This is a genomic window from Lactobacillus sp., assembly GCF_051873315.1.
Lineage (GTDB): Bacteria > Bacillota > Bacilli > Lactobacillales > Lactobacillaceae > Lactobacillus.
Genome location: NZ_JBJEES010000161.1, coordinates 1 through 57,346, shown reverse-complemented (window position 1 = coordinate 57,346; position 57,346 = coordinate 1). Strand labels below are relative to the sequence as shown.

Genomic DNA, 57,346 nt, shown 5'->3' with positions numbered 1-57,346 from the left:
ACCTTGATGCAGGCTTTGGGAGAAAGAGTTTATTTCTCTAAAGGGTCGGAAACCAACTTAAAAATTACGACGGTTGACGACTTGATGATTTTTGAAGCCCTGCTTTCCACTAAGAAAGACGAGTGGCTCAAGTAACGAGGTAACGATGAAGTACACTGAACAATATTGGGATGACGTAGACCACGTGCAAAAGGCAGTTCCGAATCTGGAACTGCTTTTTGGTAAGAAATTATTTATTACCGGAGCAACAGGGATGATCTGTTCAGCCCTGGTTGACGTCTTGCTTTGGTTGAACAAAAACAGAGATGCCGGAATTAGTCTGGTCCTGGCCGGCCGCAGCCGTGAACGGATGGCAACCCGTTTTGCCGGGTTTGGAGAAGGAAAAGACTATATCTTTTTCCAGTACGATGCTACCAAAGAAGTAGATCTGAATGTAAAAGTTGACTATATCATCCATGGGGCAAGCAATGCCAATCCTTCTTATTATGTCAGCCAGCCGGTTGAAACGATGCTGGCCAACTTCAGTGGCCTCTATTCTCTGCTAAAGATGGGCAAAGAGTACGGGGCCAAGCGCCTCTTGTACTTGTCTTCCAGTGAAGTTTACGGGAACAAAGACAATAATGATCCTTTCAAAGAAGAAGACTATGGCTTTTTGGACATTTTAAACTCACGTGCTTGCTACCCAAGTGCTAAACGGGCGGCAGAAACTCTGTGCGCCTCCTTTAGCCAAGAGTATGGCTTGGAAACGGTAATCGCCCGCCCCGGTCATATTTACGGACCAACCATTACCAAGTCTGATAGCCGGGCCTCAGCCCAATTTACTCGTAACGCGGTCAATCACGAAGACATCGTCATGAAAAGCGCGGGTCAGCAGCTGCGGTCATACTGCTATACGTTAGACTGCGCGTCAGCGCTTTTGACCATCTTGCTTGATGGCAAGAACGCCAATGCCTACAACATTTCCAACCGGAATTCCGTTGTTACTGTCCGCCAGTTGGCCGAAGCTCTGGCCAAGGCAGCTGGGACTCATGTTGTTTTTGAGAACCCGACAGACGTGGAGAAAAAAGGCTACAACTTGATGACTAATTCTTCTTTAGATGCTGAAAAGCTGGAAGCCCTGGGCTGGCAGGCTAAATTTTCTTTAGAAGAAGGGGCTCAGCGTACAATTGCCGGCCTCAAGGCTTAAGAAGTTGTTTTTACGTAATTTGATATTTTGATATAAAGTGATTGACAGTTTTGCATATGCTTAGATAAAATGATAAAGGGTAACTATTTTGAATATAAATAAATGGCAATTCTCGCGCCAAGACACCAAGGCGATGAAGGGTATCGCAATTTTGCTGATGCTGTTGCACCACAGTATGGCTTTCCCCGACCGGATTCCAAGCAAATATAAATTTGCTTTGCCGGCTGAGGCTTTAAAGCATTTGCAGATGGTCGGCAGTTTCGGCAAAATCTGCGTGTATATCTTTATGTTCTTGGGCGGATTGGGCCTTGCTAAACAGATTGAGGCGCATAAGTTTCATTTGCTGAGGAAAATCTGGAACTTGTACCGGGTTTACTGGCGCGTATTTTTCTTGTTTGTCCCACTGGGCTTCTTGTTTTTCAGCCAGCAGCCGCGGTATTCGCGGGCTTTTATGTGGAATCGCTTTGCTGATTTCTCTTTTGGAAAATTCATTCAGAATTTGACCGGCTACGCTTCGACTTATAACGGTGAATGGTGGTTTGTCCGTGTCTTCGTAGCGGCAATTGTGCTAGGCAGCGTCTACTATTATTTGACAGAAAAGGTCAACAATGTCTATGTGGAAACAGGCCTGGTCTTGCTGCTGTCCGTCTTTACGGTTAGGTTCCTGCCAGCTTTGACCAAGCTGTCACCGTTCAACAGCCTGGATTCCAGCTACCTGTGGACCCAACTCTTTATGCCTAATGCATTTATCTGCACTTACTTGTTTGGGATCGTTTTTGGCAAATATGATGTCTTCAGCAATCTTCGCCGTCTCTTTAGCGGCTATACGACCATTTGGCGGACAGTGATCGGAATTTTGCTGATAGTTTCAGCCTTTTATTTTCAAGAAAAGGTATTCGGCAATGTCAGCGATATGATGCTGATTATCACTCCGGTCTTTATGGCAGGTTGCCTTTTGCTACTGGATCTGGCGAAGTGGCCGCGGAAGATTTTTGAGTATTTCGGCCATTTGAGCACAAATATGTGGCTGACTCACACTTTCTTTTGCTATTACTTCTACCCATTTGTGGTTGCGGTTTTTTGGTCAAGGAATCCTCTAGTAGCTTATCTGACTTTGCTGGCCATAACAGTCTTGGCCAGCCTGCTCTTGGATATGTTTTACTGGAGCCTGGAGAAGCTGGGGAGTAAGTTGCCGGTTTGGCTTAGAATAAGACAAGTAAAATAGCAAGTTTTGCCGTAATGTAAATATTCACTGTTTGTTTAACCGTGTCGTTATAGTTTTTGTCTATTGTTTGCAACAAGGAAATGGAAAAGTGAAAAAAGGTTATAGCTTATTGACTGCTCTTCTGCTTACCGGCAGCTTGACCGCCTTTGCGGCCACCAAAGCTCAAGCGGTGGAAAAGAGCGGTTTTGTTACGGAAAACGGTGTAACAGTCTACTATGATGCTAGTGGAAATTTGGTCCATGGGCAAAAGAAGGTTGATGGCAACTGGTACCTGTTCGATGATGAAACCGGTGCGATGAAGACCGGTTTCCAGACGATTGCTGAGCAAAAGAAGACCGTTTATTATGATGCTAGTGGTCACATGGTTTACGGCAAGAAGAAGATCGACGGTCATTGGTATTGGTTCGCTGACAAGTCTGGCGCGATGAAGACTGGTTTTCAAACCGTTTCTAAGAAGTCTTACAAGACAGCCTACAAGTGGGTCAAGAAGCGCGGCAAGCTGATCAAGACGAAGTACAAGAAAAAGACTACCAAGAAGTATAAGGTTTATTACGCGACGAACGGCCAGTTGCAATACGGTGAACAAAAGGTCAATGGCAAGTGTTACTACTTCAGCAAGAAGAACGCTTGTATGACTACAGGCCTGCAAACCGTTGGCAAATCTAAGAAGTACTACGCTTCAAACGGGCAAAGAAAGACGGGCTACCAAAAGATCAAGGGCAAGGGCTACTACTTTGACAAGAAAACCGGCGCTATGTTCATCAAAAAGTTTGCCTTTGTCGGCGGCAGAGACTACTACGCTTTGTCAAGCGGTGTCCTACACGCCCCAACTTGGCACAGCCAGTTTACGCCAATCTACGCGCCAGAAGGTTGCGCGGTCGCGTCTTCAGCAACTCTCTTGAGCATCAAGAACCGGTCTTTCAACATGAGATACGCCTATAACAATCTGCCGCAATACGGCGGCGTTTACTCAACTGCCAACTTCCACGGTTTGCTGTCAGCATCAAGCTTAACCAACTACATGAAGAAGTTTGACGGCGGTTTTACCAACATTACTGGTAGCAGCATGGCAAAGATCGAGTCTGTCGTAAAGAGCGGGCACCCAGTGATTTATTACGGTTTTTCAAGCTATGAAACTTACTTCCGCAGCAAGCACCACGCTAAGGTTATCGCTGGTTACAAGAACGGCCGCTTCCTAGTTTATGACCCATGCTACTATAGCGCTGGCAGCGGCTCTAGTCACAGAAATGCCTACGACTATGGCGCTATCGCCTGGGTTCCGGTTTCGACTGTTACTAGAGAATCAACTGGCGGTTCAAACAACGGTACGATCATGATGAACTAATCGGCTATATTCAAAAAGAGTACGTGATTTCTCGCGTACTCTTTTTTCAATGCTTTGCTATTGTATTTATTTTGTCTTGAACTTGAATAGGTAGATAAGTAAGGCGAGCCAGCTGATGATGCTGATGACGATACTTAAGTAGAGGACAGGACTAGCCTTGTAACTAACCGCGACAATGTTTTGCCCGCGGTTGATCTGTACAACCACAGTTCCTCGATTTCCGCGGTGGAATGGCCGGCTTTGCTTGTTAACGCTGACAGTGGTGTGCTTGTAGGCAATTACTGGCAAGTCAATATCAGCTGCTTTTTCACTCTTGACTTGGTAAGTAATTTGATTGGCTTTGATTGAAGGACTCAAGGTTAAAGTCTTGCCATTAAGGTAGGCTTGGTGTATCAAGAGGGAATTTTGCTTCTGAACGCTGGTCAGTGAGCTCTTTGGCATGTAGTCAAAGGCTCCGAAAAGAATCTTGTAATTGAACTGGTTGTAATAGTTATAGTCACGCAAGCGATTGAATGGTGCCGGCTGGGTGCTGTTAGCACTGGTTTTCGGCATGTCTTTAACACGCTTCAAGGTATCCCGGTAAACTGAAAGGGAGCTGAGGGAGAAGAGAGCCATGAAGACGGCCAGGCTGCAGCAGAGGGCAAGCTTTTTTCGGTCGGCCACATGTTCTTCAAGTACGTCGTTACTACCCAAGGCAAAAAGGATGGTTAAGAAAAGTGAAGCGTAAGAAAGATAGCGGGCAGTCAGCTGGACCATTTCAAAAGGCGAGCCAGCAGTGAGCTTCCAAGGGAAGTAGCGGGTAGTTAAGAAGCAGGCAAAGAGGCCCAAAGCATAGATGATCCAGTTCCTTCGGCTTTTAATAAAGGCCCAGGCAGTAAAAATTGTTAGCATCAGCATGAAGCTCAGCTTCCAGCCCTTTTGGGCTGAGAAGGAGTTGAGAAGTAGGTAGCGTGGCCCTATGGTATAGTTGATGCCTGGCTTAGCGCTGGAGAGCCCTTGACCGATAAAGTCAGTGAAAAATGGAACGATCACTGGTAAAACCAGAAAGATGCAGACGCTGGCAGCCAAAAACAGGGACTTAAGCCGATCTTCGCTGATGCCGCGGCTTGTAATCAGCTTGATGATGAAGAGGATCACGGCAAATTCCAGACTCAAAAAAACTGAGAGGATGTGGGCATAAGCAATCAGCGCCCCGCCAATGGCCAAGAGGTACCATTTATTCTTATTGCCCCACAGGACTTCATAGATGCCAAGAAAAAGCAGGGGCAGGAAGGTTACAGCCAGGTATTCGCCAAAGACTGCTCCGCCCAAGTAGAGCCGGTAAGGGGCGAAAGTATAGACCAGGGAGAAGATGAAGCTGGCCAGGGACTTTTGGGAATATGTCTTCATGGAGAAGTAACTGATTGCGGCCGTGGCAAAGGTTACCAGGGCATACCAAGCGTAAAAGGCGTTGACCGGAGAGAGAACAAAACGCAGGAAGGCCCATGGATAAAAGAAAATATATGGGTAAAAGAGGAAAGAAGCAGCTCCGGTGTTGTGGAAAGTTCTGGCCGCGATAAAAGTAAAGAAGGAGCCAGATTTGAGATTTAGGTAGATTTCTTCTACCCGCGCGGCGTGGAAGGTCCAGTCTGAGAAGGCAAAGATCGCCTTCGTGCTGGCCAGGTAAAGGGTGGTCAGTAAAGTAACGAAGAGCAAAAGGCCCAGGTAAATCAAATTCAATTTACGCGGGTTGCTCTCGCTGTTAGTGTGGAGATTATTTTTTATATCCAATTTAGAAATACCTTTCTATTCTTTTGATGCTATATCTTTCTATTTTTAACGCGATGGCGGCAAGAGCCGGCCTTGGATCTTGTTTTCCAGCCATTTCAAGAGGAAACTGCCCAGGTAGGAGAGGACGATCATGACCAGGTATTGCCAAAGAATGTACAAGGACATGTGGTGGGCAGTGAGAAAAATCCGCGCCGAAACGTGGCCCAGGTATAGTTCAAGTGACAAGGCTCCGGAAATTTTAACAAAGCCTTGTAGGAAATTGGTGAGGCTGATCAGCTTGCAGAGATAAAGACTAATGATCATCAGTGGAAAGGCCCAAAGACTGTTAGTCAAGCGGATGTAGTAAGGAAGGGGCAGCCAGATGCCAAAGTGGATATTGTACTTGCAGTACATCAATAGTGCTGTCGCGAGCACAAAGAGGATAATCTGCCAGATGGTAAAGCGGTCATTTTTCTTAATTCGGGGCGCGAAGTAGCAGCCCAGAACAAAAATCGGCACTCTGGACAAGGCAATGTCCACGTTGTCAAAGACTACGTGATTCAAGGTGAAAAGCCCCCAGGAAAATAGGGCATAGATGGTTAACACGGCCAAGAGGCGGAGAAATCTTTTTCCCTGGCTCGCGGTATCCAAGAATTTGAACAAGAGGGGAAAAAGCAGGTACATCACGATTATAAAGAAGATGAACCAGTAAGTTGTGTCACCATGATCAATAAAATTGAGGAAAAGCAGGTCTCTGGTAAAGGTTAAAACGCCTGTATGCAAGTGGATAAAGTCCCGCCAGACGAAAAATGGCACTGAAACAAGCAGGTAGGCTGGCAGGATTCTGACCAGCCTTTTCTTGTAGAACTGGCGAATATCGTCATTTTTAGTCAAGGAATAGAAAAGTCCCATTCCTGACAAAAAGAGGAAGAAGTCCACTCCGGTTGATCCGATATAATAGTCCCAGAACTGCTCTGATGCCATGAGCAGGTGGGCGCTGCGAATATGCTCGAAGTAGTGGAAGACCATGATGCCAATGATCGAAAGGCCAAACATATTGCTTCGGTAGTGGCTGAAGTCTCCCCAGCTAATTGTAAATTTGTTCTTTTTCATTAAGCTTTCCTTTAATGCTCCGCCGCATTCTCTTGTGAAAGTATCGCCTGTTGACGAGAGGAAAGTATGATCTTTTGGATGCGGAGGGGTTAGTAATTTTTCCTTTCTTCTGACTGTAAATGTTAAACAATACATATTATACGATTTTTAGCCGTTTATGATAATTCGAATTTAGTAATGATGAATCAAGGAATTGTTGAAGATGAAAAAAGAGTGCCGCGAAAGCACTCTTTTTAGTAATTAGCAAATTGTATTAGCGCCTTAGTTGACGGCCCGCTTGGCCCATGGCCGCTGGAGCAAGAGGATCAAGCCGATCCCGAGCAGGTAGCCGGCGATGTCGAAAGGAAAGTCGGTTGGGTCGAATTCCCGGCCGGGAACCAGCAGCTTGCTGGTCTGGTCAAAGAGAGACCAGGCGGCTGACAGGGCCAGGGCTGACCAGGCATAGCGCTTTTGCCAGCGGCTGAAGAAGTAGCAGGCACTGGCGCCGAGCAGGAAGTACTCAGCCGTGTGGGCCAGCTTCCGCATCATGTGGTAGATCGGATACTCAGCCACCATAGTACCGGTTAAGTGAAAATGGACCTTCTCAAACAAGTTGACAAACTTCAAGGTCAGCTGGGCTGACTGGCCGGAATTCTGGAAAGTCAAGCCGCTGATCAAGAGGATTGACCCCAGACATCCCAAAAAGGCTAAAATCATATTTCTTTTCCGCATTTTCACCCTTCCTCTCTGTTAAACTGCCTACAAGATTAACACGAAAATGCACTAGTTGAAACTTTTAGCCGGAATAATTACCATTTCTTAGCAATTAATCCAAATGAGTTATTCTGAGTCTTTGGATTTGAAGATCCAGAACTTGCTAGCCACGTAGTTGACAATAACGACGACCACGTTGGCCAGGATTTTGATGATCATGCTATTTAAGTGCATTTGTTCAGCGAAGATGAACATGATGGCCATGTCCAAGAGGGCAGTCCCAATTCTGGCCGCGAAGAAGCTGGCGATTTCGCTGGCGTATTCCTTAAAGGTGGAAGCCTGGCTGTGGAAAACCCATTTGCGGTTGGTCAAGTAGGCAAAAACGATCGACAGGAACTGGGCCATGATCGTTGCCGGCATGATATCCCACTTGAAAATGCTGTTGCAAAGCCAGTAGGAGAAGATGTTGACCAGGGTGGTCATGACGCCCCAGAAGACGTAGGGGATGATGTCCTTGTACTTGTCCCATAATTCGTTGAATTTTTCTTTGTCCATGTTTGTTTTTCTTTCTGTTGCTGATAATAACGATTTTTCAAAAATACCGTAGAAAATGATAACACAAATTGTACTGGGATGCAGAGCAAAGAAAAGGCCCGCCAGCCTTGCTGACGGACTTTGAGAGTTAGAGTGAAGAATTACTTCTTCTTGGAAGTCTTCTTAGTGCTCTTCTTGCTCTTCTTGCTTGACTTTTTAGCAGTCTTTTTCTTAGTTGTCTTCTTAGCAGTAGCCTTCTTGGTTGTCTTCTTAGCAGCCTTCTTAGTTGCTTTCTTGGCAGTAGTCTTCTTAGCTACTTTCTTCTTAGCTACTTTCTTCTTGCTAGTTTTCTTAGTTGACTTCTTAGCAGTAGTCTTCGTTGCGGCCTTCTTCTTAGTAGTCTTCTTAGGAGCGGTCTTTTTAACTGAACTTGCCAAAACAACTTTGGTGTACTTGCTGCCATGTGAGTTCAACTTTGCGAAGTTATTTGAAACTGTCGCAAGGTAAACAGGCGCATTCCGGAACCATGCCTTATGCAGACCCAGATCTAATTTGTAGACCGGCCGATTTTGTCCGCTTAAAGTATCTGGAATACCACTGTCTCCGCGGTCAAGAACGTTGATATAGGTATTGTTGCTTGCTGTCAAGGAGTTGACCTGGGCAGGAGTATCAAGTGGTGAGTAGCGGTAGTGAACAGGCGCCATGTGCTTGTAGTAAGTCGGTGTCGTGTTGGTGGCTACTGCAGTGTTTTCAAAAGTAGTACTAGTAACGTTCAGATTCTTGTAGTGTGACTTCTTGCTTACATCATCGATACTGTGGTTACCAACAGATGATCCATAAGGGAAGGTAGCTCGTTTGTCTAAGCCATTGATCATGGCACCACCAGTCAAGCCATTCTTTTCAGGCCCGAAATAGCAGTTTTTGATCGTGACATTTTGAGTACCAGCCCCGTCGTACATATTTTTACCAAAAATAGATTCATTAACGTTTGGGTCACCACCAGCGTCTGCCTTAGTGGCAACGCCAAGCTCAATAGCTTCTGAGTAGACGCCATGAGGATCTTTGTTCTTGGAATAAATAGCATTCCAGCCAGCCTGGTTGAAGCCAGAACCAGCGTAGCCGTAGAAGCGGCAACCATCCCAAGTAATATTGGTGCAGCCCATGACGTCAAAGACATGCCGGTTGTAGTAATGAACTTGGTGGAAGTTCATATTCTTGAAGGTTACGTTCTTGGTGTGGAGCATGGAAACTTGTAGACCGCCATTGTAGTCAGAAGTTACGACACCTTTCGAGTTGACAGATCCTTCAATAGAACCATAAACGTTTAAGTTGGAGATGACTTGACCTTTGTGGTCACCTTCAACCGTCCAGCTGGTTCTGACAGTTTCTGGCCAGTCGGCATTCCAGTCAATCTTTTTCTTGGTGCCGTAACGGCGGTTGATCATCATTTTGGTCCCGTTGAAGTCAATGTTGCCGGTTGATTTGCCGGTGAAGTCAAACTTGACTCCTCGCATCAATTTCAAGTCATCGTCTTTTGGAAACTTAATCGGAGTGGAGTTTTCAAACTTGAATTCAAGCAGGGAGTCTCTGACGAAGATATTCTGACTAAAGAACTTGTCAATATCTGCCTGGCTCTTGATAACGTACCGGCATTCAGCGTCAGTAGGCACGTAAAAAGCCTTGGCTTCGCCATTACCCGGTAGCAAAGCCTTGAATTGGCTTGTCTGGGCAGCGCCGGCTGTTAAAGCCAGAGCTAAAGCCCCAGCAGCCAGCAGTTTCTTCCCGGAGGAGAAGTGCATTCTGTTCATAACTTTTTCCTTTCCATTGAAAAACGTTCAAATTCAATAATATATTAGTTAACAGCATTTACTAAAAATATTATAAAACAATTGAAGACTGAATGGAGAAGAAAAAATATCTTTATTTCAATATGCGGACTATTAAATTTTGTGGTAGCTAATTGATTGTTATAAAATATGTAAAAAGGAATTCGTAAGGGGAAGTGAAAAAGAATGTATCATGAACTGGCTTTGCTGATCCGCTTTGTGGTCATTGCTGCCTGTGTGGTTGCCGGCTATTGGGCCATCCGCACGGGCAACTCATTTTTGCGGTTGGTAGTGACGATTGTCTATGGCTGTGCATTAATTTACTATGTGTTTGCCTCAAGAATGCTGACGGCTGCCGTCTACTACTGGCAGCACCCGGTGAAAATGGCCGCTAGCTCTGAGGTCTTGGAAGACCCGGCCTTTTGGAAGTGGGGGCTGAAAAAAGTTTTTGCCAGCTCAAACTATGGCGGCCGCTATGGCTTTTTGATGAATGTGCTGCTTTTTGTGCCCTTGGGCTATATTATTCCATCCTGGTCCAAGTGGCTGCACAGCATTATGATCACCACTTTTATGGCTTTCTGCCTGTCCTGGTTTATTGAACATTTCCAGCGGTTGACCGGGCTGGGGACGTATGATGTCAATGACATGATCGCCAACACTACCGGTGCCTTCTTAGGAGCCGTATCGATCATGCCAACCTTGTGGATGCGGGACATCCAGGCAAGAAAACTCCGCAAAGCCCGGGAACACGCGGAAGCTGAAGCTAAAGGGGAGGCGGAAGCTGCCCGCCTGGACCGGGTCAGCCGGCAACTGGCCAACCCAACTGAAAAGGTACCGAAGGTTAAGATGAGCCGGAAGGACTACCGGCAAAGACACGGCGACCAAGCCGATTAAGGAGCAAACCATGTTGCTGCGCGCGGTTGAGCTGCATAACTTTCGCGGTTATCGCAATTTTAAGTTGAAATTTGCCCCCTTGACCAGTCTCTTGGGCGAAGGGGAAGTTGGCAAGAAGACCATTCTGCGGGCCTTGGACATCTTTTTCAACGGTCCCTTGGCTAAGCGCCCTTTGAAACTGCAGGACCTTAATGAGAAAGCCCTCAAGGCTGGGGACTGGCAAATTGCGATTACTTGCTACTTTGATGATTTTGCCATCAGAAAGTCCTTTGACCTCAAGCAATATCTTGAAGAAAGTGATAGCTTCGCGGAAGGCGGAGGAGAATTTACGGCTGTCACTGACCAGAACAGGGGACATTACCGGCAGCTTTTAGCCCGCATGCCGATGTATGTCTTTTTTGATGAAGAATCAAAGGCATCCAGTCCTTTGAATTTTGTGGTCCGCAGCGCCATCCGCGACAAGGCGGCCGAAATCAAGGAGATCCAGGACTACTTGGATGAACGTTTGGGCCGCAATCTTTCCCAGCTTTTGGCCAATTACCGGGACTTAGGCGAGCCGGCTCCCCAATTTGTCTTTCAAGATCCAGACTTGGCTGAATTGATCAAGCAGCAGGAAAAAGTTGGGGTAAGCGGGACCGCCAAGGTCAGCCGGATTATACTGTCTTTTCTTTTGGCCCAAAGCGAAAACGCAAATATTGACAACGTGGTCTATGCCTTTGAAGCAAATGATTTGTCAGAAGATGATGAGACCTTGCTCGCTCAAGCTTTGTTGAAGCTGGTTGCCAAGAACAAGCAGGTTATTTTGATCCCGCGCACGCCGCACTTAATGGGTCTTCTGCCTTTGGAAGGGACTAAGATTATTAAGAAGGTTGCCGGCCAGCAGCAGCTTTTAAGTGACAACCAGATTTTGGCGGAAGCGTCAAGCAGCTTGGGCCTGGCGGCAGACCAGCGGGCAGTCAAGTCCCGCTGCGTTCTCTTGGTGGAAGGACAGGAAGACGTTCGTTTCGTGACCAAGATCAACCAGTGGATGTATGAAGCTGGAATGGTAGAGGCGACTTTTGCTGAAAAAGGGCTCTTCATCTTGCCGGTTGGGGGATGCGGAAGTCTATTAGCCTGGCTGAACTTTGACCTTTTTTCTAAGCTAAATGAGCCCTGGTTCATCTTGATTGATTCAGATAAAGGGACGCCAGAAGCCAAGCAGAGCCAGCATCACTTGCACCGGATTAGGGCAAAATACCCGGGGATGCAGGACCATATCCATGCTACTTTTAAGCGGGAGATTGAGAACTATCTGGTTTTTAAAGAAGGCAAGAAGACTCATATCTTTGAGCCCTACGAGGACGTTAAGCAGCACATGTATGACCTGATGCAACAGCGCCATCAGAGCTGGAGCAAGGATAAGACTGCTTCCAAGCTGATGGAGCAGATGGATTTGGCTGATCTGCAGGACTACTATGAAAAAGACGGGCAAAAGCACCGGGAATTGGTGGAATACTTCCTGCAGATTGACCGCTTTATCGATGAAATATAGCATAAAGCAACTATACATAAATCAAGATTAAATTTTACCAATGGACAAAAGGCGATTTGTTCATTGGTTTTGTTTTATTTAGGCAAAATACGCTAGAATAGAAGTGTTGATCTAATAAACAGGAAAAGAAAATGGAGTGAATTTTTTGAAGAAACGGAAAGATAGAAAAAAGTTGTTGCTGGCCTCAGCGATTTTGCTGGCTTTGGGACTGGGGCAAGGACTTGAACCGCTGCAGCCGGTGCAAGCCACGCGGCAAGTTAAGAAGGCGAAAAGGAGCAAGAAGGCCAAGAAAGCAAAAAAGGCAAAGGTCTCTTTGAATAAGAAAAAGCTGAGCTTGCTGCAGGGAAAGACTGCCCGCCTGTATCTGAAGAACAGCAAGAAGAAAACAACTTGGAAAAGTTCCAACAAGAAGGTAGCCACAGCTTCTTCCAAGGGCAGAGTCAAGGCAATTAAGGCAGGGACAGCCAAGATTACCGCGAAAAACGGCAAAAAGCGCTACACCTGTCTGGTTATGGTGACTTCTCCAAAAAGAACACTGACTTTGGCAGCAAATGACGGGTCTGGCCGCCGGCAAGTGTTGACTTTTTCCTTTGGCAAGAAGGTAACCCTGCCTAAGACCAGTTTCGAGAGAAAGGACTATAAGTTCTTAAATTACACCGTTGCCGCAAACGGAGAGGGGAAGAAATACCGGCTGGGCAAGGCCTACACTTTTAAGAAGAATACGACCTTGTACGCCCAGTACCGCAAGCTGGAAAACTACACGATTCAGATCGACGCGGGTCAGGGATTTGGGCAAAATATCACTCTCCATGAGCAGGAAGGCGATAAGGCAACCTTGCCAGAGACAGGCTTCAGTAAGCCCGGCTACGTCCTCGACTCCTTTAACACGCAAGCTGACGGCAGCGGTGAAAAGTATGATCTAGGCGATAGTTACGCTTTAAAAGACGTCACCTTGTACGCCCAATACCGCAAGCTGCCGGTAAGCGCGAATCCAGAAAGGGACCTGGGCCTCTGGGGTGTTGATAGTGCGGGGAATTTTTACCCAAGCAAAAAGGAACTGACGACTGTTGACTATGTTAAGGCGAACCAGAGCAAGTACCTGGCTTTGGACAATTACTTTGACTACCAGATCAAGGCGCTCAAGTACACCGATGATGAAAAGCCGAGTTATGTTGGCGTGCAGGCCAACTGGTCAAAGCAGGGAATTATCCTGGATCCGGGCTACAAGTACTTGATCATGGTGAGAAAGAGCAACCAGGCAGAGATTTCGGAAAGCGAAATTGGGGATATTGCCAAGCTGGTCCGGCTGGAAAATGCTGATGTGAAGACGCAAAGTACTGCTGGCGCGGCTAAAGCGCCGGTCAGGTTTATCGCTCACCGCGGCTACAGCACCAAGTATCCGGAAAATACTACCCTGGCTTTTGAAAAAGCTGGCGAGGAAGCCGGCATCTGGGGGATTGAAACCGATGTGGCCAATACTTCAGATAACAAGCTGGTCATTTTGCACGATAACACTTTGGCGCGGACAACTGATATCAGTCAGAATGATCCAAACTATGGCAAAAAGATCAACGATATACCTTTTGACCAAGTGGAAAACTACAAGATCAAGGGTGTGCTGGATGGAATCGACAAGGACCAGATTTATGATGACCTGCATCTGCCAACTTTGCGCCAGTACTTAGATATCTGCAAGAAGTATGGCAAGGAAGCTTTTTTGGAGCTGAAGAACATCAACAATATGGAGGCCTTGAAAGAGGTAGTTAAGGAAATTAACGAGGCAGGGATGCAGAAGCAGACGACCTTGATTTCCTTTAATATTGGTGAACTGGAAGAAGTCAGAAACGTGATTCCGGGCGGTGAAGAAATTGCCATGATGGGGATTTACAACCGTCACTTGACGGACAATGACTACGTTTTCCTGTCCCACTTAAAGGCTGGTGCTGACCGCAATAAGGATACGACGACGCTGGATGATATTCTCGCGGCCCGCAAGTATGGCGTGGACTATGGGATCTGGACGGTTTACAAGAATGATGATGCCGTTACTGATATGATTAAAAATGGTGCGGACAAGGTTACCTTAAACGACGCGGAATTAGTATCATCGATGAGCGCCGTTGTTGAGAACTAAAAAACAGCTGTCTCATGTAGAAGCGTGAGATAGCTGTTTTTGTTTGGAATTAGGTTTGATTTTTAGATTAACGGGTCTTGACAGTCTTGGCCTTTGTCCAGGCAGAGTAGTAAGTCTTGCCAGAGAGCTTGCGGTAGGAGCGAAGTTGTACATAGTACTTCTTCTTGCTCTTCAAACCGGAAACCTTAAGCTTGGTTGCCTTGGTGCTCTTAGTCTTGGCTTTCTTCATTGAGGAAGCCGTGCTGTAGCGAACCTGGTAGCCGGAAACGGACTTAGCCTTCTTCCAGCTGCCGACAAAGGCCTTCTTGCTGCCTTTTAAGCTGGTGAACTTGCTGCTTGCGACAACAACTTTCTTAGCCTTCTTTACCTTCTTGGTAACCTTCTTCTTGGTGGCCTTTGCTTTCTTTGAGGACTTCTTAATAGTCTTCTTGGTCAACTTCTTAGTGGCCTTCTTTGGAGTTTTCTTAGTAGAAGATTTCTTGCTTTGGGCAAGGGCTAAGACCGCCTTAGCGTGTGCCAGTTGCTTCTTTTCGTAGGCCAGCTTCTTGGTGAGGGATGCAACAGATGCAGTCAGTTTTTCTTGCTTCTGCTTTGCTTCATCGTAGGCATTTTGAGCAGTTTGGAGCTTTTGTTGTGCGTTGTTTGCGTCAGCCTTTACCTTGTCCAAGTTGCTTTGAGCATTTGCCGCTTCTTTCTGAGCGGCTGCTAAAGCAGTCTTGCAGTCATTAAGTTTACTTTGGGTGGCTTTAACCTTCTCATTCGTAGCTTGCAGAGCAGCCTGCTTTGCTGGCAAGGAATCCTTGGTCTCCTTGATTTGAGATTGAATTTTATCCGTGTCAGTAAGCTGTTTCTTCAAGGACGCTACATCGCCTTGACTGTCACTGATCTTCTTTTGCAAATCGCTGATTTGTTGGCTAATCTTTTGATTTTCAGCTTGGGTTTGATCAAAAGTGCTTTGTGCGCTTTCTACATCTTTGTTTGCTTGATCCGAATCAGCTTGAGCTTTTTGAGCAGCAGACGAAAGTTCATCTTGACTCGGCTTGACAACTTCCTTGGTGTTAAAACTACTTGGGACGTTAGTCGGGTTGATCGTCAAAAGGCAGACGTAGAACTTGTCATCTTGGGTAGTTACAGCAACTGAGAAGTAACCATTGTTGTTGATGATATTGTTGTAATCAGTTGGATTAGCCAGCTCTTGTGTTACCAAGTCAAAAGCCGCCTTGGCAATTTCACTCATCTTTGTTGTCCCAAATTCATATGAGTTATATATGTACCCATTGATAATCGAAATGGACCGACCGGTAACTTGTCTGTTGGCGGCAATGTCATATCCAGTAACGGAATACTCATCAAGTCCCATGATGCTTGAAGCGGACTTGATTGCATTGTACTTTCTGAAGACATAGTTGCTGTTTTGGTACTCTTGCGTGTAACGCTTGGCGAATTCAAGTGAACCGTCAGTAATGGTCAGCTTGCTGGTTGATCCAACTTGAGACTTGACGGAATCGATCAAGCTCTTCACGTAGAAGTCCAAACGCTTTTGATCAGTTTCGGATAAGGCAGCAGGATCGTCGTAAACAGTATCGTTTTCATCACCATCAGTAAATGGATAAGTGTGGCTGCTTACTGCATCTTGCAGGTCTTTTTTGGCAGTATCCCAATCAGTTGACTTGCCAGTTACATAGTCAATGTAGCTTTGTGGCAGGGTCAAGCTTTCGTTGGTGCTAGTTGCTGAACCCAAATCCTTTTTGGCTGTTTGCAAGGTTTGTGAGGCGATATCAGCCTTTTGTTTCTTTTCAGTAAGATCGTTTTGCACTGATGAAAGCTTAGCGTCAGATTTACTCTTTTCTTGTTGTAAGCTAGACAAAGTTTTCTGGTTGTCGCTAATCTTTTTGTTCTTGTCAGTAACTTTTTGGTTGATGTTGTTATTGTTCTTTTCGCCATCAGTGAGTTGCTTTTGGAGATCAGTTACTTTATTTTGTGAGTCAGTCAAATCCTTTTGCTTGTTTGTGCTGTCCTTGGTGGCATTTTGGTAGTCGCTATTTGCGGAATCAGTGGCTGACTGAGCTTGCTTGAGAACGGACTGTGCAGCATCGTTGCTCTTATTCGCAGCCGCCACTTTACTATCAGCGGCTTCAGTCGTCTTCTTAGCATCTGCCAATTCAGTCTCTTTTTGAGGCATATCTTTGTTGACAGTATCTAAATCGTTTTGTGCCTGGGTTAATTTACTTTGGGTTTGGTCAACGCTCTTTTGCGCGCTTTTAACCTTGGCTTGGTCACTGGAAACAGTAGTTTTCTTGCTAGTACTGCTTGCCGCAAATACCGGATGGGTATTAGTAACCGCGAATGCAGACCCAGCTAAACCGACTGATGATACAAGCAGAACATTTTTCGAAATTTTCTTCATAATCACACATTCCTTAATTCATTAACACATATTGGACAAGTCGATTTTAGCACTCACTGGAACCGGATACAATACTTGATATAGCGATTAACTTATGATATACCACGCAAAAAAGAGCTGCCCGTTAAGGCAACTCTCTTCATATATTCGCGTTAGTAGTTGGCTACCCGCTTGCGCAGGTCCATCATATCTTCGAACTTGTTGGTAAAAAAGCCGGCCGCACCGTACTCAATGATCTTCTTGGCCCGCAGGGGACTGTCTACCGTCCAGATCCGCTCCGGCGTGTCCGTGTCGAGCAAACGCTTCGGGTGAATCCCCTTAAAGCCATGTTCCTTGACAAAAGCTGCCGGATCCTTAATCCGCTTGTCCGTCAGGAAATTGTAGTTTCCCTCCGGCCGGATCTTCTGCGCGTGGATCAGCGTCTGCAAATTGAAGGAGGAGTAGATGATCTCCTGCTTGAACTTGAACTGGTCCGCCAGGGCAAAAATCTTCTCCGGCAAGCCTGGATAATCGAACTTATTGGTCTTCATCTCCAGATTCAGCTGGCCCGCATAGCCAGATTCTTCAGTCAGCTGGAAGAGGTCCTTCAAACGGGGGATCCGCTCGCCATTGGCCAGGTGGAACTGGTCCAATTCCGCCAAGGTGAAATCCTTGATCAGACCCTTGCCATTGGTGGTCCGCTTGATGTTCTCATCATGCATGATCACCGGCACCCCGTCCTTGGTTAAGTGGACATCGAATTCGATCCCCTCAGCTCCGTGATGCATGCAGTAGTCAAAGCCCTCCAGGGAATTCTCCGGGAACTTGGCTGGATAACCGCGGTGACCAAAAATCTTCGTTCTCATATATTTAATTGCGCTCCATCCTTAAACTGGAATCTTGCTTTTTCTCTTGCCGGCTCATATTATAGTAGCTCTATGCCAACTTGCAAGCCTTTTGCCTGTAAAAATCTGGTAAAAATTACAGCTGCAATTTGTTGTAGCTGGTCATCTTTAAATTGCCAGCATCGTCCATCACTAAAGTTGAAATCGATGAGTTTCTCGGGTGAACAGTCGTGTCGATTCCGTCCACCGCAAATCTCTGGGCCAGGGTCTTGATGGCAAAACCATGGCTGACCAGCAGAATATTTTCCGCCCCGTCCAATTGCTGGATCAAGTCGAAGCCTTTCTGCCAGCGGGCCCAAAATTCCTTGCTGTCTTCAGCATCGTGGTAGGGATCAGCTTCCTTGGTCCAGTCGGCGATCTGGTCGCAAGTCGCGTTTTCAGCTAAATCCGAAGCGTTAGAAAAGCCGTGGGCCGCGCCGACCATCCGCCAGGCCACGTCATTGTCCATCCCCTCAAAGTAGCCGTAAAAGTGCTCTCTGAAGTAAGGGTAGGCCAGGTGCTGGAGCAGGTCCCTGTTGCAGTTCTTCTCCATGATGATCTCGCAGGTCTCGCTGGCCCGCAAAGTGTTGCTGGACAAGGCGATGTCCAGTGGCAGATCCTGCAAGGCTTCAGCAGCCTTTTCAGCGCCTTTACGGCCTTCGTCAGTCAAGGGGGTATCGCACCAACCCTGCATCTTGTTGTACTTGTTGATAAAAGTCTTCCCGTGTCTAACCAGATAAATCCGTTTCATTTTTTCTAACTTGCCTTATGACTTGCTCTTGTAAATCTTCTTAACCAACTTGACGTCCTTTGGCTGGATCGTGTAGATGGACCCGGTCGGGTACATGACGGTAACCCCGGTCCGGTGGTCTAAGCCGATCGCATGGCCTAGTTCGTGCTCAACCGTGTTGACGATTCTGGCTTGCGTGTAGTTGTAATAATCGTTTTCCAGATAGTAAGTGTTCAGAGCCACCTGGGCTGAGTAGAGCCGGTTGGTATGGCTGAGGTACTTGTAAGTGGTTAGGCCCGCTGCCCCGTTACTCTTGGAGTTGGCCACGACCACGATCTGGGCGTTCTTCTTGTTCTTAGTCTGCTTAAAGGTAAAAGCTCCCGTCTGGTTCCAGGCCGCCATGGCATTGACCGTGGCGTTGTAGAGGTCGGCTTGCTTGACCCCAATGTAGACCTTGGCCGTCGCCTTTGGCCAGCGGTAGCCGGTCGTGTTCTTGGTGACCTTCTTATTGCTTTCAGTGACGATGCCACCGCTTAAGTCCAGAGTCTTGCTCTTTAAGCCCTTCTGCTCCAGATAAGTGTTGGCCGCGCCCGCCGCTTCCAGCAGGAAATTCTGTATTTGCTCATGATAGTTGACAATAGCTCCGGCCATGATTGCTAAGATGAGCAGGTTCTTGATGAAATTAAAAAAGCGTCGCATCAATTTTCTCCTTTGCGCTAATTATTATAAGATTTGCCGGCTCTTTTTCCTAGCAAAAAGGCTGCTGAAACTGCTTAAGCTTTTCCTAAGGAGCTCTGACTTTAGTTTTAAGCTGAAAAATGTTAGAATATTAGGCAAGTTTTTGCAAAGAAAAGCTGTTGGAGTTATTTTTTAGAAAAGGTTATAAGGTGTTTATTACATGGCAGAAAACTTAGACCGCAAAGCAGAACAAGCCCACCTGGACCAGGTCCTGCAAAAAATTGATCAAAAAGGGGACCAGCTGCAAAAGGCTATCAGCAAAGACAAGGCTGAAGCCCGCAACATCAGCGCCCACTTCTATGATGATATTCGCCTGGACTTTGACGACTACTCAACCTCAATGGACACGGCCCTGTCGATTCAGCAGCAGCAGCAAATGCTCAAAGAACGCGACAATGCCTGGCAGGTCAACGCCCGCGAACTGGCTACTTTAAAGCGGCTGCATGTCCATCCATACTTTGCCCGGGTCGACTTTGAAGAGGCTGGCGAAGAGCCGGAAAGCATCTACATCGGCCTGGCCTCCTTCATGGACGAGAACAATGAGCTCTTGATCTACGACTGGCGGGCCCCGATCTCCTCAATCTACTACGATGGCAAGATCGGCAAGGTAACCTACTACTCACCGGAGGGCCCGGTTGAAGTCGACATGAGCAAAAAGCGCCAGTTCATGATCGAAGACGGGACCATCATCAATATGTTCGACACTGACGAAACTATCGGCGACCAGATGCTGATGGAAGTTTTGTCAGAAAAGTCCTCCATCCAGATGAAGTCCATCGTCAAGACCATCCAAAAGGAGCAAAACAAGATCATCCGCGACACCACCAGCGACCTCCTCTTTGTCCAAGGGGCAGCGGGGTCGGGTAAGACCAGCGCCATCCTGCAGCGGATCGCTTTCCTTTTGTACCGCTACCGGGGCAACCTCAAGAGCGGGAACGTGATCATGTTCAGTCCCAACCAGCTCTTTAACGACTACATCGAAAACGTCCTGCCGGAAATGGGCGAGCAGAACATGGTCCAGATGACTTACTGGCAGTTTATCGCCCGCCGCTTGCCGAAGATGAAGGTGCAGAACCTCTTTGACCAGTTCGAAGACCGGCAGGCTGACACGGCCATCGGCCGCTTCAAGGACTCGCTGGCCTTCTACAAGCTGGCCACCCGCTATGGCCAGCACCTCAACCAGTCTGGCATGATCTTCCGCAATATTTATTTCCGGACCAAAAAGAAGCCATTTTTCAGCAAGGAAGAAATCAAGGAGCTCTACTACTCCTTCAATGAAAACTACAAGCTGGGCAACCGGATTGACGCTACCCGCGAGGAACTGATCCGCCGCTTGAACAAGCGGGTCGCCAGTGAAGCCCGCAAGGTCTGGGTCAGCCGGGAAATCGAAGGGCTCAGCCACGAGCAGATGTTGGACATGTACGACCGGCCGGACCAGGAATTCCCTTCAGAAAAGGCTGAACGGGCCTTCCTGGGCAAAAAGATCGTCATCCAGCATCTGGCCAAAGTTGCCCGCCGGATCAACCACAACGGCTTCTTGAACCTGCGGGGCCAGTACCTGGCCTTTCTGCGGGCCGTACCGAAGATGACGGACCTGGCCAAGTATGGGATCAGCGAAGAAGAATGGCTGGCCCACGTTGAAGAGGTCAAGGCTAAGTTCAAAGACCAAGAAATTGACCTCCGGGATGCTTCTGCTTACCTCTATCTGTATGACCAGATCATTGCCCGCCAGACCAACCTGGAAATGCGCTACTGCTTCATCGACGAAATCCAGGACTACTCAGCCTTCCAGCTGGCATATCTCCGTTACAACTTCCCCCGGGCCAAGTTCACCATGCTGGGCGACTTGAACCAGGCGATTTTTACTAAAGACGAGTCCAGCAGCCTCTTAAAGCAGATCTCCGGCCTCTTTGACCCGGAAAAGACCAAGGTGGTCCAGTTGACCAAGTCCTACCGGTCAACCAAGCAGCTGACTGACTACACCAAGCAGATCCTCCGCCATGGTGAAAAAATCGAAAGCTTCAACCGGCAAGGACCGCTGCCGCAAGTTTGGGGCAGAAGTGATGAAGCAGAAGCTTTGGCGGCCTTGAAAGAGGCTTTGGCGGAAAACGATGCCCAGAAGCTGACGACCGCCATCATCACTAAGGACCTGGAGGCTGCCAAAAAGCTGGCTGACCAGCTGGATGGGGTTCACCTTATCTCCAGCGCCAACCAGCGCCTGGTGGAAGGCAACCTGGTCTTGCCGTCCTACCTGGCCAAGGGGCTGGAATTTGACGCCGTAATCATGTGGGATGCCTCTAAAGAGACCTACCATGAAGAAGACGAGACCCAGCTGGTCTACACGATCGCTTCCCGGGCCATGTACAAGCTGGACCTGGTCTACGCTGGTGAAAAGAGTCCGCTTTTGCCAAGTGACGAAGCAACTTTTGCAGAAAAATAGAGCAAAAGCTTGACGAATTTTTAATATTAGTTTAATATTACTAAAAACAGACCAAGAGTCGGTTATATTTCACGCGATGAACAGAAGAAGTAGGCCTGCCTGGACAGATAGAGACTTCCCGCCGGTGGAAAGGGGAGCGAGGGCTAGCTGAACACACGTCTGTGAGCAGGAGGGGTGAAGGCTTAGTAGCTCCTCCCGGGTCAGCCCGTTACCGCTGCAGCTTGAAGGCTTCTTCAAGCTGGTGAGGCCGGTTGCCGCGAGGGACCGGTGAACACGAGGTGGAATCACGCTGACGCGTCCTCTTGGCCCTTCGGGGCCGGGAGGACTTTTTTATTTTCTTTTTTCTAGGAAGCGGGTAAAACGAATGAAATACGTTATGGAAATACTTCCCTCCCTTTTCAGCGGGGCGGGGATGACCTTGCAAATCTTTTTTGAAACATTGATCTTCTCCCTGCCTTTGGGGATCCTGGTCTCCTTCGGCTTAAGCAGCCGCTTTGCTCCCTTGAAGTGGCTGCTTAACTTCTACGTTTGGCTGATGCGGGGGACGCCGCTTTTGCTGCAGCTGATCTTCGTCTTCTACGGCCTGCCGATCGTCGGCTTGACCTTCCCGCGGTACGCGGCGGCCTTGTTTGCCTTCGTCTTGAACTACACGGCCTACTTCGCTGAAATCTTCCGGGGCGGCAACCAGGCCATCGACCGGGGGCAGTTTGAAGCAGCCAAGGTCCTGCAATTGACCTACGGGCAGACCCTTAGAAAAATCGTTATTCCCCAGGTAATAAAAATCGTCCTGCCCTCAATCGGCAACGAAGTAATCAACCTGGTCAAGGACTCCTCCCTGGTCTATGTGATCGGTTTGGGCGACCTGCTCAGAGCTGGCAACCTGGCTACGGCCCGTGACGTGACTTTACTTCCGCTGGTGCTGGTGGCCTTGATCTACCTGCTTTTGATTGGCCTGTGCACTTTGCTTTTGCGGCAGCTGGAAAAGCACTACTCATACTACAGATAGGAGGACTGAACGATGCTTGAAGTAAAAAATTTAGCCAAGTCTTTTGGCAACCGGCAGATTTTAAAAAATATGAACTTCAGCCTTAAGGACGGGGAAATCCTCACGGTGGTTGGTCCTTCCGGGGCCGGGAAGACAACGCTTCTCAGAATCGTGGCGGGTCTTGAAACAGCTGACGCGGGCACCATGAGCCTGGACGGGGAAAAGTATGACCTCAGCGGAGAAGAGCGAGGCGCCGTGGGCGTGGTCTTCCAGGACTTCAACCTTTTTCCCAACATGTCAGTTTTGGAAAACATTACTTTGGCTCCCCAGTTGGCTTTAAAAGAAGACAAGGCGACAGCGGAAACTAAGGCCAGGGAGCTTTTGGAGAAGCTGCAGATGGCTGACAAGGGCGGCCTTTACCCTTACCAGCTTTCCGGCGGGCAAAAGCAGCGGGTAGCCATCGCCCGGGCTTTGGCCATGCAGCCGAAGATGCTCTGCTACGATGAACCGACCAGTGCCCTGGACCCGGCCTTGCGTGACCAGGTGGCTGACCTCATCTTGAGCTTGAAGGAATCGGGCTTGACCCAATTGATCATCACCCACGACATGGACTTTGCCAAAAAGGTGGCCGACCAAGTCCTGGAAGTTAAGCCGCTGGAAGGGTAGTGAGGGGCAGATGAAGTGGTTTAAGAAAATCCTGCTGCTGGGCCTGGTCTTGTCTTGCTTTTTGACAAGCGCCTGCAGCAATTTAACTAAAGAAGCCAACCAAAAAGACACCTGGGCCAAGATTAAAAAGCGGGGCAGCCTGGTGATCGGCTTGGACGACACCTTTGTGCCCATGGACTTCCGGCAAAAAGACGGGCAGCTGGTCGGCTACGACGTTGACCTGGCCAAGGCCGTGTGCAAGAAGCTGGGCCTTAAGGCGGACTTTCAGACTATCGACTGGTCCATGAAGGAAACGGAGCTGAGGAACGGGACGATTGATGTCCTCTGGAACGGCTACAGCGTGACCAGCCAGCGGAAGAAAAAAGTCGCCTTCAGCCGCAGCTACCTCAGAAACCGGCAGGTTTTGGTCGTGAAGAAGTCCAGCGGGATCAAGTCTTTTGCCCAGATGAAGGGGCAGGCGATCGGCGCTCAGAGCGGGTCAACCGCCCAGATCTGGCTGGATGGCAGCCAAAAGGTTTTAAAACCAAAGAGCAAGGTCCTCTATGACACCATTCCGTCGGCTTTCCTGGACCTCAACGCCGGCAGAATCAAGGGGATCCTGCTGGATGAAACCTACGCGGAATACTACATTCAGCATGAGGCAGACTCAAAGTCTTACCAGGTAATCTTGAACAAAGAGGTGCCAGAAGATTTGTTTGCTGTAGGGATGCGGAAGGGCGACAAGACCTTGAAGAAGAAGATCAACCAGGCCTTGGCTGACTTACAGGCCGACGGGACTTTGACCAAGATCAACCAAAAGTGGTTTGGCCAAAAGTCGGATTACTTGGGCAAGGTTGAATAGAGCGAAATAGAATAAAGTGCATGCAAAAAGCGCCCGATTACTCGAGCGCTTTTCCTATGCCATCTTGTTAATCTGGTCAGCCAGGACATCGGCCAGCCAGGAGATACCTTTTTCGCTGTAGTGGAGGCCGTCTGCAATCATGAAGGAAGGCAGGTCCTTCAGCTTTTCCATCTTGTGGGTCAAGTCAAAGAAGAAGGAGTTGGTCTTGCCGGCGTCTCTTTGCGCGATGTCGACGTACTCGTCCAGCTTTTCCAAGTCGTAGGCCGCGGCTATTTCCGGATTTGTCAAGTCCGGCATGGACGGAGCCAGAACCAGGGTATCGCTGGCCTCAGTCACCTTCTGAGCCTGCTTGATCAAGCTTTCCAGCCCTTCCTGGTAGTCATAGGCACTGCAGCCCCAGCTGGCGGCATCGTTGGTCCCGTACTCTACGACCAAAATGTCGCAGGCAGGCAGACTGCCGACTCTGGGCAGGACGTCCTGGGCGCATGCACCGCTGACCGAGATGTTCACAACCTCGTAAGCGTCTCCCAGCCGCTTGGCCAAGGCCTTGGTCAAACGGTCGGTATCCTTTTGCCCGTCATACGCGTTAAAAATTGAATCGCCAAAAAGCACGACTTTCTTCATCTGTTTCACCCATTTCTTCGAAAAATGAAGCTGGCATTTGCCAGTTTCTCCTGCTTTTTCTACTATAATAGATAAAGAATGAGAAAAGGACAAGTAAAAAGATGCGAAACTATACCGAATTCAGCCGGCAGGCCTGGGCAGCTTTAACCCCCCAGACCGAGCTGGCGGTGACCAATGAAGAGCTGGCCAAGGTCAAGTCTTTGGGCGACCAGCTGGACGTCAAGGACGTCGATGAAATCTACCAGACCCTGCTGAACTACATCCACCTGGCCTACCAGGCCAAGCGGGAGACGGCGGCCAAGAAGGCGGCCTTTTTACGCCTGCCAGGAAAAAATCTGCCTTTTATCATCGGCATTTCCGGCTCAGTTGCCGTGGGCAAGTCCACGACTGCCCGCCTTTTGCAGCTGCTTTTAACCCGGTATTACCCGGACTTAAAGACCCAGATGATGACCACTGACGGTTTCATCTACCCTAACCAGGAGCTGGAGAAGCGGAAGCTGATGCCCAGGAAGGGTTTCCCGGAAAGCTACAACATGCAGATGCTCAGAGACTTCCTTCAGGACGTGGTCAGCGGGAAAAATGACGTCGTTTATCCCCTGTATTCCCAGGAATTAAGCGACATCGTCCCAGGCCGCTACGGCCATGTGGAAAAGCCCGATATCTTGATCATTGAAGGGATCAACACCCTGCAGCTGCCGGAAAGCGGGCAGCTGGTGACCAGCGACTTTTTCGACTTTTCAATTTATATCGATGCTGAAGAAGACTTGATTGAAAAGTGGTATATGCAGCGCTTCAAGAAGATCATGAAAATGAAGAAGAACGACCCAAGCAACTTCTACTACAAGCTGGCTAATGGCCCGGAAGACGAGGCCCTGCGCCTGGCGGAAGAAACCTGGCAGATGGTCAACCTGGTCAACCTCCGCCAGTACATCGCCCCGACCAAGGAGCGGGCCAACTTGATCCTGCATAAGGTTGAGGGGCACTTGATTGACAAAATTTACCTTCGCGGCTTTTAAGTCAATGGTATAATGGAGAACGGTGATAAAAAATTTATTAGGGAGATTTTTTTATGCAAGCAATCGAATTGAAAAAAGGCATGATTTTTGACGATGGCGGCAAGCTGATGCTGGTTATGGCGGCCAACCACCACAAGCCAGGCAAGGGCAACACCGTTATGCAGATGGACCTGCGTGACGTCCGGGCCGGCAGCGTGATCCACAAGACCATGCGGCCAAGTGAAAAGATCGAGCTGGTCGAAGTCGTCAAGAAGAACGCCCAATACCTGTACGCTGAAGGCGACGGCTACAACTTCATGGACACGGAAACCTACGAACAATACGCTATTTCCGGCGACCAACTGGGTGACGACGTCAAATACTTGATGCCAAACATCGAAGTCATCCTGGAATTCACTGAAGACGGGGAACTTTTGGCAGTACAATTGCCATCAACTGTCAACATGAAGGTTGTCGAAACCCAGCCAGGCATCAAGGGGGCAACCGCTGCTTCCGGCGGCAAGCCAGCTACGATGGAAACTGGCCTGGTTGTCACTGTGCCAGACTTCATCAACGAAGGCGACGAACTGGTCATCAACACCCTGGAAGGGACTTACAAGGGCCGGGCTTAAGGTCAAAAATAACAGTAAACGAAAAGCGCTCGATTGCTCGGGCGCTTTTTGCATGCACTTTATTCGTTTGTATCAGTCGTCGTGTCAGTGCTTGACTGGCTGCTAGAGGAAGCTGCCTGGCTGCTCTGCTCTTGGCTAGAGGAGCTGGCCGCGGAACTAGAGGAACTGGCAGAACTTGAAGAGCTGGCCTGGCTCTGCTCTTGGCTGGAAGAACTTGCCTGCTTCTCTTCACTTTGGCTTTGGCTCGGTTGGCTCTGCCGGTCATCCTGGCTCGGCTTGTTTTCATCAGGCTTAGCGGAATTATCTTGCTCCGGCTTAGATGATGAAGAAGATGATGACGAGGAACTGGAAGAGCTGGATGAGCGGGTAGTGCTGGTGGCTTTAGAAGCCAGGGCACCGAAGCCGCCGGCTACGGACCCGACCACGGCCAGGCCCAAGATGACCCAGATCCCGATCTTCAAGAGCTTGTCTAAGTTGATGGCGTCAAAGAATTTAAAAATTGCCTTGAAGCCATGCGGCACCTTGCTCTTGTCCAAAATTTCCTTGGCCTTGCCAGCTGGGCTGGCCTCTTTAACCGGAGCCGGGTTAGTGGCCCGGACTTCAGTGACCTTTTCTTTAACTGGGCTAGCCGGTTTAGCGGCTTGGGCGCTAGCAGCAGGGATGTCCTTGCCGGCAACGGCAGGTTCAGTGAACTGGTCTAAGAGCTTTGCCCCGTCCAGGCCCAGCAGGCTGGCGTATTGCCGGATGCAGCTTCTGACCAGGACTGGGTTTAAGCCTTGAAAATCATCGGCTTCAATCTTTTGCAGAGTCGCCTGGTCGACCCGCAGGGTTTGACTAACGGCTTCCAGGCTGAGCTGCTTGGCACGGCGCTGTTTCTGTAGTTCTTTACCGATTGTCAAATTTTTGCCTCCTAAATGCTTATGATTAGTCTTAGCCTATTTTACTTGAAAATGGCTAAAAGCTAAAGGCAGAAGCCTTTTCCAACTTGTATCTTTTACCAAAGGTTAAGATTTCTTTTACAAAAAAAGCCCCCTTAGGGGACTTTACAAATCGCTGCTTATTCGCCTTGGAAAGTGCCAGCTTCAACTTCCTTGATGAAGTCAGCCAGGTGCTTGTAGTAGACATCCGGGTTGTCGACCATGTGGTGGTGACCGCCATTAGGAGTAGTCACCAGGCGGGAGTTAGGAATCAGCTTCTGCATGGTTCTGGCCGTTTCCAGGGGCATGGTTTCCACTTCGCCAAAAGTCAGCAGGGTTGGCACCTTGATCTTTGGCAGCTGGCTTCTGAAGTGCCAGTCCTTCAGCTTGCCGGTGATGACGAATTCGTTGTCGCCCTGGAAGGCGTTGTAGACAGCCGTGCCGCCCAAATCGCCCAGGTGGTAGAGCTTGGAAGGCTGCTTGCGGTCAACGAAGTTGATGTTCAAAATCTGCACGTCATCTTGGTAGCGCTGGTTGGCATAGTCGTTTTTGGCTTCGCATTCGTGCATGAAGTCGATTTCGGTCTGCGGGAGGACTTCTTGCCGGCGGCGGTTGACCGCGGCCACGTATTCGTCAATGTCGTCAACCATGGAGGAGATGATGGCCCCCTTCAAGTGGTCACCGTACTTAACGGCATATTCCTGGACCAAAAGGCCGCCCCAGCTTTGCCCGATCAAGTAGAAGTTGTCGATGCCCAGCTTTTGCCGGACTTCTTCAACTTCGTCCAGGAAGTATTCGTAAGTCAAGTACTTGTCCGCGATCTTCGGGTCGCTGTAGTCTGGCTGGTCAGAATACAAAGAGCCCAGCTGGTCATACATGTGGACCTGGACATTCAAGCCCTGCTTCTTTAATTGTTCAGCCGTGTCTTCCCAGTATTCGTGGTTGCCGCCCGGGCCCCCGTGCAGGCAGAGCAGGTGGATGTCGCCTGTCCCTTGGGTGTTGGTCCAAAGGTGGTAGCCGTTGTCCAAAGTCAAAATCGTCGTTCCTTGTTTCATTGAAAAAATCTCCTAACTATAACTACTCTAGTTCAGTATATGCTTTTATCTATTATATTACTTATTTGCCTACTGGTTTTGGGCAGCCAGGAATTCCCGCATTTTTTCCAGCTCGGTGCTGGCTAAATCCAAAGAGCAGACATTTTCAAAAAGGTGGCTGACTTCCTGCCCGCTTTCCGGATCCTCAATGGTGAAGCCTTCTTCATCTACCGCTGTTACGTAGCCCAGGTTTTCCCCGGCTAATTCGTAGTCGTCAACGCTGACCAATTGCTTGCCGGCTTTTTCAATCACTTCCCGGGCGGTCGGGACATGGTCTAAGGACTGAGCCAGTTTGCTCAAGTGGCCTGGGTCAAAAATTTCCATTTGCTGGTTATAGGCCACCAGGAAGCTGGAGAAGTCGATGGCGGCGGAATTGACTGTCTCATGCACCACGTCTTCTCTGTTGATCAAGCAGATGGATTCCAGTTGCCCGTAGTCGTTCAAGCTTTCAAAAAGGAGATACTGGTCACTTTGGTCAATAACCCGGCCCAAGATGCAGCTGCCAAAGCGGGCGTCATCCAGCCAGTCCAGGTAAAGTTCAACCAGGCCGTAGGGATTCTTGCCGGCAAACTGGTCCTTGACCGGCTGGTACTTTTTCCAGAGCTTGTTTAAAGGGGCGTTTAATTCCAGGCTGGAGATGTCGGCCAGGGGCACGATCAAGCGGAGAGGGTCCAGTTCATAGTCGTCGCCGATCTGCTTGAGCTGGACTTCTTTAGGGCTAGTGCGGACAATAATGCCGGTGTAGACGACCCCGCTGGTCAAAGTGATATTGACGACCAGGGCCTTCTCCATGGCGTCTTCGCTGGCCGCGCCAAGACTGGTCAATGGCGTTTTTAAAAGCTCCTGGTTGAGGGGCATGAGGGAGAAGGGGTCGGTCGACTTGCCTTCATCGATAAGGCGCTGGCAGTAGGCCAGGCTGGGGGATTCGTCGACGCTGGCCAGGATGTCCTGATTGTTGATGACTAAGACCCCGCCGGCATTAGCGTCGTCGTCCAGGCTGATGAGGGCGGCCGCGTCAGCACTTTGGTAGACCAGGTAGCCCAGATAGTAGCTGCCAGATAATTGGTCGGCTTTGGTGTGCAGTTCAACTAATTTCATTTTTGTGTCTTCTCTTTTCTAGTTTTGTCTTTTTCAAAAAAATACCGCAATTTGCCAGGAATCAGACTTTAGCAAGATTTTACTTTCTTAGGATTATCTTAATTATATCAATGCTGGCGGCAAAAACAGGAAAGATTGCTATAATGTTTATGAAAGAGAGGGATTATCCAATGAGTCTCAAATACGCACGGAAAGGCCAGGTCGCCCTATTCACCTTCCTGGCTGCCATCAAGGCCTGCAATGTTTTGTTCGTGGCCTACATGCTCAAGATCATGCTGAACATTGCCTCTTCCGGCAAAGGCGACTACCAGCGCCTGATCGGCTTCGCCGCCTTAACGGCCGGGGGCCAGCTTTTGTTCATGGCCAGCAATTTCGTCTATGAAACGACCAAAATGAACATTATCAGAAGCGTGAACATGACTTTAAAAGAAGCCAATTTGCGTTACTTGATCGATCAAAACAGCCTGGACACTAAAGACGGGCTGAGTTTCATGACCAACGACTTAAAGCAGATTGAAACCAACCGGGTCACGGCCCAGCTGGATATCATTTATCAAAGCTTGACCTTCGTGGGTTCTTTGGCTTTTGCTTTTTACAATTCCTGGGAAATGACCTTGGTCTTTATCGTGGCGACTCTGGCTCCGGCCGGCGTGCAGATGATTACCAGCAAGATCATCACCAAGAAGTCCCGGATCTGGACCCAGAAGAACGCCGTCTACACCCAGTATGTGTCAGACAGCTTGAACGGGGCCCAGTCAGCCCGGCTCTACAACGTCCGCACTAATATCGTCAAGCGGGCAGTGGGAGCTGCTGGGGACATGGAAACGGCTCTTCGAAACATGACCTTGACCCAGGCCTGGGCCTTGGAATTGATCTATTCAGCAGCTGAACTTTTCTGCTTCATCATTCCCTGCACGATCGGCGGGATCATGATGATGCGAGGCCGCTTGGCAGTTGGGACTCTGGTCATGATGGTTGACTTAGCCATCAACTTCATCAGTCCGGTCGTTACCTTGTTTAACGAATTCAACCAGGTCAAGTCGACCGTGCCGATGTGGCAGAGAACCCAGCGGGCCCTCAACTACGTGCAAAAAGACGACAGCTACCCGGTTGACCACTTTGACGGCATGGAGATCCGGGACGTGGCCTACGTGACCAAGCACAGCAAGCGGCAGATTTTTGAACACGTGAACATCAAGGTCAAGCCGGGAGAAAAGATCCTCCTTATGGCTCCGTCCGGCTGGGGCAAGACTACCCTTCTGCGCCTCATGCTGGGCATCTACAAGCCAAGCCATGGTGAAATCTTGATCAACAGCGAGGACGTGACGGGGGACTGGTACAAGGCCCACAACTTCTACTCCTACGTCAACCAGAAGCCTTTCATGTTTGACGACACCCTCCGCTTCAACGTGACTTTGGGCCGGGATGTGGATGAAGAACAGCTGCTCATGGCCTGCCATGAAGCTGGCCTGGATGACTTGATCCAGGAAAATGGCCTGGATTACCCAGTTGGGGAGAACGGCAACAATCTCTCCGGCGGGCAGATCCAGCGGGTGGAAATTGCCCGGGCCCTCTTGTCCGGCCGGCCGATCCTGCTGGCTGACGAAGCCACCAGTGCTTTGGACCCCCGCCTGTCTTTGGAAATCCATGAGACCCTGCTGGGCAACCCGAAGGTAGCGGTGATCGAAGTCGCCCACAAGATTTCGGACGTGGAAAAGGCCATGTTCGACCAGATTATAGTTTTGGACAAAGTAAAGCCAGCTTAAGCTGGCTTTTTATTTTGCTTGTTTTTATATAGCAAAATATATGTTAAAGATCTTTCTGATTTAGTAAAAGCGAAATATTTATTTTTGTGCATATAAGAAATATGATATATTGCTCTTGCAAGGTAAGTGCTTACAGGATACAATTGAGAGTGTAAAGCAAGTAAGTAAAAGTTAAAGAAAAATTTTTGTTGCAAGACTGAAGGAGACTGAATTATGGCAGAACCAAAATGGCTGCAGGACATGAAGCCTGAAGAATACTTGAAGGAAGACTTTGAAGCAACTGGCCACAGCCGCTACACTGTTGACGGTTTGGACAAGAACGACCCGGAATGGCTGGACAAGGCAGCTGCCAAGGTTAACGCGGCTGAAGGCGACGACTACGTTAAGCTGGACGCCGGTCTTTTGACCGTTAACCAAATCAACTGGATGTTGCGGAACACTTTTGGGGAAATGACTTATGTGGACGACAACAACCAGTTCCTGTGGTACAACCGTCCGCAAGACCCTAACTACAAGATGAAGGCCGGCCGTGTGCCAGCTCAAGTCGGCGACACTATGGGCGCGGTTCACCCAGACATCCGTGACGTTATCCCAACTGCCAAGAAGGTTGTTCACGCCCTGCGGACCAAAGAAGGCGGCCATGACTCAGTATGGATGCCAGTGCCAACTGGTAACTTGACTGAACTCGTTTTGCACTACTACAAGAGAGTGGAAGACGAAGAAGGCAACTACATGGGTATCTATGAATGGGTACAAGACATCTACCCATTCGTGAAGTACTTCTGCGAATCAACTGGCCAGAAGCTGGTTGTTGACCCAGATGCTTCAACTGGCGCAACTTACCGCCGCAACTCTGACCCAGACGCTAAGACTGGTCCTTCAACCAAAGCAGAAGCTGCCAAGGAAGAAGAGAAGCCAGCTGAACCAGAAGCAACTAGCGGTGCTTCCCACCACTAATCAAGCATTTTTTAGATAGTTGATAAGTATTGCTCTAAGACCAGCTCAAGGCTGGCCTTTTTTTGGTCAATTTTTGGCATAGTGCTGATTACAGAAAGCGCTTATAATGATAGTTAAAGATGCATTTTTAGAGGTGAGGGTAAAAAATGACGCAATACTTAGTTTTTGACATTGGCGGAACCAACGTGAAGTATGCCTTGATGGATGGCGAAGGAAAGCTGCTGGAAAAAGGCAAGCGGGCAAGCGCGGACAACTTGGACGACTTTGTGGCGGCTCTGTATGAAGTCGGCGACCAGTATAAGGGCAAGTTTGCCGGGATCGCGGTCTGCGCGCCAGGGAAGATCGACACGGAAAAGAAGATCATTCACTTTGGCGGGGCCTTGCCTTTTTTAGATGGCTTGAACCTGGAAGAGACCTTGGGGGCCAGATACGGGGTTCCAGTCAGCGCGGAAAACGATGGCAAGGCGGCGGCTTTGTGTGAACAATGGTTAGGTGAACTCAAGGGAGTTGACACCGGGGCTGTGTTGACTCTGGGCACCGGCGTTGGCGGCGGGATCGTCGTTAGCGGCAAGCTTTTGCACGGGAGCAGCTTCCAGGCCGGGGAACTCAGCTGGATGATCACGAACCAAGGTGCCGGGCTCAAGACCATGGATGCCTACGCCGGCTTTGCCTGTTCAGCCGTTGGCATGGTGGAAAAGGTCAACCAGGAGCTGGGCAATGAAGACGTCAATGATGGCTTGGTGGCTTTTGCCGCCATCAAGTCCGGCAATGAAGAGGCAGGCAAGATCTTCCGCCAATACTGCTTGGATGTAGCGGTGATGATTTTGAACCTGCAGACCGTGATCAATGGGAAAAAGGTTGTTATCGGCGGCGGGATCAGCGCCCAGGGAATCCTAATTGAGGAAATCCGCCGGCAGTTCGGGGAAATCCTTAATGACAACCCAATGCTGCGCCAGCAGGTAATTCCTCCGGAAATCGTGGCGGCCAAGTTCAGAAACGATACCAACCTCTATGGCGCCCTTTTTGCCTTGCTACAAGAGAATGAGAAGTAGCAGGAAAATTTTTAGCTGAATATAGAAAAAACTGAGCTCATATTGATGTGAGCTCAGTTTTGCTGTTGTCGGATGATTGGAGTTTTACTTCGTAAACCAGTAATTGACGTACCAGTCGTAAGGAATGGTTGAAAGATAAATGTAAACTAAGTTGAGAATGACAACTGTAATCGGTCCTACGTATGGCTTAGCGAATTTGCCATAGCGCATGATGGCGAGAATTGCTGCAGGTCCGAGTATGTCAAAAGCTGTACCAGTATTCATCACCCGTAAAGAAGTCAAGGCAATGAATCCGGCAACTAGGACAATTTCAGTGATCCAGAAGAGGATTGAGAACTTGCTTGTCCAAATAAGTACAGCTGCCAATACGAGTGCGACTGAAATCAAGATGAATGACCAGCCGATCTCAAGCTCTTTCAGATTAGTTTGAAATGTGACCTGCTCTGCTCCCATGAGCCAGATTAGAACTGCTTCGACTAGGAAGATCAAGCAGTTGACTGCTTTAATGATTGTTGAAAAAATTTTTTCTGTTTTTGTCATGGTAGATCACTTCCAACTGGTAATCTGATGAATGTAACTTGCCTTGAAGTCACCTTGAAAATTACCGACAAAAGTAAATGGGTGAACGATATGTGGTTTATCGCGCTTCTTCATGATTCGACCTCCACTTTTCAGTAAACGAATTTTGATAAATCGATTCATCAATCATATGATAACGATTTCTTTACAGAAAGAGCACATAAATAGCGAAGATTAGTTGTTTGTCATAAATGCACGTAGATATTATAAAAAAGTTCCCGCGCAAGATGGGCGATTATGTGAGCAAGCATATAGACGCTTAGTCATGAATTTCTAGCGATATAACTATATCGTGCAAGAGCTGAGTTACTTTATAAGGTCTGAAAGGGCGGAAAATTAATTATCTTAAAAATCAGAGCACAAATTTTGCTTATCAAAGCAGGGAAAAGTGAGATAGCATCGAATTCTTGCAGATGTTGAAAAACAAAATAAGCAGTTGACCAGTGCCACTGCTTATTTCCACTTCTTAAAATTCCTGGTGCTGGTTAGGGTCGCGGTCGGGCCGGCGGCCATCTGCCTTGTCCAAATCCGTCAAGGCTGTTACTTCTTCCTCAGTTAAACTGAAGTCAAAAATGTCCAGGTTGCTCAACTGGTGCTGGCTGGATGAAGCCTTTGGAATCGGCACTACCCCCAGTTGGATTTCCCAGCGCAAAATTACTTGAGCCGGACTCTTGCCGTACTTGGCGGCCAGCTTTTTAATCAAATCTTCCTGGAAAACTTCCCCGGCCCGCATGAGCGGACTCCAGGCTTCCGTAACGATCCCATGCTCATCGTCATAAGCACGGACGGCGCGGCTGGACCAGTAGGGATGCAGCTCCACCTGGTTGACGGCCGGCGTAACCCCCGTTTCCTTGATCAAGCGGTCGATATGCCCCGGTTCAAAATTCGACACCCCGATCGACCGGACCAAGCCAAATTTTTGCGCGTCAATCAAGGCCTGCCAGGCTTCTACATAATGATCTTCCAAAGGATTCGGCCAGTGGATTAGGTAGAGGTCAAAGTAGTCCAAGCCGCTTCTTAAGAGGCCCTCTTCCAGTTCGTTGATCGCGGCTGTGTATTCGTGGTGGGCTCCCGGCAGTTTTGAGGTTACAAAAAGCTGGCTTCTGGCAACTGAGCTGTTTCTGATCGCCTTGCCTAGAGCTCCTTCATTTTCATAGCGGGCGGCTGAGTCCAGAAGCCGGTAGCCATTTTCAATCGCCTGGCTGATGGCCTGGGCCCCTTGGTAGCCTTTGATCTTGTATGTGCCAAAGCCGATCTTTGGAATCTTGTTTCCATCATTTAAGTTGAATTCTTCCATGATTTTTTCCTTTCTTTTATATTTGCTGTTTGCTCTTTTTCTATCAATTATAGGTTAAATCTTTTGGTTTCCGGCAAAAATCCTCTAAAATAGGTTTAGTCTAAAAAGCGAGGAAAAGAAATGGCAAAAAAACGCAGGCGCAAGAAGCGCCAAAATACCAGCCTGCTGTCGGTTTTAGTCGCCGCGGCGGCAATCATTTGGGGCGTCTACACCAAGGGCGGCCAGGAAAACCTGACCAGTTCAAACAGCACTAGCACTTCATCAAGTACGGCAACTTCTGCCCAAACGGCTAAAACCGTCTACGGGGGATTAGCCAAGAGTGACTACCAAAAGCTAGCCAATGAGACTTTTAAGTCCGGCGGCAAGGGCTGGCGCTATGTTAACAATAACCACTCCACCTTGGTGAAAAGCGCCTGGAAGGTCAACCGGGTCATCTACTCCAACCTGGACAGCCAGAACCGGACCTCCAGCTCCAACACCGCCTTTTTGGAAAAGCGGAACGTGGCCAACGACTCCTTAAGAGTAAGGCAGTACGTTCAGCCAACTGGCTGGCACTCCAACCGGCAAAACGGGACCCAGATCTACAACCGGGGGCACCTCATTGCCTACTCAGTTTCCGCTGGCATTGACCAGGACGGCAACTACAACCCCAAGAACCAGTCCGGTGACCAGAACAACCCCAAGAACCTCTTTACCCAGTCGGCCTTCTCCAACCAGAAGATCCAGACGATTTTTGAAAGCAAGGTCCGGTCAGCTTTAAGAAGCGGGAAAAAGGTTATCTACCAGGCAACGCCAATTTTTAAAGGCAGGGAACTCATGGCCCGGGGGATCAACCTGCAGGCAGTTTCAACCGACGGGACACTGGATTTCAACGTTTATATCTATAATGTGCAGCCAGGCTACCAGTTTGACTACGAAACCGGCCGGGCTAAAATCGACCGTAGCATGCAGGTCAGCGAATAGAAAGAAGGAAGAAAAATGCGCGACAATTGTACGACCATGCTGGTGGGCAAGAAGGCCAGCCTTGACGGGTCAGTGATCGTGGCCAGAGATGAAGACTACGACCAGGGCTTTAACGAAAAGCGCTTTGTCTACTATCCAGCTAAAAATTATGATGAAGTTTTTGTTTCCAAAGGAACCGGCGTTGAAATTCCTTTAAAGGGGGAAGGCTGCGGCTTCACCGCTGTCCGCGACGCTGTAGAAGACTACGGCCGTTTTGACGAGCAGGGGATCAACAGCTATAACGTGGCCATGAGCTCAACGGAAAGCGAAGCCAGCAACCGCCGGGTCTTAGGCCATGATCCTTTTGTCAAAAACGGGATTGGGGAAGACTCCATGCTTTATTTGGTCCTGCCTTTCATCAAGACGGCCAGAGAAGGGGTTGAGCGCCTGGGCCGCTTGGTTGAACAATACGGGTCCAGTGAAAGCAACGGGATTGCTTTTGGCGATGAAAATGAAATCTGGTACATGGAAACCGGGGCCGGCCACCAGTGGGTTGCCCGCCGGGTGCCAGACGACAGCTATGTCGTGGCCCCGAACATGATGATCATCGGGGAAATCGACTTTGACGACCCGGCCAACTACATGTATTCCACTAACCTCCGCCAGTTCGTCAAGGACCACCACTTGAATCCGTCGAAGACTGGCAGCTTCAATTTCCGGGAGATTTTTTCACCAAGAGACCAAGACGACCTGCGCTACAACACGCCCCGGATGTGGTATGGGCAAAAGCTCTTTAACCCGGAAGTGGATCAATCTATCGACGACTTGGACATGCCATTTTGCCGGGTGCCGGCTAAGAAGATTGCCATCGAAGACGTGCAGTTCTACCTGAGCAGCCACTACGAAAACACGGAATATGACTACTTAACTAAGGAAGAAAGCCCGGTCAAGAACGCCTACCGGCCAATTTCCGTCACGGTGTCGCAGGAATGCTCCATCATGCAGATCAGAAGCGACCGGCCAGAAGGCTACAAGGCCATCCAGTGGCTCTGCTTCGGCCTTTATGCCGCAGCGCCATGGGTGCCTTTCTATACTAATATCAAGGACACGCCAGCCAATTACCAGATCAAGACTAGCCAGGCTGACCCGACCAATAGCGCCTACTGGCTCTACAAGTGCATCCAGGCCTTGCTTGAAGGCAAGCAGCAGACTTGGCAGAGAAAGCTCCGGGCCTTCCAGGCTGACTGCCAGAGCCTGGCCATCCAGCATGTTGATGAAACTGACAGAGAAGCTGAAAAGTTAAGCCAAGCAGACCTGGTAGACTTTTTGACGGAAGCCAATAATGCAATTGCTGATAAAATCACGGCCAAGGGCAAAGAGCTCTTCGACCAGCTGGTCAAGGACAATCTCAACAACTCGATTTACAAGTACCGGCCCTAATTTCTTGCCAAAAATAGTACAATAGAAATGTTGTAAGTTTTTAATGTAAAGTAAGAAATCGTAAGGAGTTTTTTATGGAAAAAGAGATGACCTTAATCAGCGCCAAGGGCAAGTTAAAAGGAACTTGGGGCGAAGCAGTCAACCCAATTGAAGGGCTGACCCCCTTGGTAATTTTGGCCAAGATCGGCGATAAGGACCAGGCCTATTGGCTCAGCCGCTACTTAAATGACGCCGGCATCTTGACCTTCACTTTTGAAGCAGAAGATTCAGCCAGCGCCATTAGCGGCTACCACCTGGCCTTTGACGAACTCAGAAACGACGACCGGGTAGCCAGTGAGTACATCGTTTTCGCCGGCTATGGGGAAGCTGGGGATGCTGCCGCGGTGGCCGCCAGTGAAATCGGCCGCTCAGTCCGGGGAATCTTCCTTATGTCACCAGTTATCAAGGACTGGGACAAGATCAAGGGCTACCAGGGCCGCAGCTATATTGTTGCCGGCAGCGAAGACGACCAAGCTCCTTTGGCTAGCCTGGAATTGATGGCCAAGCAAATGAAGCAGGGCGAACTTTTGCAGATGCGGGGCGCCGGCCACGACTACCGGGAAGAAGACTGGGAAAGAGCAGGGATGCTGCTCAGGACCTGGGTCTTGACCGGCCTTAATTAATAAAGTAGAAAAGAGAAGGAAGCAGCGATGACGGAAGTAAAGATTGACCAGGTCGCTGAAAAAGATCTGCCGGCCTTGGTGGCCATCAGCCGGGAGACTTTCGCCGACACTTTTGGCGAGTACAACAGCGCCGAAGACATGGCCAAGTTTTTGGCTGAAAACTATAATGAAGAAAAGCTTAGGGGAGAAATGGCAACTCCAGGCAGCTTCTTCTACTTCTTGAAGGTGGACGGGGAAGTTGCCGGCTACTTAAAGCTGGACGTTGCCGACGCCCAAAACGAAGATGTCGACCCAGATGGCTTGGAAGTTGAGCGGATCTACCTGCGCAAATCCTTCCAGCACCGGGGCCTGGGCAAGCAGCTCTTTGAGTTCGCGGAAGAAAAAGGAAAAGAATGGGGCAAGTCCGTCCTCTGGCTGGGCGTTTGGGAACACAACGAAAACGCCAAGAACTTCTATGCCAGCCGCGGTTTGACCCGGTTCAGCGAGCATGTCTTCGTTCTTGGCGATGACCGTCAGACAGATTTTTTGTTAAAAAAGCCTCTCGTCTAGTCCTGGCTGATTAACCAGTCAGACAGGAGCTTTTGGTACTTGGCATTTTCCTGGACAAAAGGCATGTGGCCGCAGCCGGCAAAGAGCTCCCAGCGGGCGTTCGGCAAGTGGTCGTACATGCTTTTAGCCACCAATGGCGTGCACAGATCGTCAGTGCCGCTGGTAATCAAGACCGGCAAGTGCAGGTCCTTTAAGCGGTCAGTGTACTCATAGCCGTGCAGGTTGCCAATCGGCGTATATTCATTAGGGCCCCAGCCGGTCAAGTAGGCCAGGCTGCCGCCCTTTTTTTTGCGCAAAACTGGCTCCGGCATGTCCGGCGTAAGCTTGATGGCGTGCTGATCCATGAAGTGGGCATTGGCCGCCTGGTAGGCCGGGGAGTCATAGTTGCCACTTGCTTCAGCTTCCTTGATAGCGGCCTGCTCGTTTTCTGGCAGGTACTTGATCAAGCGGTGCAATTCCTGGCTCCAGAGCTTGGCGGAGGCTAAAGTAGAGGAAAGGATCAGGCTTTTGACCCCTTTAGGCTGATAGTCGCACAGGTAGATCAAAGCCAGCATCCCGCCCCAGCTTTGCCCTAGGAGGTGGATCTCGTCAAGGCCCAGCTGCTTTCTGACATTTTCCAGCTCCTTGACCCAGGTCTGGGCCGTGTAGGCCGTCTCTGCCTGGTCGTCGGGGATGCTGGAATTGCCGCAGCCCAATTGGTCATACATGATGACTTGCCGACCACTTTTTTCAGCAACTTGGTCGAGGACTTCAAAATAGTTGTGACTGCTGCCGGGCCCGCCGTGGAGAAGCAGGAGCGGGGCGCGGTCAGTCGCCTCGCCCACGATCCGGCAGTAAGTTTGCCAATTTCCGAACGGAAGATATTTTTCTGTGATTTGCATCATTATTTTACCTACTTTAAACAACTTCATTTTAAAAAAATGGTAACATGAATAATGAGTAAAATGAAGGTGGGGACAGCCATGATTAAGCAACAAATTTTTCCAATTGAAACTGACTTTAACTGGTACGACGTCAATGGCTTGAATGAAGCTGACAGCCGGCGCCTGCAGACGGAGTTTTATTTCACCCCGGAAATCATTTCCTACGTTTCCGACCGGCATGAACGGCCCCACTACGACTACGACCAGTATACCGACACCCACCTGCTGGTTTATGACGTGCCAGTCTGGCCAACGACGACCAGCAAGCACTTCACTTCCCGGCCAATCACTTTTTTGCTGCAGGACAAGAACCTTTTTTCTTTCCATACGATCGAGACCAGCTATGTCTTTGACGAGTTCAACGATCCCCAGGTTTTGCGCCGGCTGTCCCACGCCCAAGACGTGACGGAGCTGCTGGCAACTTTTTTGATGTATGCTTCCCAGTACTTCCAGCGGGCCATCACCCAGCTGGATGCTGAGCGCAACGACTTGGACGTCAAGCTGAGCGATGACATCGACAACAAGGACCTGGTGGAACTGTCCAATATTGAAAAGAGTCTGGTCTACCTGTCCAGCTCGATTCAGACTGACCAGATGATGCTGCACAGCCTACAGCACTCCCGGCTGACTTTTTCCAAAGCGGCCAAGGAAAGACTGGACGACGTCTTGATCGAATCCAGCCAGTCTTCAGAAATGGTGCAGATTTCCCGGCAGGTGACCAAGACTTTGTCATCGACTTCCAATAACATGATGAACAACAACCTGAACGACACCATGCAGTTCCTAACGGTTTGGTCCATCGTTTTGACCATCCCGACTATTCTGACCGGTTTTTACGGGATGAACGTGAAGTTGCCGGTTTTGGGGGCCAACTATGACTGGGTGATCATTATCTTGATCACCGTCCTTTTGATGGTCTGGCTGATCTTCCTCATGCGCAAGCACCATCTTTTTTAAAGGAAAAAGTTAAGAGATACTAAGGAGTTACATGAAGAACAATATTGTAGTCGGGGCTTTGATCGCCTCCCTGCTGGCTTTTGTCGTCTACACCAGTACCAACAAGGATGCTGAAATGCGGAAGGTTACGGTGGTGCAGGTAAAGAAGTCCGGCAACGTCAAAAAGACGGTTTCTTCTACTGACAAGGAACCTAATGTCAATTCCATTGAATATGACAACCAGGTCAAGAGCAGCAAGGGCAGCGACAAGCAGCTGGTCAAGGCAATCAAGAAGGCCATGGGCCAGGACGTCAGCTACCAGGTGGCGGCATATGACTTAAGCAAGAGCAGCCATTTTGCGGAAGTGGCCAACACCAAGAGCAGCCAGGATTCCCAGAAGATTTTTTACCTCTATCTCTTGATCGCCCTTTATGCCCAGGAAAAGTCCGGCAAGATCGGGGCCAGCACGGCTATCAAGGTTACTAAGGCTGACAAGGCTGGGACAAGTACGGCGATCGCGGTCGGGATCAGCTACGGGCCAAGCTACTTGCGCGAGCAGATGCTGAAGGGCAACAAGACCGCGGCTAACGCGCTTTTGCGGACGATCGGAACTAAGCAGGTCAATAAGGTGTTGAAACAGCTGGGGGCCAGCCAGACCAAAGTGACTGGAACCTTCTCCAAGTCCGTGGTCGGCAAGACGACAGCCAGTGATCTGGCCAAGATCATGGTTTCCATTTACCAGGGGAAGCTGGTCGGCAGCTACAATCAGCAGGTTTTGACTGCTATGACAGGGAAGACCAAGCTGGCCAGCAAGGCTAAGGGGACTGTCTACCAGTATGCTGATGGCAATTTAGAGGTCGCCTTGATCAGCAATAACGGCCACAATTACGTGGTCAGCGCCTGGTCCAGCAAGACTGATGACTTTGCTGCTTTAGGACAAGCTGTCAAGAAAGTCATGGAAAAGTAAAGATAGAACGAATAAATAGAACAGAAGAAATGAAAAACGACTCTACAGCCAGACAGTAGAGTCGTTTTGTGCTTTCTTGCGTTTACGTGGTTTATAAGTTTTCTTGGCCAGCCACATGTACCAGGCAAATTGGAATTCCCCGATCATAATGCAGATAGCCAGAAGCAGGAAGGTCACCACGAAAGGATTGATGCTGCTGCCGTCAGCGTAATGAAAATTGAACATGAAAACATTTAGATAAATCAGTAAACTGAACCAGTAAAAGTTTGCGAACCACCAGATTTTCATTTTTAGTTTTCATCTCCTATCTGAATATATGATAGCGCTTTTAGGAATCGCTTTCAACAGAAAAAAAGAATTAATTTACAATCTGTAGATTGAAATCTTCAGTTAGTAGTTATATAATTGCTACAGTTGAAAGGAAATGGTAGAAAGTATGACTCAAAAAAGGACTTTGGACTTAGGCAAGGTCATCGCCAAAGCCACGGAAATGATCGAAAGCCGGGGCTTAAGCGAGACGACCATGCCAAATCTTGCCAAGGCTCTGGGCGTTCGCAGCCAGTCGCTCTATCATTACGTGAAGAACCGTTCTCAACTTCTGTCGCTGGTCGCGGCCAGCCGGATCCGCCTGCTCTACCAGGACCTGCTCAAGCAGCTTGTTGGTTTGTCAGGCCACGAAGCATTGTTTAAGTTTGCTGACGTGGTCCGCGACCGCCTTTTGGAAGACCAGGCCCTGGCGACCCTGCTTTACCATATGGATGAATTTTCAGATGATTCAGACCTGGTGCAGGAAGTAGTCAAGATCCTGGACTTGGGTGAGCAGCTGCAGGTGGACACGGGACACGTGGTTTCCCAGCACGCCTTGGTTGGCGCGGTCCTGGGCTATGTCTTTTTAGACAGGTTTGCCAAGGGCCAGGGAAGCCGGGATTTTCCGGAAAGCCCGCAAGAAGCAGAAGAGAACTATCACGAAATGGTCTGGCGGCTGGTTTCGCCCAGCACCCAGCAGTCAAATGCCTAGCTTAGTAGACTGATTGTAAAAGACAAAGAAAGGAAAAAGGACGTTGAAGAAGTTACTGAAGAACCACCTTGGCGCTTTGATCGCCTGGGTGCTCATTCTGGTGATTTCTTTGGTTGCCCTGCCAAACGTTGACTCACTGACAAGAGCTCACAGCGAGATCTCTTTGCCAAGCAGCGTGGAAAGCGAAGCAGCCAAACTAATCAAGAATGAATGGGGCAGTAAGAAAAAGAATACTTACGAAGTCGCGGTTGTTTTCAACAAGAAATCCGGTAAGCTGACCGAGACCGACCAAGGCAACATTGAAGCCTCGATCGACCGCTTGACCAGCAACAAGAAGAAATACGGCATCAAGGATTACTTGGCGCCGCAGGATAACATCGCGACCAAGAAGCTGCTCAAGTCTAAAGACGGAACGACTTGGGTAATGCAGATGAACATCTCCAAGAGCCATGGGACCATCTCCCAGGTTTACGACGAGATCAACAAGGCCGTCAAGACCAGTGGGGTAAGAACCTACGTTACTGGGGCAGACGTCCTCAACAATGACTTTACCAGCTCGATCCAAGAAGGGATCAAGAAGACGGAACTGATCACGGTGGTCTTCATCTTCATCGTGTTGATCATCGTCTTCCGGTCACCGGTTGTCCCGCTTGTGTCACTTTTGACGGTTGGGATTTCCTTCCTGGTTTCCTTCTCAATCGTGACCAACCTGGTCAACCAAATCAACTTCCCGTTCTCCAACTTCACCCAAGTCTTCATGGTGATCGTCTTGTTCGGGATCGGGACCGACTACAACATCCTGCTATACAACCACTTTAAGGAGGACCTGGGCAATGGCCTGGGGGTGGCTGAGGCCACGAAGGACTCGATCAAGAAGGCCGGCCGGACTATTCTTTACTCCGGCTCCTCAATCCTGATTGGTTTCTCCGCTTTGGGCTTAGCTAACTTCTCCGTTTACCGGTCCGCTTCCGGCGTTGCCGTCGGCGTTCTGGTTCTGCTGGTTGTTTTGCTGACTTTGAACCCATTCTTCATGGCCACTTTGGGCAAGAAGATGTTCTGGCCAAGCAAGGAATTTGCCGGGGAAAACCCAAGCAAGATGTGGCACGGGATTTCCAGTGCTACTTTGAAGCGGCCAGTTGTCTTCTTGGCAGCAGTAGCAGTTGTCGTTGCTCCGTTCTTCGTTACTTACTCCAACGTTTTGAACTACGACGACACGGCGGAAATTTCAGATTCAGTTCCTTCTAAGCAGGGGCTGAACCTGGTGCAAAAGCACTTCTCTAAGGGGATGGCTATGCCGTCATACCTTTACATCAAGAGTGACCACAAGCTCGACAATGAGAAGGACTTGAAGCTGATCGACGAATTGACGCGGAAATTGCGCAATTCTGAAGGCGTGGACAAGGTTATGTCCGCGACTGAGCCATACAACGAAAAGATTAAGCTGCTCTACGTTAAGAAGCAGCTGAAGTCAGTTACCGACGGGACCGCCAAATTGGAAAAGGGTGTCGGCAAATTGACTAAGGGCAGCGAGCAGGTCACCAGCGGGGCCAAGAAACTGGCTAACGGGGCCGACCAGCTCGACGAAGGCACCGGCACTTTGAGTGACGGGGCTAAGGACCTGTACACGGGGACGGTTAAGCTTTACAACGGTTCAATCGCCCTCTACGATGGGGCAGGTACCCTCTTTAACGGGACCAAGACCCTGTCAGTTGGGGCAGATGCCCTTTACTCCGGCACTAGAAAGTTGTCTAGCGGTGCCAACACCCTGTCTGCTGGTACTCAGAAGCTGAAGAGCGGGACCAGCTCCCTGGCCAGTGGGTCAAAGACTCTGGCTAACGGGACCGGTTCTCTGGCAACTGGTGCTCAAACCTTGAGAAACGGTGCCGGCACTTTGAAGAACGGTACCGCCAGCCTTTACACTGGTGTAGGTACTTTGAAGAACGGTACTGCCAGTCTTTACACTGGCGCTGGTACTTTGAAGAACGGTACTGCCCAGCTTTTGACTGGCAGCACTAGCTTGAAGAACGGCACCAGCTCTCTTGTGACTGGTGCAAACAGTCTTTACACTGGCACTCAAACCTTGACCAATGGCGCCAAGGACTTGACGGCCAATATGAACACTTTGGTTGCCGGTCTTGACCAGTTGAAGAGCCAGCTGTCAGAGAATGCCAGCTCCTTGAACGCTGACCAGCTTGACCAATTGTCATCTGGTTTGACCGACCTGAACAACGGCTTGCAAAGCTTGAACAGCAAGGTCAGCCAAATCAGCGTGCCAAACATCGACACTTCAAAGATCTCTAGCCTGGTCAGCGGCCTGCAAAGCCTGCAAGGGCAAGTTTCATCACTTGAATCTGGTTTAACCAACGCCAAGAGCGGTTTGACCACTGCCGGTAATGGTCTGGGAACTGCCAGCTCAGCTGCTGGCAGCCTGGCAAGCTCAATCAGCAAAGTTTCAGACCCAACTTTGAAGGCAGAACTGCAAAAGGAACTCCAGTCCCTGTCTTCTGGGCTTAGTTCTACTAAGAGCGGGTTGGGTACTGCAAGCAGCGGCTTGACTACTGCTGGTTCTGCTGCAACCAACATGAAGAGTGCTTCATCTAGCATTCAATCAGCCGCCGGCAGTTTGAGTAGCAGCAGTTCTACTGCTTCAACGGCCGACTTGAGCGCTGAAGTTCAGCAACTGCAAGCGGCTGTTTCTCAGCTTGCTTCTGGCTCAAGCACTTTGAGCACCCAAGCAGCCAGCGGGATTAGCAGCCTTAAGTCTGGTTTAAGCAAGATCAGCCAGATGCAGTCAGCAGTTGATGCCCTTGCAACTGGTGCCCACAAGCTTTACACTGGTTCAAACTCAATTTACAGCGGTTTGAGCAAGGGTATGGCAGGGGCCTTGGCTTTGTCACAAGGCGCTACTAAGTTAAACAGTGGTGCCGCATCCCTTTACAACGGGATCAGCCAAGTCAACACCGGTGCTTCAAGTCTGTACACCGGTGCCGGACAAGTTAACTCCGGCGCTTCCAGCCTTTACACTGGTGCCGGCAAGCTGAACACTGGTGCCGCAAGCCTTTACTCCGGCACTGGCACTTTGGTCAGCGGGGCTAACCAAGTCAACTCTGGTGCATCCTCTGTTGCAAATGGTGCAAGCCAAGTCAACTCCGGCGCTGGCCAGGTCAATTCCGGTGCCGGCCAACTGGCTAACGGTTTGGCCAGCGGCGTCAGCGGCGCGGCTCAACTGGCTAACGGCGCGAGCCGTTTGACCAGCGGTGCAAGCTCACTTAAATCCGGTGCTGGCCAACTGCAAAACGGTCTGGCTCAAGGCGTCAACGGCTCCAGCCAACTGGCTGAAGGTGCTGACAAGCTGCAGTCCGGTACCAGCCAACTCTCCAGCGGCGCAAGCAAGCTCGCTACCAAGACGCCAGCCATCACCAGCGGCTTGACTGCCGTCAACAATGGTCTGGTTTCCGCCGGCTCATACTTGAACGGCCTGCGCAAGTCCAAGGCTTCCGACACCTTCTACGTGCCAAGCTACGTCTTAAAGCACAACGCCGACCTGCAGAAGTCCCTCAAGGTCTTCCTCAGCCCGGACAAGAAGAGTGCCATGATCATCATCATCCTGGACAGCAACCCAAGTTCTGAAAGTGCCGCAGAGCACTCACAAGCTTTGAGCGCTATGGCCCGCAAGTCCCTGAAGGGGACCGACCTGGGCAAGGCTGATGTCGAAATGGGCGGGCAAAGCTCAACCATTGAAGACACCAAGAACACGGCCAGCGGTGACTTTACCAGAACTATGGCTATCATGCTGATCGGTATCGGCATTGCCTTGATCTTCGTCACCCGGAGTCTGCTTCAGCCGATCTACATCCTGGGGACTCTGCTTTTGGCCTACATCAGTTCTCTGTCAATCACCCGTTGGATTGTCACCGGAGTGATGGGCCGGAGCGCCATGGCTTGGAACGTTCCGTTCTTCACCTTCATCATGGTGATTGCCCTCGGAGTCGACTACAGCATCTTTGTCATGATGCGTTACCGCGACAGCGATCCACACGCCTTGCCTAGTGCAAGAATCTTGGAGGCATGTACGGTTATCGGGACGGTTGTCATCTCAGCCGCTATCATACTGGGTGGTACCTTTGCAGCCTTGATTCCATCAGGCGTACCAACCTTGATCGAAGTGGCCATCGGGGTCGACATCGGTCTGGCTATCTTGGTCTTCTTGATGCCGATCAACCTGTCAGCTGCAACCAAGCTGACCTACGAAGGCTTCCCATGGCCTAAGTGGGCAGGCCGCAAGAAGGGCCTCAGCTTTGGCAAGAAGTCTTAAATGAAAGCTAAATAATGCATTAAGAACCCGTCATCTTTGGCGGGTTCTTTTTTGCCTGTGCTAGGAAAATGCTATAATGTGGAAAAAGAAACACTAGCAAAGGACGATTACTATGAAAAAATGTCCCAACTGTGGACAGACCCTGACTGGCCAGGAAAAGACCTGTCCGAACTGTGGATTCAATGTGGAGAAATACCGCCGCGACTACTTTACTGAAGAAGCCGCGGCCGAAAATGTGGAAAGAACTGAAATAAACAGGGAAGAAGCTGACCGGACTTTGGAAAAAGATCCATCCGGCAAGCTCAGCCGGTCCGCCTACCGGCAAAAGCAGGAGCAGAATGCCTTTACCGGCAACCCAACCGTGGAAAAAATGATCCAGTGGCTGAGAGACAACACCACAATCGCCTTCCTGGTCGGCGTGGGCCTCTTGATCATCATGAGTTTCTCCCGGACCCTGGGCTGGACGGCTTTTGCTGTCTCCATGGCTCTGCTTATCTGGACTGGCCACCGGGACTCCCAGGGCGAATACACGGCTGACCGGAACTTGACTGAGTATATCCGAAATTGGGGCTCCAAGGTCTTCAATGCCTTTGACGACAAGGAAAACGAAATTGAGGAGAAGAATGAAGAGTTTACCGAGTCCCACCCGAAATTTGAAGCCAAAGTGGAAAAGGTGAAGAAGAAGACCAAGAAGCCGCGGAATTTTGGTGTCATCCAGCTCTCCATTCTCTTGACCAGCTTGATCACCTTGGTCCTCCTTTTCCTGGGGACAGGCTTCGTAACCTCCAGCAGCAAGCTGACCGTGGCCAGCGTCTTCTTTGAAGTCGCCAACAGGCAGATCACGGCGGGCAAGATCGTTCCCGCCTTGATTCTTTACCTCTTCCTGGCGGTTTTCCTGCTCTTGCCGGTCTTCATCATGCTGGCCGTCAGCCAGAATACCAGGGTCTCCCGGGTCCGGGCTTTTGCCTTGTCCTTGGTCGAAAGCCTGGTCTTGATCTACCTCTTTTACCAATTGGCCCAGACGACTAGCGCGACCAGCTACTTAAGCCAGGCTGTTTCCAGCTTGAAGAGCTATGCCGTGGCTATCGGCATTTCCGGCTACCTCTTGATCCTGGTCTCTTGCTTGACCACGGTTTTGGCCGGCATCAACATGTTCCAGCCAATGGTTAAGGCAGATCAAAATAACGAAGAATAGTTTTTGTTAGCAGAAAAAAGGCTGCTGGTCTGAGTGACCAGCGGCCTTTTCTTGCTATTTTTCTACTTGGAGATTCGTGAAAAAACAAAAACTAAAGAGTAGAAAATTTGAATTAGTACAAAAGAAACACTAAAAAGAAAGTAGGTAATGTAATAAAGATTAAAAGAAAAAAGTAAAAGTAAGTGTAATTGAAAGAGATTGAGTTAGATCTGTTTACTGCTTGTTTTGGTCAGTAAAGTCGATCACCAGGTGCTCGTTGACGAAGGCGTCCAGGCCCAAAGGACTGAGCTCGCGGCCGTAACCTGACTTCTTGACCCCGCCGAATGGCAGGCTGCCGTCAGTGATCCAGCGGCCGTTGATGACTGTCATCCCGGTTTCAATCTGGCTGGCTACTTCTTCAGCATGCTTGATATCACTGGAGATGACGGAAGAACCCAGCCCATAGCTGGAGTCGTTGGCTAAGGCAATGGCTTCAGCCTCGTCTTTAACCTTGTAAACCACGCAGACTGGCCCGAACATTTCCTGGTCAAACATTGGGTTGTCCTTAGTCATGTCCGTCAAAATAATTGGCCGGCTGAAGGCACCTGGGGCGTCAATTTCCGGGTACTCGTAGTAAACCTTGGCTCCGCCGGCAATTGCCGCTTCAACCTGCTTGGCCAGCTTCTCTTTTGCGGCTTGGGAGTTCATCGGCGGCAGGGTAGTGGAGTCTTCCAGCGGATCGCCCCACTTAAGGCCAGAGTAGATTTCCTTCATGTCTGCCAAAACTTCTTCATAGCGGTCGGCCAAAACGATCATCCGCTTGGATGAGGTGCAGACCTGGCCATTATTGTAGCTGCGGGCGTCGCTCAAGGCTGCCTTCAAAACTGCTGGGTCAGCGTCGCTTAAGACGATGAAGGCATCGTTGCCGCCCAGTTCCATAGTGGACTTCTTCAAGTTCTTGCCGGCGTTTTCGGCTACGGACACCCCGCCTCTTTCAGACCCGGTCAAGGCTACCCCTTGCACCCGCGGATCAGCAATGACCTGGTCCAGTTGGCTGTAGCTGAGGTAAAGGTTGATCAAGCTGCCTTCCGGCGCCCCGCCAGCTTTCACGATCTTGGCGGCCAGGGCAGCAGAAGTTGGCACATTGTGGGCGTGCTTAAGCAGCATCGGGTTGCCGACCACGAAGTTCGGGGCAAAGACCCGGATGACTTGGTAAAGAGGGAAGTTCCATGGTTCACAGGCCATGATCACCCCGGTAGCCTGCTTTAAGTAGTAGGCGCGGCCGTATGGGTTGGGCAGGTCGACCGGCTTTAAAAGTTCCGGGCCGTGGTCGGCGTAGTAGTTGAGGATGCCGATGCAGATCTCAACTTCTTCCTTGGCCTCGCTGAGCTTCTTGCCCATTTCCAGGGTCATGGTCTTGGCCATTTCTTCTTCCTTTTCCTGGAACTTGGCCGCGATGTCCTTCAAAATGGCTGCCCGGCTGCTCGGTTCTTCATGCCGCCACTTCTTGTAGAGGGCGTGGGCTAAGGCCAGAGATTCTTCAATCTGCTGGTCAGTCGGGTTCTCGTAGCTCGCGAAGACTTCATTGGTATATGGGTTCACTGATTCGTATTTTGCCATAGCTGTTTTCTTCATCCTTTCGAATTAAAAGTTGATCAGACCGGCCTTTAGCGCCAATCTAGTGTAAGATTCACAAATATCCCTCTCTCTAGTATAAACCGCTTTCTGATATTTGGTATAGCTAAAGGCTGAAATAATTTTATTATCTGAAGGAATATTTTAACGGCAATTTTTTCAATTTTTTGGTAAAAATCTCTCCTTTAATGAAAAAATCCTGCCAGCATGGTAAAATATTTAAAAATTGAAAGGACGAGATTATGCGGATCAACGTTTTGCAGCACACCCCGAATGAGGGGCCGGGGGCCATCAAGGCCTGGGCCGAAGACCGGGGCAACAAAGTCTATGTATATCATCCGGAAACTTTCGGCATTTTTCCGAAAGCTGATGAAACCGACATGCTGGTCGTTTTGGGCGGGCCGATGAGCCCGGGCGACGACTTGCCTTGGCTTAAAGAAGAACGGCAATTGATCAAGGACTGCCTCAAGCAGCACCTGCCAATTCTCGGCATTTGCCTGGGTGCCCAGCAAATTGCCATCTGCTTAGGCAGCAGCGTGCACCCGGCTGCCCACAAGGAAGTCGGCTGGGCTCCGGTCTACAAGCAAAGTGATGCGATCGGTGACTTGCCAGACAAGCTCCTGGCCCTGCACTGGCACCAGGACATGTTTGAAATGCCAGCTGGCAGCCACTTGCTCTATTCCAGCGACCTCTTGGCCAACCAGGGCTTTTTGGTCAATGGCAACGTGATCGGCCTGCAGTTTCACTTAGAGCCCTTGGCTGACAACGTCCGCGAAATCGTCATCAATGACGGCGCCTACGCCGAAAGCGGCAATGACTTACACCAGACTCCAGCCGAGATTCTGGCCCAGCCTTTGCCAAGCGCCAATAAGCGCGCCATTTACACCATGTTAGATTATTTAAGCGTCCACTAGGAGGATTCATGACGGCAACTGCACGTATTTATTTAGGTTCATCTTTTCACCGCGACCACCATCAAGCCCGGGCCAAGCAGGTCCGCGAATACTTGGCGGCCAACCCGACGGTCGAGCACGTTCATTTTCCCTTTGACCAGCAGGTAACCGACCCGGCGGAAGACCCGAATGTCGGCTTTGGGGATGAACGGAGTCTCTTTTGGAAGCAGCAGACCTTCCAAAACGACATCAACGGCCTGTCCATGGCAAATTGCGGCCTCTTCCTTTACGACATGGATGAACTGGATGATGGCTGCGCCTTTGAAATCGGCTTTTTGCGGGCGCAGAACAAGCCGGTCATCATCGTACCTTTCACTAACCACCCGGAAAAGAAGCCGATCATGAACCTGATGCTGTCTGAAGGGGCAACGGCTTTTATCAAGGGCGACCAGGAACTGGAACTCTTGAAGACTTACGACTTTAACAACTGCCCATGCCGGCCGCTGACTGGCTATGGCACCATTTAAGGCAAAAATAAACGGTCAATCTCGCGATTGACCGTTTTCTTATGCTTTCTCTTCGAGTTCTTTGAGGAGCTTGCCGCCTTCTTTGAGGATAACCTCGTTTTTGTTCAAGCGGGCGAATGCCAGGGCGTCGTGCAGGTGCTCCAGGGCCGTATTCATGGACCGCTTTTGGGCCAGGTCGTCTAAGGCCAGCTGGTAAAGGACCCGGGCCAAAAAGTAGACCACATGATGTTCGGAAGCCAGCTCGTAGGCATAGTTGAGCAGGTCGTCAGCATGTTTGTACTGTCCGCTTTGCCCGTAGAATTCGCCGGCCGCCGTCAAAATGGACATGACCTGGAGTTCTCTCAAGCTGTCTTTGATTTCGACTTTCTTGATCTGGTCCAGGATCTGGTCAAAGTAATGAGAGGCCTTGCCCATGTCCTGGCTGGCATAAACCTGGCTGCAGCCTTTAAGGGCCAGGAGGCGGTAGATGTTGCCGGCCTTAAGGTTGTCGGTTGTCAGGATATTGTTGAAGTAGAAAAGGGCCGAGACTTCGTTGTGGTCCCCGTCCAGAGCCAGCTGCCCGCAAAGGTAGTTGTAGTGGAGAAGGTCTTGCTTGTCGCGGATCTTTTTCTCATTGACCTGCTTGAGGATCTTGCGGACCTGGTCATAGTCATAAGTGATGAAGCAGAAGTCCGCGGAAAAAAGCTTCTGGGCAATTTCGCTTTCCGTGCTGGTCAGCATGATGTCAGATAAGGAGATGTTCATCCGCTCGCAGAGCTGCTTGAGGATCTTGAAAGAAGGAATCTGCCCGTTGTTTTCGAACTTGCTCAAGGTTGACTGGGTGCAGATCCCATTGCAGAGCTCATTTTGCGACAGCTTGAGCGACTTGCGGATTTTGATGAATTTTTCAATGTTTATCATGGTTAATCGCTTCCTGTTTTCAGACTGAGGGCATAGTTGAGATAAGTTATGCTTTCCCTGAGATAATCCCGGCCGTAGTCCATGGCGTGGCCATGACCGGGGATAATTTCCAGGTCAACCTGGTGGCCGCGGCCAGCCAGGCGGCCGGCAAATTCAGTAACGCCGGCCAGGTCGGTCAGTTCAGCCGCTGAGTTCATCATGAGCAGGCGGCTCAACTTGGTATAGTCGTAGCTTTGGGCATCCAGGTCGGCCAAAAGGTCAGAGTCCTCGCTGCCGGCGTAGGTCAAGACAAAGTACTTGTAAAAGGCTTCATTGATGGCCTGCTGGGTGGTCAAGCCCAGTTCTTCCTTGCCATTGACTGAAGGCTTGACCTCTTGGTGGTCGGCCAGCCAGCTGCTGAAGTCGACAGGGGCTGACCAGGTGACCGTCGGGAAGCCGTACATGCCGGCGACTTTCAAGGCCAGGGTGCCGCCGGAGCTGGCGCCGATCTGGACGATGTTGTTTTCATCGCCCTCATCGGTGTAGTTTGAAGCCAAAAGCCAGGCCGCGAAGTTAAGGGCATCCTCGTGGGCAGCTGGGAAATGGTCAGCTGGAGCCAGCCGGTAGTCGGGCACGAAGGTCATGAAGCCAGCGTTGGCCAGGTCGATTGCCACGTCTCTGACGCCATTTTTGCTTCCCCTAAACCAGCCGCCGCCGTGCCAGAGAATGAGGATTTTTGTCTGTGAGTCGGTATCGTTGGGATAATAGATGTCGGTCTTTAGGCCGTGCTTGAGGTCATAAGCGATATTGTTAACAGTCACAACCATAATCTCATTTTTCCTTTCTGAACTGATTTGAATTCTGATTTTTTATCCTAACTTAATTATATACTCAAAGCAATAACTTCTGCTTGCTTTTTGTCTTTTTTCGCAAGGGAAAAGAAGGCAGCATACATAAGTTTATTTAAAGCCCGAAGCAAACTAGTGTGGAGGGGGGAGGCTTTTTGCTAAAATTATCCTGGAATTTGTTTTTAGGGGGAAAAGACCATGAGTTACGAACAAAGCCGCAAGCTGATCAACCGGCTGACCATTATTTCAACCATCGTGATCATTGGCCTCTGCATCTATTGGTACCAGCTGGGGATTTTTACCAGCCAGGCCAAGATGAGCGCCTATTTGGCTGACAAAAAGATCCTGGGTCCCTTTATCTTTGTTTTGATTCAGATCATCCAGGTCGTGATCCCGATTATCCCCGGCGGGGTCTCCCTTTTGGCTGGGGTTGTCTTCTTCGGCGCTGGACCTGGTTTTATCTACAACTATATCGGGATCGTCATCGGCTCCTTGATCAACTTCTTCCTGGCCCGCTACTATGGCAAGTCCTTCATCCTGCACATCGTGTCGGAAGAGAGCCTGGAGAAGTATACCAAGTGGACCAAGAACCAAAAGAAGTTCAACTGGTTCTTCGCCATCTGCATCCTGGCCCCGGTTGCCCCGGATGACCTGCTCTGCCTTTTGGCGGGTCTGACGGAAATGAAGCCTTGGACCTACTTCTGGATCATCGTCCTCTGCAAGCCTTGGACCATCGCGGCTTACAGCCTGGGCCTGGTCTACGGGGCCCGCTGGATCATGAGGCTGATGTGATGGAGAGCGAGCGGATATATTTGCGGCCGGTCGGGCCGGAAGATGCTGACCTGCTTTTGTCTTGGGGGCAGGATCCCTACTACCAGAAAACGGCAGGCTTTGCCCACTACCGGAACATGCTTGAAGCTGAAGAAGGGGCCTTAGCTTACCAGAGACGACCGGCCAGCTACATGATTTGCTTAAAAAATGGCCAGGCAATTGGCCTGCTGGAACTATATCCCCGGGATGGCCAGTCCCGGGAGCTGGGCTTTCTTTTGGACAAAAAATTCCAGGGGCAGGGCTACATGACTGAAAGCATCAATTGTCTTTTGGCGGAAGCTTTTAAAGATCCGGAGATCAAGGAAATCTGGGCCGGCTGCCGGTCGGATAATTTGCGGCCTCAGCATTTATTGCAAAAACTGGGCTTTCGGCAGATGTATGAAGTCGATTACCGGAAAATTCCCCCTTTTTTGGATTTTTCGGCCAAGTATTATTTGCTAAAACGGACCGAATAGCATAGAATAGAGACAAACACGAAATCCTTAGACTGCCGACAGAGAGTCCGCGTATGCTGAGAGCGGACGGCGGTCGCTTCCAGATTTCATTAGTGTGGGCAATTAATCATTGCACGGCCGGGCACCGTTAGCGCCCAACTGAGTGCGGCTCTTTGAGCCGAAACTGGGTGGTACCGCGAACCGTGCGCCGATTCGTCCCAAGACTGGGACGGACCGGCTTTTTTATTTTTTCGGAGGTTATATATGCTGGATATTAAGGTCATTCGCGAGAATCTTGACTGGGCCAAGGAAAAGTTGGCAACTCGGGGCATCAAGCCTGAGCAATTGGATGAACTGGTAGCTATCGACGCCAAGCGCCGGCAAGCTATGGTAGAAGCTGAAAACTTGAAGGCAGAAAGAAACGAAGTTTCAAAGAAGATTGCTGCCGCCAAGCGGGAAAAGGCAGATGCCAGCGAAGCTATCGCCAACATGCGTGAAGTCGGTGCCAAGATCAAGGAATTGGACCAAGAAGTTGATGAACTGCAGGAAAAGCAAGAATACATCCTGCTTCGTTTGCCAAACTTCCCAGCTGACTCAGACCCAATTGGCCCTGACGAAAGCTACAACGAAGAAGTCCGCCGCTGGAGCGAACCAACCAAGTTTGACTATGAACCAAAGGCTCACTGGGACCTGGGCACTGACTTGAACATCCTGGACTGGGACGCGGCAAGCAAGGTTTCCGCAGCCCGCTTCGTTTACTACAAGGGTGCCGGCGCTCTCTTGGAACGGGCCGTTTACAACTTCTTCCTGGATGAAAACACCAGCGAAGGCTACACTGAAGTCATCACCCCATCCTTGGTCAACAACGACTCAATGCAAGGTACTGGCCAATTCCCGAAGTTTACTGAAGACGTCTACACCATCGTTGAAAATGACGACCCAGAAGTACCGCGGAACCTGACTTTGATTCCAACTGCTGAAGTTCCTTTGGTCAACTACTTCAGAGGCGACATCATCGATGGCAAGAACTTGCCAATCAACGTGACTGCTTTGTCACCAGCCTTCAGAAGTGAAGCTGGTTCAGCTGGCCGCGACACCCGGGGCTTGATCCGGATGCACGAATTCCGCAAGGTGGAAATGGTTAAGGTCGTTAAGCCGGAAGAATCCTGGAAGGAACTGGAAAACCTGACCCACAACGCTGAACACCTGCTGCAAAAGCTGGGTCTGCCGTACCGGGTCGTAGCCTTGTCAACCGGGGATGCATCCTTCACCAGTGCCAAGACTTACGACTTGGAAGTCTGGATGCCAGCCCAAGACACTTACCGGGAAATCTCATCCTGCTCCAACTGTACTGACTTCCAGGCCCGCCGGGCACAAATCCGTTACCGGGACGAAGACGGCAAGGTTAAATTGACCCACACTTTGAACGGGTCAGGCCTGGCTGTTGGCCGGACGGTTGCCGCTATTTTGGAAAACTACCAAAACGAAGACGGTACGGTTACCGTACCAGAAGCTTTGCGCCCATACATGCACGGCATGACCAAGATCACGCCAGAAGTTAAGTGGCACTAGTCATAAAGGAACTCCGCGGAGGGGTTCCTTTTTGCGTGGAAATTTTTTCTAAAAAACTTTTTGCAAAAGTGTAACCTTTCAGCTCCCTTAGGTGTCTATTAGGGTAGAGGAGATGAGGGCCTCGAAAAACAAAAAGTAAAAGGACGGAAAAAGACAGTGAGAGAAACTGAAATCATCGAGCAGTTCTTCGCCAGAGACGAAGCTGCGCTCACTTCAGTCCAGAGTGAATATGGGGCATATTGCTCAACGATTGCCCGCAACATCTTGCGGGATAAGGAGGACGTTGAGGAGTGCCTGAACGATACATGGCTGAAAGCCTGGAACACGATTCCGCCAAAGCGGCCGCAGAGCCTCTTGGCCTACCTGGGGCGCGTCACGCGCAACGGAGCCTTGAACATGGTCCGCGACCAAAACCGGCAGAAACGGGCTGGGGATCAATATACCGCCTCGCTGGATGAAATTGGAGAGTCATCCGGCGCGGTCCAGGAGCAGCCAGAGCTGGAAGGGATTGAGAGCAGCGCTTTGACGGAGATCATCAATGATTTTCTGGCAGGCCTGCCAAAAGAAAAAAGAATTATTTTTGTTCAGCGGTATTTTTACATGGACGCCATCAGCGACATTGCCGCGGCTAACGGGATGACAACATCAGCCGTTAAGGTGGCTTTGATGCGGATGCGGCGCAAGCTGGGCAAAAAACTGCAAGAAGAAAAGTTTATTTAAAGGGGATACTATTATGAAAAACACTGACTTAATGGATGCAATGGGCGGAATCAAGACTGAGTATATCGTGGAGGCAGCAGCCGGCCGGGGGCAAAAGAAGGTCGTTCCTTTGTCCGCCAAGCGCAAGCCGTGGGTCCGCCTGGTGGCAGGGATCGCGGCAGCGGCTGCTTTCAGCGTGATTTTGCCAAACACGAGTCCGCAGGTGGCTAATGCTATGCAGAACTTGCCAGTTGTGGGTAACTACTTCAAGCTGGTGACCTTCCGCGATTACCACTACGAAAGCCGCAAGCATTCAGCCGATATTTCCGTTGACAAAGTTGCTGTCAGCGGGGTGACCGGGCCGGCAGCCAAGGAGGCCAAGAAGAGCAGCCAGGCAGTCAACCGGGAAATTGCCAAGGAAACTGACAGTTTGACCAAGGAATTCAAGGCTTCTCTGAAGAAGGGCGGCTATGGCTCTTTGACAGTCAAGACTAAGCAAGTAACTAACAACCGCTACTGGTACGTGATCAAGCTGACGGCCGTGCAAACCCAAGCCGACAGCGGCGAAAGCAGCCGCTACTACGTCTTCAGTAAGGCCAGCGGCAAGCAGGTCAAGCTGGGCGACTTGTTCAAGAGCGGTAGCAACTACCAAAAGGCCATCAGCCAGAACATCATCAAGCAGATGAAGCAGGAGATGAAGGCTGACAAGAACAAGAGCTACTTCCTTAAGCAAAATGGCGACCCGGACGGCTTCAGCCAAATCAAGAAGAACCAGCAGTTCTACATCAACAAGAAGAACCAGGTGGTTATCGTCTTTAACCAAGGTGAAGTGGGGCCAATGTCCATGGGCAGCCAGAGCTTCGTTTTGCCAAACAAGCTGGTAGCCAAGCTGCAGAGATAAGTTGAGCAAGATAAGAAAAGAGAAAAGAAAAAAGAATACAAAAGAGAATAATGGAGTGAAGAAAATGGTGACTTAGGTCGCCATTTTTCTTTTGCCCAGTTTTTTAGAAAAAATCGCAGAAATTTTTCCGGCTTTTCCAGAGAAAAACAAGCAAATTAAGAACAATCTTCTGTTAAAAAAAGAAAAAATACAGCTAATCCGATTTATTGCAACTGGAAGAGAAAGGTGCGTAACAACAACACCGCCGGGTGCACCAATCATAAAACGAATGAAAAAGCAAATTTGACGAA

General features: G+C 49.7%; 53 protein-coding genes (1 of these 53 cut by a window edge). 32 read left to right on the top strand and 21 right to left on the bottom strand.

The window, feature by feature from the left end; genetic code table 11:
• From ACI32D_RS09925 to ACI32D_RS09910, 4 genes are all read left to right on the top strand, one after another.
• Window positions 1-135, top strand: the end of a protein-coding gene (locus ACI32D_RS09925) for an IspD/TarI family cytidylyltransferase (protein WP_439776406.1). 579 nt of this gene lie to the left of the window's left edge; only the last 135 of its 714 coding nucleotides appear in the window; the start codon falls outside the window, past its left edge; it ends in the stop codon at window positions 133-135.
• Window positions 136-145: 10 nt separating this feature from the next.
• The gene (locus ACI32D_RS09920) at window positions 146-1,186 is read left to right on the top strand and encodes an NAD-dependent epimerase/dehydratase family protein (protein WP_439776405.1); all 1,041 of its coding nucleotides are present in this window, start codon (window positions 146-148) and stop codon (window positions 1,184-1,186) included.
• A 133-nt stretch (window positions 1,187-1,319) separates the two neighbouring features.
• Window positions 1,320-2,411 carry an acyltransferase family protein gene (locus ACI32D_RS09915; protein WP_439776404.1) on the top strand — a complete coding sequence of 364 codons (1,092 nt, stop codon included), beginning with the start codon at window positions 1,320-1,322 and terminating at the stop codon, window positions 2,409-2,411.
• Between the two features lie 88 nt (window positions 2,412-2,499).
• Window positions 2,500-3,756: a C39 family peptidase gene (locus ACI32D_RS09910; RefSeq protein ID WP_439776403.1), complete on the top strand. Its 1,257-nt coding sequence runs from the start codon at window positions 2,500-2,502 to the stop codon at window positions 3,754-3,756.
• A gap of 66 nt (window positions 3,757-3,822) precedes the next feature.
• Here ACI32D_RS09910 and ACI32D_RS09905 read toward each other — a convergent pair whose 3' ends face one another.
• The 5 genes from ACI32D_RS09905 to ACI32D_RS09885 form a co-directional block, all read right to left on the bottom strand.
• Complete coding sequence (locus ACI32D_RS09905) at window positions 3,823-5,475, bottom strand: hypothetical protein (protein WP_439776402.1); 1,653 nt, start codon at window positions 5,473-5,475, stop codon at window positions 3,823-3,825.
• A 96-nt stretch (window positions 5,476-5,571) separates the two neighbouring features.
• A complete protein-coding gene (locus ACI32D_RS09900) occupies window positions 5,572-6,618 on the bottom strand; it encodes an acyltransferase family protein (protein WP_439776401.1) in 1,047 nt (348 codons plus the stop codon).
• A 261-nt stretch (window positions 6,619-6,879) separates the two neighbouring features.
• Window positions 6,880-7,329, bottom strand: coding sequence for a VanZ family protein (locus ACI32D_RS09895; protein WP_439776400.1), 450 nt, complete (start codon window positions 7,327-7,329; stop codon window positions 6,880-6,882).
• Between the two features lie 108 nt (window positions 7,330-7,437).
• Window positions 7,438-7,866 (bottom strand): GtrA family protein, encoded by a 429-nt coding sequence (locus tag ACI32D_RS09890; protein WP_439776399.1) that lies wholly within the window; start codon window positions 7,864-7,866, stop codon window positions 7,438-7,440.
• Between the two features lie 140 nt (window positions 7,867-8,006).
• Entirely contained in the window at window positions 8,007-9,653 is a 1,647-nt protein-coding gene (locus tag ACI32D_RS09885) for a hypothetical protein (RefSeq protein WP_439776398.1), read from the bottom strand.
• Between the two features lie 204 nt (window positions 9,654-9,857).
• Here ACI32D_RS09885 and ACI32D_RS09880 point away from each other — a divergent pair, with 204 nt between their 5' ends.
• From ACI32D_RS09880 to ACI32D_RS09870, 3 genes are all read left to right on the top strand, one after another.
• Window positions 9,858-10,565: a VanZ family protein gene (locus tag ACI32D_RS09880; protein WP_439776397.1), complete on the top strand. Its 708-nt coding sequence runs from the start codon at window positions 9,858-9,860 to the stop codon at window positions 10,563-10,565.
• 10 nt (window positions 10,566-10,575) lie between these two features.
• Window positions 10,576-12,096: an ATP-dependent nuclease gene (locus tag ACI32D_RS09875; protein ID WP_439776396.1), complete on the top strand. Its 1,521-nt coding sequence runs from the start codon at window positions 10,576-10,578 to the stop codon at window positions 12,094-12,096.
• Window positions 12,097-12,268: 172 nt separating this feature from the next.
• Window positions 12,269-14,230 carry a glycerophosphodiester phosphodiesterase family protein gene (locus ACI32D_RS09870; protein WP_439776395.1) on the top strand — a complete coding sequence of 654 codons (1,962 nt, stop codon included), beginning with the start codon at window positions 12,269-12,271 and terminating at the stop codon, window positions 14,228-14,230.
• A 67-nt stretch (window positions 14,231-14,297) separates the two neighbouring features.
• Here ACI32D_RS09870 and ACI32D_RS09865 read toward each other — a convergent pair whose 3' ends face one another.
• The 4 genes from ACI32D_RS09865 to ACI32D_RS09850 form a co-directional block, all read right to left on the bottom strand.
• The gene (locus ACI32D_RS09865; protein WP_439776394.1) at window positions 14,298-16,637 is read right to left on the bottom strand and encodes an SEC10/PgrA surface exclusion domain-containing protein; all 2,340 of its coding nucleotides are present in this window, start codon (window positions 16,635-16,637) and stop codon (window positions 14,298-14,300) included.
• A 152-nt stretch (window positions 16,638-16,789) separates the two neighbouring features.
• Complete coding sequence (locus tag ACI32D_RS09860) at window positions 16,790-17,482, bottom strand: glycerophosphodiester phosphodiesterase (RefSeq protein ID WP_439776393.1); 693 nt, start codon at window positions 17,480-17,482, stop codon at window positions 16,790-16,792.
• 115 nt (window positions 17,483-17,597) lie between these two features.
• On the bottom strand, window positions 17,598-18,251 hold the full coding sequence (locus ACI32D_RS09855; protein WP_439776392.1) for a histidine phosphatase family protein: 654 nt from the start codon (window positions 18,249-18,251) through the stop codon (window positions 17,598-17,600).
• Between the two features lie 15 nt (window positions 18,252-18,266).
• Window positions 18,267-18,929, bottom strand: a complete 663-nt coding sequence (locus ACI32D_RS09850; protein WP_439776391.1) for a matrixin family metalloprotease — start codon at window positions 18,927-18,929, stop codon at window positions 18,267-18,269.
• Between the two features lie 199 nt (window positions 18,930-19,128).
• Between ACI32D_RS09850 and helD the strand changes: the two genes are divergently transcribed.
• The 4 genes from helD to ACI32D_RS09830 all read left to right on the top strand — a co-directional run bounded on the left by helD (window position 19,129) and on the right by ACI32D_RS09830 (window position 23,900).
• Window positions 19,129-21,408, top strand: a complete 2,280-nt coding sequence (helD, locus tag ACI32D_RS09845; protein ID WP_439776390.1) for an RNA polymerase recycling motor HelD — start codon at window positions 19,129-19,131, stop codon at window positions 21,406-21,408.
• Between the two features lie 364 nt (window positions 21,409-21,772).
• Window positions 21,773-22,414 carry an amino acid ABC transporter permease gene (locus tag ACI32D_RS09840; protein ID WP_439776389.1) on the top strand — a complete coding sequence of 214 codons (642 nt, stop codon included), beginning with the start codon at window positions 21,773-21,775 and terminating at the stop codon, window positions 22,412-22,414.
• Window positions 22,415-22,426: 12 nt separating this feature from the next.
• Window positions 22,427-23,059 carry an amino acid ABC transporter ATP-binding protein gene (locus tag ACI32D_RS09835; protein WP_439776388.1) on the top strand — a complete coding sequence of 211 codons (633 nt, stop codon included), beginning with the start codon at window positions 22,427-22,429 and terminating at the stop codon, window positions 23,057-23,059.
• Window positions 23,060-23,069: 10 nt separating this feature from the next.
• Window positions 23,070-23,900, top strand: coding sequence for an amino acid ABC transporter substrate-binding protein (locus ACI32D_RS09830; protein WP_439776387.1), 831 nt, complete (start codon window positions 23,070-23,072; stop codon window positions 23,898-23,900).
• 54 nt (window positions 23,901-23,954) lie between these two features.
• Here ACI32D_RS09830 and ACI32D_RS09825 read toward each other — a convergent pair whose 3' ends face one another.
• Window positions 23,955-24,524, bottom strand: coding sequence for an SGNH/GDSL hydrolase family protein (locus ACI32D_RS09825; RefSeq protein ID WP_439776386.1), 570 nt, complete (start codon window positions 24,522-24,524; stop codon window positions 23,955-23,957).
• 101 nt (window positions 24,525-24,625) lie between these two features.
• Here ACI32D_RS09825 and coaA point away from each other — a divergent pair, with 101 nt between their 5' ends.
• Both coaA and efp read left to right on the top strand, forming a co-directional pair.
• The gene (gene coaA / locus ACI32D_RS09820) at window positions 24,626-25,540 is read left to right on the top strand and encodes a type I pantothenate kinase (RefSeq protein WP_439776385.1); all 915 of its coding nucleotides are present in this window, start codon (window positions 24,626-24,628) and stop codon (window positions 25,538-25,540) included.
• A 53-nt stretch (window positions 25,541-25,593) separates the two neighbouring features.
• A complete protein-coding gene (efp, locus tag ACI32D_RS09815; protein WP_439776384.1) occupies window positions 25,594-26,151 on the top strand; it encodes an elongation factor P in 558 nt (185 codons plus the stop codon).
• Window positions 26,152-26,210: 59 nt separating this feature from the next.
• On the opposite strand, the gene ACI32D_RS09810 is transcribed toward efp, so the two are convergent.
• The 3 genes from ACI32D_RS09810 to ACI32D_RS09800 form a co-directional block, all read right to left on the bottom strand.
• Window positions 26,211-27,050, bottom strand: a complete 840-nt coding sequence (locus ACI32D_RS09810) for a helix-turn-helix domain-containing protein (RefSeq protein WP_439776383.1) — start codon at window positions 27,048-27,050, stop codon at window positions 26,211-26,213.
• A 158-nt stretch (window positions 27,051-27,208) separates the two neighbouring features.
• The gene (locus tag ACI32D_RS09805; protein WP_439776382.1) at window positions 27,209-28,123 is read right to left on the bottom strand and encodes a proline-specific peptidase family protein; all 915 of its coding nucleotides are present in this window, start codon (window positions 28,121-28,123) and stop codon (window positions 27,209-27,211) included.
• Window positions 28,124-28,192: 69 nt separating this feature from the next.
• Window positions 28,193-29,260 (bottom strand): hypothetical protein, encoded by a 1,068-nt coding sequence (locus ACI32D_RS09800; RefSeq protein ID WP_439776381.1) that lies wholly within the window; start codon window positions 29,258-29,260, stop codon window positions 28,193-28,195.
• 170 nt (window positions 29,261-29,430) lie between these two features.
• Here ACI32D_RS09800 and ACI32D_RS09795 point away from each other — a divergent pair, with 170 nt between their 5' ends.
• The 3 genes from ACI32D_RS09795 to ACI32D_RS09785 all read left to right on the top strand — a co-directional run bounded on the left by ACI32D_RS09795 (window position 29,431) and on the right by ACI32D_RS09785 (window position 33,035).
• Complete coding sequence (locus ACI32D_RS09795) at window positions 29,431-31,026, top strand: ABC transporter ATP-binding protein (protein WP_439776380.1); 1,596 nt, start codon at window positions 29,431-29,433, stop codon at window positions 31,024-31,026.
• A 213-nt stretch (window positions 31,027-31,239) separates the two neighbouring features.
• Complete coding sequence (locus tag ACI32D_RS09790) at window positions 31,240-31,983, top strand: PAS domain-containing protein (protein ID WP_439776379.1); 744 nt, start codon at window positions 31,240-31,242, stop codon at window positions 31,981-31,983.
• Between the two features lie 146 nt (window positions 31,984-32,129).
• Window positions 32,130-33,035, top strand: a complete 906-nt coding sequence (locus ACI32D_RS09785; RefSeq protein WP_439776378.1) for an ROK family protein — start codon at window positions 32,130-32,132, stop codon at window positions 33,033-33,035.
• An 84-nt stretch (window positions 33,036-33,119) separates the two neighbouring features.
• On the opposite strand, the gene ACI32D_RS09780 is transcribed toward ACI32D_RS09785, so the two are convergent.
• On the bottom strand, window positions 33,120-33,575 hold the full coding sequence (locus ACI32D_RS09780; protein ID WP_439776377.1) for a hypothetical protein: 456 nt from the start codon (window positions 33,573-33,575) through the stop codon (window positions 33,120-33,122).
• 505 nt (window positions 33,576-34,080) lie between these two features.
• Window positions 34,081-34,911, bottom strand: coding sequence for an aldo/keto reductase (locus tag ACI32D_RS09775; RefSeq protein ID WP_439776376.1), 831 nt, complete (start codon window positions 34,909-34,911; stop codon window positions 34,081-34,083).
• Between the two features lie 120 nt (window positions 34,912-35,031).
• Here ACI32D_RS09775 and ACI32D_RS09770 point away from each other — a divergent pair, with 120 nt between their 5' ends.
• The 4 genes from ACI32D_RS09770 (at window position 35,032) to ACI32D_RS09755 (ending at window position 38,504) form a co-directional block, all read left to right on the top strand.
• Window positions 35,032-35,874 (top strand): DNA/RNA non-specific endonuclease, encoded by an 843-nt coding sequence (locus tag ACI32D_RS09770; RefSeq protein ID WP_439776375.1) that lies wholly within the window; start codon window positions 35,032-35,034, stop codon window positions 35,872-35,874.
• A 15-nt stretch (window positions 35,875-35,889) separates the two neighbouring features.
• Window positions 35,890-37,293: a C69 family dipeptidase gene (locus tag ACI32D_RS09765; protein WP_439776374.1), complete on the top strand. Its 1,404-nt coding sequence runs from the start codon at window positions 35,890-35,892 to the stop codon at window positions 37,291-37,293.
• A 74-nt stretch (window positions 37,294-37,367) separates the two neighbouring features.
• On the top strand, window positions 37,368-37,955 hold the full coding sequence (locus ACI32D_RS09760; protein WP_439776373.1) for an alpha/beta fold hydrolase: 588 nt from the start codon (window positions 37,368-37,370) through the stop codon (window positions 37,953-37,955).
• 27 nt (window positions 37,956-37,982) lie between these two features.
• A complete protein-coding gene (locus ACI32D_RS09755; RefSeq protein WP_439776372.1) occupies window positions 37,983-38,504 on the top strand; it encodes a GNAT family N-acetyltransferase in 522 nt (173 codons plus the stop codon).
• Here ACI32D_RS09755 and pepI read toward each other — a convergent pair.
• On the bottom strand, window positions 38,501-39,388 hold the full coding sequence (gene pepI / locus ACI32D_RS09750) for a proline iminopeptidase (protein ID WP_439776371.1): 888 nt from the start codon (window positions 39,386-39,388) through the stop codon (window positions 38,501-38,503). The genes ACI32D_RS09755 and pepI overlap by 4 nt on opposite strands.
• A 78-nt stretch (window positions 39,389-39,466) precedes the next feature.
• On the opposite strand from pepI, the gene ACI32D_RS09745 reads away from it, so the two are divergent.
• A complete protein-coding gene (locus ACI32D_RS09745; RefSeq protein ID WP_439776370.1) occupies window positions 39,467-40,384 on the top strand; it encodes a magnesium transporter CorA family protein in 918 nt (305 codons plus the stop codon).
• A 31-nt stretch (window positions 40,385-40,415) separates the two neighbouring features.
• On the top strand, window positions 40,416-41,330 hold the full coding sequence (locus ACI32D_RS09740) for a serine hydrolase (RefSeq protein ID WP_439776369.1): 915 nt from the start codon (window positions 40,416-40,418) through the stop codon (window positions 41,328-41,330).
• Between the two features lie 42 nt (window positions 41,331-41,372).
• On the opposite strand, the gene ACI32D_RS09735 is transcribed toward ACI32D_RS09740, so the two are convergent.
• Window positions 41,373-41,618 (bottom strand): hypothetical protein, encoded by a 246-nt coding sequence (locus ACI32D_RS09735; protein WP_439776368.1) that lies wholly within the window; start codon window positions 41,616-41,618, stop codon window positions 41,373-41,375.
• A gap of 148 nt (window positions 41,619-41,766) precedes the next feature.
• On the opposite strand from ACI32D_RS09735, the gene ACI32D_RS09730 reads away from it, so the two are divergent.
• From ACI32D_RS09730 to ACI32D_RS09720, 3 genes are all read left to right on the top strand, one after another.
• Window positions 41,767-42,348 (top strand): TetR/AcrR family transcriptional regulator, encoded by a 582-nt coding sequence (locus ACI32D_RS09730; RefSeq protein ID WP_439776367.1) that lies wholly within the window; start codon window positions 41,767-41,769, stop codon window positions 42,346-42,348.
• Between the two features lie 43 nt (window positions 42,349-42,391).
• Window positions 42,392-46,663, top strand: a complete 4,272-nt coding sequence (locus ACI32D_RS09725) for an MMPL family transporter (protein ID WP_439776366.1) — start codon at window positions 42,392-42,394, stop codon at window positions 46,661-46,663.
• Between the two features lie 112 nt (window positions 46,664-46,775).
• A complete protein-coding gene (locus tag ACI32D_RS09720) occupies window positions 46,776-47,858 on the top strand; it encodes a zinc ribbon domain-containing protein (RefSeq protein ID WP_439776365.1) in 1,083 nt (360 codons plus the stop codon).
• 213 nt (window positions 47,859-48,071) lie between these two features.
• Here the strand turns inward: ACI32D_RS09720 and ACI32D_RS09715 are convergent, their stop codons facing one another.
• Window positions 48,072-49,457, bottom strand: coding sequence for an NAD-dependent succinate-semialdehyde dehydrogenase (locus ACI32D_RS09715; protein WP_439776364.1), 1,386 nt, complete (start codon window positions 49,455-49,457; stop codon window positions 48,072-48,074).
• Between the two features lie 257 nt (window positions 49,458-49,714).
• On the opposite strand from ACI32D_RS09715, the gene ACI32D_RS09710 reads away from it, so the two are divergent.
• Window positions 49,715-50,386, top strand: coding sequence for a type 1 glutamine amidotransferase (locus ACI32D_RS09710; protein ID WP_439776363.1), 672 nt, complete (start codon window positions 49,715-49,717; stop codon window positions 50,384-50,386).
• A gap of 8 nt (window positions 50,387-50,394) precedes the next feature.
• Complete coding sequence (locus ACI32D_RS09705; RefSeq protein ID WP_439776362.1) at window positions 50,395-50,892, top strand: nucleoside 2-deoxyribosyltransferase; 498 nt, start codon at window positions 50,395-50,397, stop codon at window positions 50,890-50,892.
• 39 nt (window positions 50,893-50,931) lie between these two features.
• Here the strand turns inward: ACI32D_RS09705 and ACI32D_RS09700 are convergent, their stop codons facing one another.
• A complete protein-coding gene (locus tag ACI32D_RS09700; RefSeq protein WP_439776361.1) occupies window positions 50,932-51,792 on the bottom strand; it encodes a helix-turn-helix domain-containing protein in 861 nt (286 codons plus the stop codon).
• 2 nt (window positions 51,793-51,794) lie between these two features.
• Window positions 51,795-52,598, bottom strand: a complete 804-nt coding sequence (locus ACI32D_RS09695; RefSeq protein WP_439776360.1) for an alpha/beta hydrolase — start codon at window positions 52,596-52,598, stop codon at window positions 51,795-51,797.
• 219 nt (window positions 52,599-52,817) lie between these two features.
• Here ACI32D_RS09695 and ACI32D_RS09690 point away from each other — a divergent pair, with 219 nt between their 5' ends.
• The 5 genes from ACI32D_RS09690 to ACI32D_RS09670 all read left to right on the top strand — a co-directional run bounded on the left by ACI32D_RS09690 (window position 52,818) and on the right by ACI32D_RS09670 (window position 57,056).
• Window positions 52,818-53,411: a TVP38/TMEM64 family protein gene (locus tag ACI32D_RS09690; RefSeq protein WP_003616018.1), complete on the top strand. Its 594-nt coding sequence runs from the start codon at window positions 52,818-52,820 to the stop codon at window positions 53,409-53,411.
• Window positions 53,411-53,905, top strand: coding sequence for a GNAT family N-acetyltransferase (locus ACI32D_RS09685; protein WP_439776359.1), 495 nt, complete (start codon window positions 53,411-53,413; stop codon window positions 53,903-53,905). Before ACI32D_RS09690 ends, ACI32D_RS09685 begins: the two co-directional genes overlap by 1 nt.
• 243 nt (window positions 53,906-54,148) lie before the next feature.
• The gene (gene serS / locus ACI32D_RS09680) at window positions 54,149-55,456 is read left to right on the top strand and encodes a serine--tRNA ligase (RefSeq protein ID WP_439776358.1); all 1,308 of its coding nucleotides are present in this window, start codon (window positions 54,149-54,151) and stop codon (window positions 55,454-55,456) included.
• Between the two features lie 156 nt (window positions 55,457-55,612).
• Window positions 55,613-56,176 (top strand): RNA polymerase sigma factor, encoded by a 564-nt coding sequence (locus tag ACI32D_RS09675; RefSeq protein ID WP_439776357.1) that lies wholly within the window; start codon window positions 55,613-55,615, stop codon window positions 56,174-56,176.
• A gap of 13 nt (window positions 56,177-56,189) precedes the next feature.
• Complete coding sequence (locus tag ACI32D_RS09670; RefSeq protein WP_439776356.1) at window positions 56,190-57,056, top strand: RsiV family protein; 867 nt, start codon at window positions 56,190-56,192, stop codon at window positions 57,054-57,056.
• A gap of 72 nt (window positions 57,057-57,128) precedes the next feature.
• On the opposite strand, the gene ACI32D_RS09665 is transcribed toward ACI32D_RS09670, so the two are convergent.
• The coding region (locus ACI32D_RS09665; RefSeq protein ID WP_439776355.1) for a hypothetical protein at window positions 57,129-57,346 on the bottom strand (218 nt) is incomplete at its 5' end.

Bases quoted from the DNA above. Each gene is read 5' to 3' on its own strand.
- ACI32D_RS09835 (WP_439776388.1), top strand. From the start codon at position 22,427: ATGCTTGAAGTAAAAAATTTAGCCAAGTCTTTTGGCAACCGGCAGATT.
- ACI32D_RS09715 (WP_439776364.1), bottom strand. From the start codon at position 49,457: ATGGCAAAATACGAATCAGTGAACCCATATACCAATGAAGTCTTCGCG.
- ACI32D_RS09770 (WP_439776375.1), top strand. From the start codon at position 35,032: ATGGCAAAAAAACGCAGGCGCAAGAAGCGCCAAAATACCAGCCTGCTG.
- ACI32D_RS09865 (WP_439776394.1), bottom strand. From the start codon at position 16,637: ATGAAGAAAATTTCGAAAAATGTTCTGCTTGTATCATCAGTCGGTTTA.
- ACI32D_RS09735 (WP_439776368.1), bottom strand. From the start codon at position 41,618: ATGAAAATCTGGTGGTTCGCAAACTTTTACTGGTTCAGTTTACTGATT.
- ACI32D_RS09785 (WP_439776378.1), top strand. From the start codon at position 32,130: ATGACGCAATACTTAGTTTTTGACATTGGCGGAACCAACGTGAAGTAT.
- ACI32D_RS09860 (WP_439776393.1), bottom strand. From the start codon at position 17,482: ATGAGAACGAAGATTTTTGGTCACCGCGGTTATCCAGCCAAGTTCCCG.
- ACI32D_RS09825 (WP_439776386.1), bottom strand. From the start codon at position 24,524: ATGAAGAAAGTCGTGCTTTTTGGCGATTCAATTTTTAACGCGTATGAC.
- serS (WP_439776358.1), top strand. From the start codon at position 54,149: ATGCTGGATATTAAGGTCATTCGCGAGAATCTTGACTGGGCCAAGGAA.
- ACI32D_RS09755 (WP_439776372.1), top strand. From the start codon at position 37,983: ATGACGGAAGTAAAGATTGACCAGGTCGCTGAAAAAGATCTGCCGGCC.
- ACI32D_RS09920 (WP_439776405.1), top strand. From the start codon at position 146: ATGAAGTACACTGAACAATATTGGGATGACGTAGACCACGTGCAAAAG.
- coaA (WP_439776385.1), top strand. From the start codon at position 24,626: ATGCGAAACTATACCGAATTCAGCCGGCAGGCCTGGGCAGCTTTAACC.
- ACI32D_RS09895 (WP_439776400.1), bottom strand. From the start codon at position 7,329: ATGCGGAAAAGAAATATGATTTTAGCCTTTTTGGGATGTCTGGGGTCA.
- ACI32D_RS09700 (WP_439776361.1), bottom strand. From the start codon at position 51,792: ATGATAAACATTGAAAAATTCATCAAAATCCGCAAGTCGCTCAAGCTG.
- ACI32D_RS09795 (WP_439776380.1), top strand. From the start codon at position 29,431: ATGAGTCTCAAATACGCACGGAAAGGCCAGGTCGCCCTATTCACCTTC.
- ACI32D_RS09850 (WP_439776391.1), bottom strand. From the start codon at position 18,929: ATGCGACGCTTTTTTAATTTCATCAAGAACCTGCTCATCTTAGCAATC.
- ACI32D_RS09685 (WP_439776359.1), top strand. From the start codon at position 53,411: ATGGAGAGCGAGCGGATATATTTGCGGCCGGTCGGGCCGGAAGATGCT.
- ACI32D_RS09900 (WP_439776401.1), bottom strand. From the start codon at position 6,618: ATGAAAAAGAACAAATTTACAATTAGCTGGGGAGACTTCAGCCACTAC.
- ACI32D_RS09885 (WP_439776398.1), bottom strand. From the start codon at position 9,653: ATGAACAGAATGCACTTCTCCTCCGGGAAGAAACTGCTGGCTGCTGGG.
- ACI32D_RS09740 (WP_439776369.1), top strand. From the start codon at position 40,416: ATGAAGAACAATATTGTAGTCGGGGCTTTGATCGCCTCCCTGCTGGCT.
- ACI32D_RS09800 (WP_439776381.1), bottom strand. From the start codon at position 29,260: ATGAAATTAGTTGAACTGCACACCAAAGCCGACCAATTATCTGGCAGC.
- ACI32D_RS09915 (WP_439776404.1), top strand. From the start codon at position 1,320: ATGAAGGGTATCGCAATTTTGCTGATGCTGTTGCACCACAGTATGGCT.
- efp (WP_439776384.1), top strand. From the start codon at position 25,594: ATGCAAGCAATCGAATTGAAAAAAGGCATGATTTTTGACGATGGCGGC.
- ACI32D_RS09790 (WP_439776379.1), top strand. From the start codon at position 31,240: ATGGCAGAACCAAAATGGCTGCAGGACATGAAGCCTGAAGAATACTTG.
- ACI32D_RS09855 (WP_439776392.1), bottom strand. From the start codon at position 18,251: ATGAAACGGATTTATCTGGTTAGACACGGGAAGACTTTTATCAACAAG.
- ACI32D_RS09890 (WP_439776399.1), bottom strand. From the start codon at position 7,866: ATGGACAAAGAAAAATTCAACGAATTATGGGACAAGTACAAGGACATC.
- ACI32D_RS09765 (WP_439776374.1), top strand. From the start codon at position 35,890: ATGCGCGACAATTGTACGACCATGCTGGTGGGCAAGAAGGCCAGCCTT.
- ACI32D_RS09690 (WP_003616018.1), top strand. From the start codon at position 52,818: ATGAGTTACGAACAAAGCCGCAAGCTGATCAACCGGCTGACCATTATT.
- ACI32D_RS09745 (WP_439776370.1), top strand. From the start codon at position 39,467: ATGATTAAGCAACAAATTTTTCCAATTGAAACTGACTTTAACTGGTAC.
- ACI32D_RS09705 (WP_439776362.1), top strand. From the start codon at position 50,395: ATGACGGCAACTGCACGTATTTATTTAGGTTCATCTTTTCACCGCGAC.
- ACI32D_RS09695 (WP_439776360.1), bottom strand. From the start codon at position 52,598: ATGGTTGTGACTGTTAACAATATCGCTTATGACCTCAAGCACGGCCTA.
- ACI32D_RS09670 (WP_439776356.1), top strand. From the start codon at position 56,190: ATGAAAAACACTGACTTAATGGATGCAATGGGCGGAATCAAGACTGAG.
- ACI32D_RS09875 (WP_439776396.1), top strand. From the start codon at position 10,576: ATGTTGCTGCGCGCGGTTGAGCTGCATAACTTTCGCGGTTATCGCAAT.
- ACI32D_RS09880 (WP_439776397.1), top strand. From the start codon at position 9,858: ATGTATCATGAACTGGCTTTGCTGATCCGCTTTGTGGTCATTGCTGCC.
- ACI32D_RS09720 (WP_439776365.1), top strand. From the start codon at position 46,776: ATGAAAAAATGTCCCAACTGTGGACAGACCCTGACTGGCCAGGAAAAG.
- ACI32D_RS09760 (WP_439776373.1), top strand. From the start codon at position 37,368: ATGGAAAAAGAGATGACCTTAATCAGCGCCAAGGGCAAGTTAAAAGGA.
- ACI32D_RS09830 (WP_439776387.1), top strand. From the start codon at position 23,070: ATGAAGTGGTTTAAGAAAATCCTGCTGCTGGGCCTGGTCTTGTCTTGC.
- pepI (WP_439776371.1), bottom strand. From the start codon at position 39,388: ATGATGCAAATCACAGAAAAATATCTTCCGTTCGGAAATTGGCAAACT.
- ACI32D_RS09840 (WP_439776389.1), top strand. From the start codon at position 21,773: ATGAAATACGTTATGGAAATACTTCCCTCCCTTTTCAGCGGGGCGGGG.
- helD (WP_439776390.1), top strand. From the start codon at position 19,129: ATGGCAGAAAACTTAGACCGCAAAGCAGAACAAGCCCACCTGGACCAG.
- ACI32D_RS09710 (WP_439776363.1), top strand. From the start codon at position 49,715: ATGCGGATCAACGTTTTGCAGCACACCCCGAATGAGGGGCCGGGGGCC.
- ACI32D_RS09730 (WP_439776367.1), top strand. From the start codon at position 41,767: ATGACTCAAAAAAGGACTTTGGACTTAGGCAAGGTCATCGCCAAAGCC.
- ACI32D_RS09780 (WP_439776377.1), bottom strand. From the start codon at position 33,575: ATGACAAAAACAGAAAAAATTTTTTCAACAATCATTAAAGCAGTCAAC.
- ACI32D_RS09775 (WP_439776376.1), bottom strand. From the start codon at position 34,911: ATGGAAGAATTCAACTTAAATGATGGAAACAAGATTCCAAAGATCGGC.
- ACI32D_RS09805 (WP_439776382.1), bottom strand. From the start codon at position 28,123: ATGAAACAAGGAACGACGATTTTGACTTTGGACAACGGCTACCACCTT.